The sequence below is a fragment of the Shewanella sp. NKUCC05_KAH genome (assembly GCF_019345585.1).
In the GTDB taxonomy this organism is placed as follows: domain Bacteria; phylum Pseudomonadota; class Gammaproteobacteria; order Enterobacterales; family Shewanellaceae; genus Shewanella; species Shewanella oncorhynchi.
This window is the reverse complement of sequence record NZ_JAHKQZ010000030.1, coordinates 1-52,529: the sequence shown is the minus strand read 5'-3', so window position 1 is coordinate 52,529 and position 52,529 is coordinate 1. Positions and strand designations below refer to the sequence as shown.

The 52,529-nt window shown below is 44.5% G+C and carries 56 protein-coding genes and 1 pseudogene; 20 read left to right on the top strand and 37 right to left on the bottom strand.

Features of this window, described 5'->3' with window-relative positions; translation table 11 throughout:
• Positions 1-107: 107 nt before the first annotated feature.
• From KO533_RS21050 to KO533_RS21010, 9 genes and pseudogenes are all read right to left on the bottom strand, one after another.
• Positions 108-1,007, bottom strand: coding sequence for a hypothetical protein (locus tag KO533_RS21050; RefSeq protein ID WP_219255990.1), 900 nt, complete (start codon positions 1,005-1,007; stop codon positions 108-110).
• Between the two features lie 106 nt (positions 1,008-1,113).
• The gene (locus KO533_RS21045) at positions 1,114-1,905 is read right to left on the bottom strand and encodes a DUF4145 domain-containing protein (RefSeq protein ID WP_219255988.1); all 792 of its coding nucleotides are present in this window, start codon (positions 1,903-1,905) and stop codon (positions 1,114-1,116) included.
• A gap of 392 nt (positions 1,906-2,297) precedes the next feature.
• Positions 2,298-2,828: a GNAT family N-acetyltransferase gene (locus tag KO533_RS21040; protein WP_011847801.1), complete on the bottom strand. Its 531-nt coding sequence runs from the start codon at positions 2,826-2,828 to the stop codon at positions 2,298-2,300.
• Positions 2,825-3,094 carry a DUF1778 domain-containing protein gene (locus KO533_RS21035; protein WP_012586779.1) on the bottom strand — a complete coding sequence of 90 codons (270 nt, stop codon included), beginning with the start codon at positions 3,092-3,094 and terminating at the stop codon, positions 2,825-2,827. Before KO533_RS21035 ends, KO533_RS21040 begins: the two co-directional genes overlap by 4 nt.
• Positions 3,095-3,207: 113 nt before the next feature.
• The gene (locus KO533_RS21030) at positions 3,208-3,618 is read right to left on the bottom strand and encodes a hypothetical protein (RefSeq protein ID WP_219255986.1); all 411 of its coding nucleotides are present in this window, start codon (positions 3,616-3,618) and stop codon (positions 3,208-3,210) included.
• A gap of 36 nt (positions 3,619-3,654) precedes the next feature.
• On the bottom strand, positions 3,655-4,119 hold the full coding sequence (locus tag KO533_RS21025) for a hypothetical protein (RefSeq protein WP_219255984.1): 465 nt from the start codon (positions 4,117-4,119) through the stop codon (positions 3,655-3,657).
• 29 nt (positions 4,120-4,148) lie between these two features.
• A complete protein-coding gene (locus tag KO533_RS21020) occupies positions 4,149-5,210 on the bottom strand; it encodes a hypothetical protein (RefSeq protein WP_219255982.1) in 1,062 nt (353 codons plus the stop codon).
• A 165-nt stretch (positions 5,211-5,375) separates the two neighbouring features.
• A complete protein-coding gene (locus KO533_RS21015; RefSeq protein WP_219255981.1) occupies positions 5,376-6,071 on the bottom strand; it encodes a hypothetical protein in 696 nt (231 codons plus the stop codon).
• Between the two features lie 109 nt (positions 6,072-6,180).
• Positions 6,181-6,666: pseudogene (locus KO533_RS21010) on the bottom strand (hypothetical protein).
• Positions 6,667-7,623: 957 nt separating this feature from the next.
• Here KO533_RS21010 and KO533_RS21005 point away from each other — a divergent pair.
• Positions 7,624-8,088 carry a chemotaxis protein CheX gene (locus KO533_RS21005; RefSeq protein ID WP_105251417.1) on the top strand — a complete coding sequence of 155 codons (465 nt, stop codon included), beginning with the start codon at positions 7,624-7,626 and terminating at the stop codon, positions 8,086-8,088.
• A gap of 424 nt (positions 8,089-8,512) precedes the next feature.
• Here KO533_RS21005 and alr read toward each other — a convergent pair whose 3' ends face one another.
• Complete coding sequence (gene alr, locus KO533_RS21000) at positions 8,513-9,589, bottom strand: alanine racemase (RefSeq protein ID WP_219255979.1); 1,077 nt, start codon at positions 9,587-9,589, stop codon at positions 8,513-8,515.
• Between the two features lie 103 nt (positions 9,590-9,692).
• On the bottom strand, positions 9,693-11,099 hold the full coding sequence (dnaB, locus tag KO533_RS20995; RefSeq protein ID WP_105251415.1) for a replicative DNA helicase: 1,407 nt from the start codon (positions 11,097-11,099) through the stop codon (positions 9,693-9,695).
• Positions 11,100-11,224: 125 nt separating this feature from the next.
• Between dnaB and KO533_RS20990 the strand changes: the two genes are divergently transcribed.
• A complete protein-coding gene (locus KO533_RS20990) occupies positions 11,225-13,423 on the top strand; it encodes a S46 family peptidase (protein ID WP_219255976.1) in 2,199 nt (732 codons plus the stop codon).
• 255 nt (positions 13,424-13,678) lie between these two features.
• Here the strand turns inward: KO533_RS20990 and rplI are convergent, their stop codons facing one another.
• From rplI to rpsF, 4 genes are read right to left on the bottom strand one after another with little or no spacing between them, the layout of a single operon-like run.
• Positions 13,679-14,131, bottom strand: coding sequence for a 50S ribosomal protein L9 (rplI, locus tag KO533_RS20985; RefSeq protein WP_113939970.1), 453 nt, complete (start codon positions 14,129-14,131; stop codon positions 13,679-13,681).
• Between the two features lie 36 nt (positions 14,132-14,167).
• Positions 14,168-14,395, bottom strand: a complete 228-nt coding sequence (rpsR, locus tag KO533_RS20980) for a 30S ribosomal protein S18 (protein WP_006083042.1) — start codon at positions 14,393-14,395, stop codon at positions 14,168-14,170.
• Positions 14,396-14,407: 12 nt separating this feature from the next.
• A complete protein-coding gene (gene priB, locus KO533_RS20975) occupies positions 14,408-14,713 on the bottom strand; it encodes a primosomal replication protein N (RefSeq protein ID WP_105251411.1) in 306 nt (101 codons plus the stop codon).
• 8 nt (positions 14,714-14,721) lie between these two features.
• Entirely contained in the window at positions 14,722-15,117 is a 396-nt protein-coding gene (gene rpsF, locus KO533_RS20970) for a 30S ribosomal protein S6 (protein ID WP_105251410.1), read from the bottom strand.
• A gap of 213 nt (positions 15,118-15,330) precedes the next feature.
• Between rpsF and KO533_RS20965 the strand changes: the two genes are divergently transcribed.
• Positions 15,331-16,074 (top strand): DUF481 domain-containing protein, encoded by a 744-nt coding sequence (locus KO533_RS20965; protein ID WP_219255974.1) that lies wholly within the window; start codon positions 15,331-15,333, stop codon positions 16,072-16,074.
• Between the two features lie 242 nt (positions 16,075-16,316).
• Positions 16,317-17,759, top strand: a complete 1,443-nt coding sequence (locus tag KO533_RS20960) for an MFS transporter (protein ID WP_219255972.1) — start codon at positions 16,317-16,319, stop codon at positions 17,757-17,759.
• Positions 17,760-17,873: 114 nt separating this feature from the next.
• Here KO533_RS20960 and rlmB read toward each other — a convergent pair whose 3' ends face one another.
• The 8 genes from rlmB to zapE form a co-directional block, all read right to left on the bottom strand.
• Positions 17,874-18,614, bottom strand: a complete 741-nt coding sequence (gene rlmB / locus KO533_RS20955; RefSeq protein WP_028759536.1) for a 23S rRNA (guanosine(2251)-2'-O)-methyltransferase RlmB — start codon at positions 18,612-18,614, stop codon at positions 17,874-17,876.
• Complete coding sequence (gene rnr / locus KO533_RS20950; RefSeq protein WP_219255971.1) at positions 18,615-21,038, bottom strand: ribonuclease R; 2,424 nt, start codon at positions 21,036-21,038, stop codon at positions 18,615-18,617.
• Positions 21,039-21,077: 39 nt separating this feature from the next.
• On the bottom strand, positions 21,078-21,734 hold the full coding sequence (gene motX, locus KO533_RS20945; RefSeq protein ID WP_113939975.1) for a flagellar protein MotX: 657 nt from the start codon (positions 21,732-21,734) through the stop codon (positions 21,078-21,080).
• Between the two features lie 112 nt (positions 21,735-21,846).
• Positions 21,847-23,142, bottom strand: coding sequence for an adenylosuccinate synthase (locus KO533_RS20940; RefSeq protein WP_028759421.1), 1,296 nt, complete (start codon positions 23,140-23,142; stop codon positions 21,847-21,849).
• A gap of 72 nt (positions 23,143-23,214) precedes the next feature.
• Entirely contained in the window at positions 23,215-23,403 is a 189-nt protein-coding gene (locus KO533_RS20935) for a DUF2065 domain-containing protein (RefSeq protein ID WP_105251404.1), read from the bottom strand.
• Between the two features lie 138 nt (positions 23,404-23,541).
• Positions 23,542-23,934 carry a 30S ribosomal protein S9 gene (gene rpsI, locus KO533_RS20930; protein ID WP_006083052.1) on the bottom strand — a complete coding sequence of 131 codons (393 nt, stop codon included), beginning with the start codon at positions 23,932-23,934 and terminating at the stop codon, positions 23,542-23,544.
• A gap of 14 nt (positions 23,935-23,948) precedes the next feature.
• Entirely contained in the window at positions 23,949-24,377 is a 429-nt protein-coding gene (gene rplM, locus KO533_RS20925) for a 50S ribosomal protein L13 (protein WP_105251403.1), read from the bottom strand.
• A 290-nt stretch (positions 24,378-24,667) separates the two neighbouring features.
• The gene (gene zapE, locus KO533_RS20920; protein WP_105251402.1) at positions 24,668-25,780 is read right to left on the bottom strand and encodes a cell division protein ZapE; all 1,113 of its coding nucleotides are present in this window, start codon (positions 25,778-25,780) and stop codon (positions 24,668-24,670) included.
• Positions 25,781-26,192: 412 nt separating this feature from the next.
• On the opposite strand from zapE, the gene degQ reads away from it, so the two are divergent.
• A complete protein-coding gene (gene degQ, locus KO533_RS20915; protein ID WP_105251401.1) occupies positions 26,193-27,545 on the top strand; it encodes a Do family serine endopeptidase DegQ in 1,353 nt (450 codons plus the stop codon).
• A gap of 115 nt (positions 27,546-27,660) precedes the next feature.
• Positions 27,661-28,743: an outer membrane-stress sensor serine endopeptidase DegS gene (gene degS / locus KO533_RS20910; protein WP_105251400.1), complete on the top strand. Its 1,083-nt coding sequence runs from the start codon at positions 27,661-27,663 to the stop codon at positions 28,741-28,743.
• A gap of 97 nt (positions 28,744-28,840) precedes the next feature.
• Here degS and murA read toward each other — a convergent pair whose 3' ends face one another.
• From murA to mlaF, 7 genes are read right to left on the bottom strand one after another with little or no spacing between them, the layout of a single operon-like run.
• On the bottom strand, positions 28,841-30,100 hold the full coding sequence (gene murA / locus KO533_RS20905) for a UDP-N-acetylglucosamine 1-carboxyvinyltransferase (protein ID WP_105251399.1): 1,260 nt from the start codon (positions 30,098-30,100) through the stop codon (positions 28,841-28,843).
• Positions 30,101-30,109: 9 nt separating this feature from the next.
• Positions 30,110-30,367, bottom strand: coding sequence for a BolA family protein (locus KO533_RS20900; protein WP_006086065.1), 258 nt, complete (start codon positions 30,365-30,367; stop codon positions 30,110-30,112).
• A 19-nt stretch (positions 30,368-30,386) separates the two neighbouring features.
• Positions 30,387-30,671 (bottom strand): STAS domain-containing protein, encoded by a 285-nt coding sequence (locus KO533_RS20895; protein ID WP_105251398.1) that lies wholly within the window; start codon positions 30,669-30,671, stop codon positions 30,387-30,389.
• The gene (locus tag KO533_RS20890) at positions 30,668-31,330 is read right to left on the bottom strand and encodes an ABC transporter substrate-binding protein (RefSeq protein ID WP_105251397.1); all 663 of its coding nucleotides are present in this window, start codon (positions 31,328-31,330) and stop codon (positions 30,668-30,670) included. Before KO533_RS20890 ends, KO533_RS20895 begins: the two co-directional genes overlap by 4 nt.
• A gap of 11 nt (positions 31,331-31,341) precedes the next feature.
• A complete protein-coding gene (gene mlaD, locus KO533_RS20885; RefSeq protein WP_219255969.1) occupies positions 31,342-31,815 on the bottom strand; it encodes an outer membrane lipid asymmetry maintenance protein MlaD in 474 nt (157 codons plus the stop codon).
• Positions 31,816-31,871: 56 nt separating this feature from the next.
• A complete protein-coding gene (gene mlaE / locus KO533_RS20880) occupies positions 31,872-32,657 on the bottom strand; it encodes a lipid asymmetry maintenance ABC transporter permease subunit MlaE (RefSeq protein WP_105251396.1) in 786 nt (261 codons plus the stop codon).
• A complete protein-coding gene (gene mlaF, locus KO533_RS20875) occupies positions 32,654-33,472 on the bottom strand; it encodes a phospholipid ABC transporter ATP-binding protein MlaF (RefSeq protein ID WP_063882287.1) in 819 nt (272 codons plus the stop codon). The genes mlaE and mlaF overlap by 4 nt, the downstream gene beginning before the upstream one ends.
• A gap of 643 nt (positions 33,473-34,115) precedes the next feature.
• Here mlaF and KO533_RS20870 point away from each other — a divergent pair.
• The 11 genes from KO533_RS20870 to mgtE all read left to right on the top strand — a co-directional run bounded on the left by KO533_RS20870 (position 34,116) and on the right by mgtE (position 42,540).
• Positions 34,116-35,093 (top strand): KpsF/GutQ family sugar-phosphate isomerase, encoded by a 978-nt coding sequence (locus tag KO533_RS20870; protein WP_168825500.1) that lies wholly within the window; start codon positions 34,116-34,118, stop codon positions 35,091-35,093.
• The gene (kdsC, locus tag KO533_RS20865) at positions 35,093-35,644 is read left to right on the top strand and encodes a 3-deoxy-manno-octulosonate-8-phosphatase KdsC (RefSeq protein WP_028759542.1); all 552 of its coding nucleotides are present in this window, start codon (positions 35,093-35,095) and stop codon (positions 35,642-35,644) included. Before KO533_RS20870 ends, kdsC begins: the two co-directional genes overlap by 1 nt.
• Positions 35,641-36,201, top strand: coding sequence for an LPS export ABC transporter periplasmic protein LptC (gene lptC / locus KO533_RS20860; protein WP_105251394.1), 561 nt, complete (start codon positions 35,641-35,643; stop codon positions 36,199-36,201). Before kdsC ends, lptC begins: the two co-directional genes overlap by 4 nt.
• Positions 36,188-36,742: a lipopolysaccharide transport periplasmic protein LptA gene (gene lptA, locus KO533_RS20855; RefSeq protein ID WP_105251393.1), complete on the top strand. Its 555-nt coding sequence runs from the start codon at positions 36,188-36,190 to the stop codon at positions 36,740-36,742. Before lptC ends, lptA begins: the two co-directional genes overlap by 14 nt.
• A complete protein-coding gene (gene lptB, locus KO533_RS20850) occupies positions 36,739-37,470 on the top strand; it encodes an LPS export ABC transporter ATP-binding protein (protein WP_105251392.1) in 732 nt (243 codons plus the stop codon). Before lptA ends, lptB begins: the two co-directional genes overlap by 4 nt.
• Positions 37,471-37,577: 107 nt before the next feature.
• Positions 37,578-39,056 (top strand): RNA polymerase factor sigma-54, encoded by a 1,479-nt coding sequence (locus KO533_RS20845; protein ID WP_105251391.1) that lies wholly within the window; start codon positions 37,578-37,580, stop codon positions 39,054-39,056.
• Positions 39,057-39,084: 28 nt separating this feature from the next.
• On the top strand, positions 39,085-39,372 hold the full coding sequence (gene hpf / locus KO533_RS20840) for a ribosome hibernation promoting factor (protein ID WP_028759468.1): 288 nt from the start codon (positions 39,085-39,087) through the stop codon (positions 39,370-39,372).
• A gap of 2 nt (positions 39,373-39,374) precedes the next feature.
• Complete coding sequence (ptsN, locus tag KO533_RS20835) at positions 39,375-39,818, top strand: PTS IIA-like nitrogen regulatory protein PtsN (protein WP_006083071.1); 444 nt, start codon at positions 39,375-39,377, stop codon at positions 39,816-39,818.
• A complete protein-coding gene (rapZ, locus tag KO533_RS20830; protein WP_105251390.1) occupies positions 39,815-40,669 on the top strand; it encodes an RNase adapter RapZ in 855 nt (284 codons plus the stop codon). Before ptsN ends, rapZ begins: the two co-directional genes overlap by 4 nt.
• On the top strand, positions 40,656-40,931 hold the full coding sequence (locus KO533_RS20825) for an HPr family phosphocarrier protein (RefSeq protein ID WP_006083073.1): 276 nt from the start codon (positions 40,656-40,658) through the stop codon (positions 40,929-40,931). Before rapZ ends, KO533_RS20825 begins: the two co-directional genes overlap by 14 nt.
• 244 nt (positions 40,932-41,175) lie before the next feature.
• A complete protein-coding gene (gene mgtE, locus KO533_RS20820) occupies positions 41,176-42,540 on the top strand; it encodes a magnesium transporter (protein ID WP_219235357.1) in 1,365 nt (454 codons plus the stop codon).
• 79 nt (positions 42,541-42,619) lie between these two features.
• Here mgtE and KO533_RS20815 read toward each other — a convergent pair whose 3' ends face one another.
• Together KO533_RS20815 and KO533_RS20810 are read right to left on the bottom strand one after the other, a co-directional pair.
• Positions 42,620-43,456, bottom strand: coding sequence for a molybdate ABC transporter substrate-binding protein (locus tag KO533_RS20815; protein ID WP_219255967.1), 837 nt, complete (start codon positions 43,454-43,456; stop codon positions 42,620-42,622).
• Positions 43,457-43,721: 265 nt separating this feature from the next.
• Complete coding sequence (locus KO533_RS20810; protein ID WP_168825788.1) at positions 43,722-44,411, bottom strand: OmpA family protein; 690 nt, start codon at positions 44,409-44,411, stop codon at positions 43,722-43,724.
• 672 nt (positions 44,412-45,083) lie between these two features.
• On the opposite strand from KO533_RS20810, the gene KO533_RS20805 reads away from it, so the two are divergent.
• Complete coding sequence (locus tag KO533_RS20805; protein ID WP_219255965.1) at positions 45,084-45,317, top strand: transposase; 234 nt, start codon at positions 45,084-45,086, stop codon at positions 45,315-45,317.
• Positions 45,318-46,033: 716 nt separating this feature from the next.
• Here the strand turns inward: KO533_RS20805 and KO533_RS20800 are convergent.
• Positions 46,034-46,894, bottom strand: a complete 861-nt coding sequence (locus KO533_RS20800; RefSeq protein WP_028759534.1) for a PA4780 family RIO1-like protein kinase — start codon at positions 46,892-46,894, stop codon at positions 46,034-46,036.
• Positions 46,895-47,229: 335 nt separating this feature from the next.
• A complete protein-coding gene (locus tag KO533_RS20795) occupies positions 47,230-47,523 on the bottom strand; it encodes a hypothetical protein (RefSeq protein WP_251073509.1) in 294 nt (97 codons plus the stop codon).
• 200 nt (positions 47,524-47,723) lie between these two features.
• On the opposite strand from KO533_RS20795, the gene KO533_RS20790 reads away from it, so the two are divergent.
• Positions 47,724-48,272: a DUF2799 domain-containing protein gene (locus tag KO533_RS20790; protein WP_113939984.1), complete on the top strand. Its 549-nt coding sequence runs from the start codon at positions 47,724-47,726 to the stop codon at positions 48,270-48,272.
• A 55-nt stretch (positions 48,273-48,327) separates the two neighbouring features.
• Here KO533_RS20790 and KO533_RS20785 read toward each other — a convergent pair whose 3' ends face one another.
• Positions 48,328-49,086: a phosphatase PAP2 family protein gene (locus tag KO533_RS20785; RefSeq protein ID WP_173248693.1), complete on the bottom strand. Its 759-nt coding sequence runs from the start codon at positions 49,084-49,086 to the stop codon at positions 48,328-48,330.
• A gap of 224 nt (positions 49,087-49,310) precedes the next feature.
• Here KO533_RS20785 and KO533_RS20780 point away from each other — a divergent pair, with 224 nt between their 5' ends.
• Positions 49,311-51,251 carry a GGDEF domain-containing protein gene (locus KO533_RS20780; protein ID WP_219255961.1) on the top strand — a complete coding sequence of 647 codons (1,941 nt, stop codon included), beginning with the start codon at positions 49,311-49,313 and terminating at the stop codon, positions 51,249-51,251.
• Between the two features lie 188 nt (positions 51,252-51,439).
• Here KO533_RS20780 and KO533_RS20775 read toward each other — a convergent pair whose 3' ends face one another.
• Both KO533_RS20775 and KO533_RS20770 read right to left on the bottom strand, forming a co-directional pair.
• A complete protein-coding gene (locus tag KO533_RS20775; protein ID WP_168825513.1) occupies positions 51,440-51,835 on the bottom strand; it encodes a hypothetical protein in 396 nt (131 codons plus the stop codon).
• 81 nt (positions 51,836-51,916) lie between these two features.
• A complete protein-coding gene (locus KO533_RS20770) occupies positions 51,917-52,330 on the bottom strand; it encodes a hypothetical protein (protein ID WP_198573772.1) in 414 nt (137 codons plus the stop codon).
• Between the last annotated feature and the right edge of the window lie 199 nt (positions 52,331-52,529).

Below are 52,529 nucleotides of genomic sequence, written 5' to 3'. Positions count from 1 at the left end.
CTTCAAATTCTCAATCCGCTATTTGCATAATAAAGTGTCAACAACCAGCATCGGGCTTGTTCAACACTGAGATAAGGTCGCGGCTACGCGCGGCCTATCCTTATTTGTTAGCAATATGGCTCCACGGGTTCTGCAAAACTAAATGTTCCGTTTAAATGCAACGATTTCGCTAGTTCAATCTTACAATTACTTTCAAAATAGTCCCCTTCTTCATCCCAAACATCTTTCATATCAAAATAGTCTTGGGATTGAAAACCCTCATTAAAACTAAAAAGGATAGTTTGAATATAAATCGCACTTGCTCTGCATGCATGAAAGAGTAAATTTAATAAATTTCTCTTTTTATCTTCTCCACCCTTATATTCCGGATTATCGATTACTGGAAAAACCCCGTGAGCAATGTGATTTCTTAGATTCCTAATAAAATGCAATCCTGCGCTATTATCGGTTTCCTTTATATCATTTATGCCATTAACTTTTAATGAAAAGTGCTTAATGTACTTTCCAAAGGTTATCTCTAAGTTTTTCATTATATGGAAGAAATTCTCAGGCAAAGATTCTTTATGGATAAGATCAATAACGACGATTGCTCTCATGCTTGGCTCTCTAAGCCTTTTATCTTTAGGCATGTTAACTACTGTGTCTAAAGAGTGATATTCCTTATCTATAAATCTATAAGCTTCGTCCATTGCATTTGTAACATACATAAAACGAGTTAAAGCTGTAGAGAATTCTGTAAAATGCTCTTTATCTAAAGCATCATCATCAACATCTGAAGGGCAATACACGTCTGACATTTCATCTCTATATCTCCACCACTCCATATCAACTTTTTTCAAATGGGAAGCAAGCTTTAGCCAGTCGCCAATAACTGATGTTTTAACTATTCGAACTGAGCCATGTTGAGTAAATTCAACCGAGTTTCCTAAATACCTGCAAAGTTCTGAAAGCTCAAAAAGATGTGACTCTAAAGGTTTATTTTTAATGCAAATTGGACACTTCGTCATTCAACACTCCGTATCGATAATATTGCTAACGTCTTGCACAAGAGCAGGCAAAAACGTGAAGTTTTGACTGTCCAAGCTACCAACTGGAGCGAACTGCTGCAACTTGCTAAGTTTTTTTGGGCCATAATTTTTGCTTATCTGGATGATGCCAAAAATTCACATGCTCGATAGAGTAATTAATTTCTTTCTCTATGGGCTGATTACAATATAAATGAGCTAATACACTACCGAAGATCATTACAGCTTTATACACTACACTCTGATGTATTAGGGTTCCCGAGTGACTAGATTCATTGCCCAGCCACTTAATTGATTCCAATGCAGATGCGCTGCTAGCAGATGTCTTTTTGAATATTTCAAGCCTATGATGGAGCATTATTGGTTTGGGCCTGCCTTTTTTACTTAATATAGCGATCCCATTTTTATCTTTTCGTTCTTGCTCTACCCCTTGTTCATTTAGTAGAGCTTCCACCCCAACACGTATTTTGTTCCCACAAGAGGCTGGATCGCTCCAAAACAGAGAAAAAGCTTCTTGAGCAATTTTTCGGATATTGTCAGGGTACTCTGCTTCTAAAGAAAATAATTGTGGAGCAGGATTAATATATATGGGAGTAAATAGCACTTCAACTTCAGGCTGATGCTCATCTGAAGAATATAACTCTCCTTCTAGGATCAATACACCAATTTCCTTGCAATCCCCATTCGTACAGGACAGATCAATTCTGAGCATTTCCTTGTGGAATGACTCCTCCCAGTAGTCGAGCTTCGATAATAAAACTGACTCACCAGTCTGGCGAGAAAGACAGCCCTCTATATCAGGAAGCATTTTACCTTTAACACAAGTAGGACAAAGGTACGCTGGAATAGACTGTTTTGAGTAGAGAAAGCCTGGTTTCAAAATGAATCATCCTTATGCGTAAACTTAACGTCTTAGTATTTATGCACTGCGCGTTTACCTCGTTAGGCCAGTAAAAACGCGTATAGTTAATTACTTGTAATAAAAGGAACTTATCAGTTCTTTAACAAATAAACCATGCGGAAAAACACAGATACGTGAGTTCCAAACCTAATATCTCAAGCAGTGTTTCAATAAGTCATTGATTACAAATGGCATATACTGGCACTAGCCCTGTAAAAGAGAAAAACTATTTTCGTTTTAATCCGTGAAATTTTACCAAATCGAATAATACTGTATACATAACAGCATCTAAGACTGAGTAGTTATGAATACAAAAGACAGTTTCTATGCCCGAATGTGAGGCGTAAGCAGGTAAGGCGGGGAACTTGTAACTAAGTGAATAACTGACCGACTGTTTTCATTGGAATAAACATTCTGACACGACCGTTGATTTCACAAAGAACCTCGAAACCATACTTAGCGTAAAATGATTCAGCTTGGCCAGTTAAGCAATCGACAACAATGGCATAAGCTCTCATGTGAGCGTTAATTTCCCAAAGATATTCTAGTGCTTTGATTAAGCTAGCTTTACCTAACCCACTACCATGAAACTCTTTATGGACAGCAAGTTGAGCAAGCAGAAAGACCGGAATGGGATAGCGTGGTAACTTTTTACCCATGGCTTGCGGCAAAGTATCACGGCAAATTGAACTTGGGGCGATAGTATAAAATGAGCAAATTGGATATTTTTGATTGGGCAATGGCGTAACAGCAGGTAAAACCATTGTACGGCTAATACCTGCTTGCATGTGTTTCGCTGCTTGAGTTTGGATAAAATCGTTTAACTCTGCTTCGCCACAGTCAAATGATGCTCTATCGTGCTGTGATTTATCCAATTCTTTAAAAGTCTTGGAATAACTCACTTAAACTCACCACGTTTAGTAAATGCTGCTGCTTCACGCAATGCCTTGTTCGGAGCCTTAGCCTCATCACAAGCCATTATGAATTGGTCGAATACATCAGCTTTAACAGTAATGCTTTCATGCTCAGCAATCACCTGAGTTGAATCTTCGTCCATTAAGCGAACAACGTATTCAGTTAAGCTTTTTAACCCAAGCAAAGCCGATGCTTTCTCAGCCTTAGCTTTGATCTCTTCATCCAAACGGATATCAAGTCTTGCAGTAGCCATAAAACCTCCTATCGTACGGAGTAAATCCGTAATGGATAGGAGTATAAAGTTTAAACAACCACAGCGCAACTTGTACGGATATAGTACGGATTCGATTGTTAGATTTGTGGGGGCTAACGCTTCGAATATGCAGCGCGGTGTTTACGTTCTAGCCATAATTTGTTTGTTAAAACTACCTTACCCATAAAGGTGTAACACGCTTTGTACCAATGGTCTACTTGCATTAATTCATCTTTATCGTTAAAAAAGAAACTAATGCCCTCGATTATTACAGACGATGCAAATTTTTTATCGTCCCATGATTGGTGATTATATTGTTCTTTTACTTTCTGAATACCTAATTTGGATTTTGCAATCATTAAAATCTCGTCTTTAGAAAGTGAGCTGTTCACAAATTGGGATAAAACAAAATTATTACGCTTTAATATAGGGTGAGCTTCGATGGTGTAACTATTCTTAATGAACCAAAAAATGAGGTAAATATTCAATAGCAAACTGAGAGAGAACAACACTTTTAGTAACATATACACCATCCCTGATTAGTAGTTCTAACGCCGAGTTCAGGCCGTGGGCCGTCGCGCCTGCAGCGAATTGTTAGACGTCACCGCGCCTAGTGTGAACTCTGTGATTGCTGCGTTCATCTGGGCGTAGATACTGCTCTCTACAACCGCAACTCCGTCCTTCTTGAGCCTAGCCACGAATACCTCCATGGCCGAACGAAGTGCAGACCCAAGATACTGCCGGAGATCCTGCTCACTCGCCAGACGCCAAACTGACTCAGGGATTTGAATGTCCGCAGTAATGTAACGACTTTTCTTAGCAAAGCGCACCCGATGAATTCCCTCAGGACCATAGGTGGAAAATTCTCCATCTACTCTCAAGACGGGCGCGTACTCATCTACCGCATCGCAGTGCGTAGAGGTGACGTGCTTTTCTAACGCGTGGAAGAGTTCTACTTTCAGACGGCCTATACCGCCATCTTGTGGGCCACCACACTCACAACCAATTGAGATTGGACTTTGCACATTCTTTCCTTAGACAGCTAACGCTAAGCTCAACTGCCGCCATGCAGCGCAAGCGGTATGGAGGTCAGTTGGAGCGCATTGTTAGCTTCAGACTCCAAATATACCTCAATAGTACCGAAATCAATTTTGCCGACTTCAACCAGCTCAGAGTGTATATTCCTCAGCATCTCAATTTTTTCAAGAATTTCAAAAAGTCTCTGCGAAAACTCAACTCTTTTGTCTGTGGATTTATCAATCGCGCTTAAATTGATTGATATTTCATATTTTTCAGATACTTGATATTGACTATGGTAGTCATAAGAAGAGTCTGTTTTCTTAAAAAAACAACGTTTTATAAAGTCCATAAAATCCATTGCCGTAGAAAATCTAGAGTCATGTTTTACAAGCCTCTCAATTTCTTTCATTCCATTCTTTTCTGATAGCAAATATCTGGCGTACAACGAATTGTGCATTGGAATTATGTTTGTGCCTTCTTTATTCACACTGGAGTCTGCAAGCAGTTGCTCATATATGTGGCGTACCTGATTATCAAGGTCTGCAATTTTTCTACCTGCAATGGTATCTTTAGATACCATTTTGTCATGAATCCAATATGCACTAATTAGATAAACAAAAATTATATTCAAATAAGAATCAAGCATTTCTATACAGCTCTTAACGTCTGTTTTTTCCAGATCGCTTACATCTATAGCGTTAAGAAAGACTCCAACACGTTTTTCAAATACTGAAGATGCATCAAGGGACTTAGAGTTAAGTTCATCTAAACGAGAATTGTGATCTCTATAGTATGTTAGGCTATCAATGACTGCTTGATATTTTTCGGATAAATCTTGAAAAATCTCAACATTTCTAGTTTCAATGAGTGCATTTATTACTGGGCGAATATCAGCCTGATATATATAAGTACTGTTAATTTGTATAATTGACGGCGGGAAAACATCCTCTTGGATGCTCGTCACAGGTAAATGCCTGACAATCCTTCCCTCTTTATCTCTTATAAGTGAAATATCTTCTTTTTGAAAGCGAGCATCCTTTAGACCCGCCTCTATGTCCGAACTTGTTAGTAGCGAGTACTTCTTTTTTTCACTCATACAATCTCTCTATAGTCGAATATAAAGCTAACGCCGAGTTCAGCGGCAGTTTTTAAGTTGTAGTTTTATGGAACACTTTTGCGCAGCAAAACCATAAAACCGCGAGTTTATAACAGTCCAGCGCAGGCACGAAGTGCCAGAGCGATGCTGGAACAGCTTGTTATGTTAACAATTTAGTGGGTCTATTCCTATGCTTCGCACATGTAAAAATCCTATAGGTTCAATAATGTATTTTTTACCATTTATAATAATGGATGGTAACTGGATAGAGTAGTTTTCCAATTTATACTCAATATCTCTTGAAAAAATACTTATTGACGCACCCGAATTAAAATACTTTTTACCGAATAGTGTGTTATAACCAAAAAAGGTATTACCGCTTATCTTTGATGTTGGATTAACACGGAGATATTCATCCTTATTAGCTGATTCACCAGAATTAGCATTTGAAATATTCTCTGGCCGTGTAATTAATTCAGTAATCTTTACATTCCACATTTTGTTTGTTGTATTATCAGTAATGACAATTTCGTCGCTCTCAAATTGAAAATATGTTCCAGATGGTGCAAGAATTGAAGCTGAAAAATAAAAATTCTTAAATCTCTCGTTTTTTGCTGAACTAGAACTAGATACTTCGAGCTCAATTCCCCCACTAAGCTGTATTGATATTTGATCCGCAGGGCCAGAACTTCCGCAGCCACTACTGTGTGTAACTCCTTCGCTATATATTGGCTTGTAGTAATCTCTAACTACAGGCGCACACGAGACAGATATTATTGAAAGAGAAATTATAAATACACATTTTTTGAAAAGCATATATGGCACACAATTTCCTTGGAAAAATAACGTCTTAGTACGCATGCGCGTTAACCTCATTAACAAGTAAAAAACGCGAGACGGCTAATTAACTGTAATAAAAGAAATTTATCAGTACTTTACCAAATACACAATCAGGAAAAACGTGCATGCACTATTTTAACTCTTCTTTTAGCTGCTCTATTTGCCGATCGATAGATGACACCAACGTGTCGGCTTCTTGGGCTGCTGCGACTTGTTCCTGAGCTAAGCTTTGTTGCCAGGTTGCACCGGCTAAGTTGTTATTCGCATACCGCCGACTTTCACGCAGATTACGTAAGCGCTGATCACGCGCAGCAATTACCCGCTTACGATCACCCTCAAGCCGAGTGATCTCTCAGGCAATACGTTGCTTCTCAATATAGGTACTGATTTCTTTTTTCTTATCAGAAGTAGCGTTTGAACCCACGCTTGATTTAGAAATGCTGTCATTGCTTTTGATAAAGCTACCAACTCCACTTAAATCAACTGGCTTGCTTGTTTCATCACAGGGATCAGCTTGATACTTTCCATCAGCACATTTATAGACTTCAGCATTAGCCGAAAAAGTAGGACAGACCGTTAACATCACCGCAAGTATTATTAAAGATTTTCTATCCATAGATCACCTCAATGTTGATAAACAGTAGATTACGCTTTCAGGTATCCAAAACCAATCCAAAAAAACGAGGTATCCAATAGGCATCCACGAAAATATTTTATTAATATTTATCAATCAACTAGATTAAAATCCGTTCTATCCAACATGGGTGCAATGGAAAAGGTTCTATCGATTGGAACAGTTGATATAACAGTGTTTTTACTCATTTTAGATTGAATCATTACTCTCACATTCTATTAAGCGGTTTTCACACATTTGTGCATTTGTCTAATTACTAAGTATCCTGTGAGGTACCCCAAATTATTGGATTGAGCACTCAAGATGGTGTTCCCAGTAATTGACTCGGGAACACGTACTGAACAACACACTACAAATGCGTCGTTAGGGTGAAGCAAAAAGTGAGACAGTTTGCAGCGAACATCGCACTTTTACAAAGTCAGCTAAGACGCTCAAGGCCAAGACGCCTTTTTGATAGCACTCCACAATGCCGAAAATAGCCATATAAAATGGGATTACGTAAGACGCGATGGGATAGAGAGTTGAGTAGCAACGCCTTCTCACAAGTTCAAGTGCAAATAAAAGTCGAGTTACTCCATAAAAAGACTAAAAAACTTTGCAGCATCGGCACTCATGAGCCACTATGAATGGGGCTAATGCAGCCCATTTTTGTATGTATGAGACGTAAAACAACGCTATTTGACGATAAGCGTCTTCCAAGCAAACTTATGAACCATCTACAAAACGGTCTAAACAATAAAGGACACGGTTATATGGAGCTTTAGCGGCCTATAACTCAGATAAATGATAAGAATATCTTTAAATTAGCCTCACATTTATAGCTGTCTCATCTAAGCTGATAGAGTGTGATCAAGATTGCTGTCGATAAGCAACTTTTCTAATAGCCTTAAGCAATGCCATTACTCCATGGTTTAGGCTCAAAAGAGGACAAACTTAGGCATGAACGTTAATTTTATTAATCCTTTCCTCCAATCTTTGCTCAATGTCATATCTACGATGGCGAGCATGGATTTGACGCCGGGCAAACCCCAAATCAAAGTAGATAACTTAGCTAAGGGTGATGTGTCCGGCCTAATAGGTCTTGTTGGACCCCAAACAAAAGGATCACTGTCGATTACCTTCGAACAAAAGCTTGTTTTGCAGATAATGCAGAATATGCTGGGCGAAAACCCAGGTAAAATTAACGAGGAAGTGACTGACTTAGTAGGCGAAATTACGAATATGGTGACTGGTGGCGCAAAAAATCTTTTGGGTCAAAAAGGCTATGAATTTGAAATGGCCACTCCTATGGTCGTATCAGGAAAAGGCCATACTATTTCCCATAAAGCTAATGGCACTAAGATTATCATGCCATTTACAAGCCCGCATGGTACTGCTTATATTGAAATATGTTTTGAAAACTAATAGCTTAAATGCATCAAGCCAGTCAGCTCAAAATACATTAACTATCCTGTCGCTCTGGATCTTATGTTTCATTCGCTTATTTAAAGCCAGATAACAAAGATCAGAACGGCTGGTTTAACGTAGCCTGAATTGAGGTATTTTTATCGTCCATTTTGCCGCCTAACACCAGTTCAGCACAGCTTCATCCTCAGGTCCAAAACATATTGCGTCGCCAACTGTGAACTGCAAACCACTATTTCGCTTATCTCAGCCCTACAGGTTCGACACATCTCCCGCTAACAAATAGCTATAATTCATAGTGTTATTTGCAGTAACCATTCGTGTAGAGGCAATTATTCATCCTGACACTTTACATAAAAGAAAACGGTGTTTAATCACCGTTTTCTTGCTAAAAAGTGTCCCAGAATACTTCCATTTGTCAGGGTTAAGCTAAGCAAACAGCAACCCTTGGCGTAAGCTTAGTAACTAATTCATAAGCGATAGTGCCGATATGTTCAGCGACTTCCTCCACGGGTAATGCCTTACCCCACAGCAATGCACTATCCCCAACTTTATCTTGTGCCCCTTGGCCTAAGTCAACAGTCAACATGTCCATAGAAACACGGCCGACTATGGGTACGCGGCGACCATTGACCCACACGGGTGTGCCTTCCGGTGCATTGCGAGGATAACCATCACCATAACCAATCGCCACGACACCTAAACGGGTATCTTGCTTAGCGGTCCAGAAACAACCATAGCCGACGGGCTGATTGGCTTTATGATCCCGTACCGCAATCAACTGTGATACTAATTCCATCGCAGGAACTAGCCCGTGATTCGCACCGCAATCACCAGTAACAGGAGATACGCCATAGAGTGCAATACCTGGACGGATCCAATCGCCTTGGCTCTGAGGCCAATACAAGGCACCAGCAGAGTTTGCTAAGGTTCTAAATCCGGGCAAGCCTGCCGTTAACGTATTAAAAGCCGCCATCTGTACTGAGGTATAGGTGTTTTCAGGCTCGTCCGCACAGGCAAAATGTGTCATCAAATGGATCGGTTTTGCCACATTGGGACAGGCCATTAACCTTGCGTAAACCGTTGAAAATTGTTCGGGCGTAAAACCTAAACGATGCATGCCTGAATCCACTTTAAGCCAGACAGTGACAGGTTTTGACAACACAGTTTGCTCTAACATTTCAAGCTGAGAACTGTGGTGCACTACAGTGTCAATATCATGCCCGACGAGTATCGAAAGATCGGTGGCACGGAAAAAACCTTCTAGTAATAACAAACGCGCTGTCACGCCGCCCGCTCGTAATTCTAAGGCCTCATCCAATCGTGCTAGGCCAAAGCCATCGGCACTGACTAAACAATTAGCGACATTCAATAATCCATGACCATAACCGTTCGCTTTAACGACGGCCATCACACGACTCGCTGGTGCCTGTTGACGCAACGCAGCGAGATTGGTTTGCAGTGCACTACTGCTAATTTCTGCACGGGGAAAAGGGTTCAAAATTTACCTTGTTTACTCAGGAAATAAAAAGTCACGGATATAAAAAAATACATCAATACAGCTCATCTTCTGCAAGCGCAAACTGACTGTTTTTAAACGTCAATTAATCTTCTTCAAACTGCGGCCCAGCATAATTATCGAAACGCGAAAATTGCCCTTGGAAAGTGAGCCGCACCCGACCAATGGGGCCGTTACGTTGCTTACCAATGATTATTTCTGCCGTGCCTTTATCTTGAGAATCGTTGTTATACACTTCATCGCGATAAATAAACATGATGAGATCCGCATCTTGCTCGATAGCGCCCGATTCACGTAAATCCGAGTTAACAGGACGTTTATCGGCCCTTTGTTCGAGCGAGCGGTTAAGCTGCGACAGGGCAATAATCGGGATTTCCAACTCTTTGGCTAATGCTTTCAGCGAGCGTGAAATTTCAGAAATTTCTAAGGTACGGTTATCTTTTAAGGCGGGCACCTGCATTAACTGCAGGTAATCTATCATGATCATAGATAAACCACCGTACTCACGGGCGATACGACGCGCGCGGCTGCGAACTTCTGTCGGGGTTAATCCCGAACCATCATCAATATACATTTTACCTTGTTCGAGCATGATCCCCATGGTCGATGAAACCCGCGCCCAATCTTCATCATCGAGCTGACCAGTACGGATTTTGGTTTGATCAACACGACCCAAGGAGGCCAGCATACGCATCATAATCTGTTCTGACGGCATCTCGAGACTGAAAATAAGTACGGGTTTATCTTCATTCATTGCGGCCTGTTCGCACAAGTTCATCGCAAAGGTGGTTTTACCCATAGAAGGACGCGCCGCAACGATAATCAAGTCGCCAGACTGGAAACCAGCGGTCATCTTATCCAAATCGTTAAAGCCGCTCGAAACTCCAGTCACACCGTTATGGGGGTTATTGTAAAGCTGCTCAATCTTATCAACGGTTTTTTCCAGAATGGTTTTAATGCCTTCGGGACCTTCATTAGCATTAGTTCGCATCTCGGCGATCTTAAATACTTTACTCTCAGCAAGGTCGAGTAATTCACCCGAGTCACGACCTTCTGGGTTATAGCCCGCATCGGCAATCTCATGCGCGACGCGGATCATGTCACGCACCACGGCCCGTTCACGGACGATTTCAGCGTAAGATAAAATATTACCCGCACTTGGGGTATTTTTCGCAATCTCACCTAAATAGGCAAAACCACCGGCATCTTCTAATTGGTTCTCAACTTCGAGCTGTTCAGAAACCGTGATCAAATCGATCGGTTGCCCTAAATCGACCAATCTGTGCATGGCAGAAAAGATCATCTTATGTGAGCGAGAGTAAAAATCCTCTTTTACTACAGCCTCAGCTACCCTGTCCCACGCTTCGGCATCTAACATCAAGCCGCCTAATACCGATTGTTCAGCCTCAATTGAATGCGGTGGCAGCTTGAGTCCATCAAGCTGCAAATCTCTTGGCTTACTTTTAGGCTTAAAAGCACCTTGTTGTGACATTAACGCTCCCGATTTCCAACAACTTAACAAAATATGATATAAAACCCGCGTCAAGCAAACAGGATGTTTACACTCGCCTGTTATTTCATTCCAACGGACACTCTAACAATCAATAAGGAAAGAACATGCGTATTGCATTGGTTGCGGCCTTAGTACTGACATCCGGCATAGCAACTGCCGACGAAGGACAATGGCAACCTTATCAAATGCCTTCAATTGCAGACAAACTCAGTGAACGCGGAATCGATATTCCGGCAGAAAAACTGGCCGATCTGACAAGTTATCCAATGAACGCTGTGGTTGGGCTGGGCTATTGTACCGCCAGTTTTGTCTCCCCCCAAGGGCTAGTTGTGACAAACCACCATTGTGCCTACAAGGCGATACAATATAACACTAAGCAAGAGCATAACTACCTAGAACAAGGCTTTTTAGCAACATCGATGGACAAGGAACCCTCTGCCGGTCCTAACGAACGCTTATACATCACAGAAGCAGTGACCAATGTCACCGCGCAAATCAATAAAGACCTCAGCCAAGACCCGCTAAGTCGTTACGAAGACATTCAAAATCACAGTAAAGCGCTCATCAAAAGCTGTGAAGCCGATGCTAACTATCGTTGTAATGTGCGCAGTTTCCATAACGGCTTAGAATACTACTTAATCAAGCAATTGATGATCCGCGATGTGCGCTTAGTCTACGCACCACCTGAAAGTGTTGGGGGCTATGGTGGCGATATTGATAACTATGAATATCCACGCCATTCGGGTGATTTTGCCTTCCTACGAGCTTACGTCGGAAAAGATGGCAAACCCGCCGCGTATAGCGACGATAACATTCCTTACCAACCAAAGAGCTACCTTAAGGTCAATGCCGATGGCGTAAAAGCCGGTGATGGCGTGTTTGTGGCGGGTTACCCAGGCACGACTAGCCGTTACAACCTGACCAGTGAACTTAAATTTGCCAGTGATTGGTTGTACCCAACCCAAGCTAAGCGTTATCAATTACAGATTGATACTATCGAGGCTATGGGACAAAAAGATGCCGATATCGCCATTAAGTACGCAGGTAATATGGCCTCAATGGCCAACCGGATGAAGAAACTCAACGGCCTATTAGCGGGTTTTAAAGCAACGGATATCATTGGCATTAAGCAAAGCCGTGAAGATAATTTTTTAGCTTGGCTTAAACAAAACCCTAAGCTAAATCAAAATCTCATTGCTGAGTTAGAAGTGTTACTCGCCGAGCAACAACAAGCATTCCAAAGTAATTACTACTTTACCAATGCCCAATCTAGCACATTGTTAACCGCAGCAAACAGCCTCTACCGTCTTGCTAAAGAAAAACAAAAGCCCGATGCCGAGCGTGAGCAAGGCTACCAAGAACGTGATATTGCTATGTTAAGCTCACGTCTTAAACGTATCGATTCAAGTTTTGATGTCACTGTTGATAAGACTTTGTGGCTACAGGATTTAAATGCTTACCTTAGCCAATCAAATCGCGTAGCAGCACTCGATGAAATGCTAAGTGTGAACTCTAAAGATGCCGATCTCGCAGCTAAACTCGATGGTTTGTACTCACTCACTACGCTCACAGACCAAGCTAAGCGCCTCGCGTGGATGAATGCCGATGCTAGCGCTTTCGAAACCAGTGCAGATCCCTTTATTCGTTTAGCCGTAGCACTTTACGACACGAATATGGCACAGGAAAAGTCAGAAAAAATCTTAGACGGCAAGCTGTCTAGTGCTCGCCCTGATTATATGGCGGCCGTGATCGAATACTACAAAGCAAACAACTGGCCAGTCTACCCTGACGCCAACGGTACGCTACGGATCAGCTATGGCATGGTTGATGGTTATCAATCACGTGATGCGCTCTATAAACAGCCGTTTACTCGTCTTGATGGCATAGTCGCAAAACACACAGGCGTTGAGCCCTATAATGCGCCGAAAAAACTCCTCGATGCGATTAGCGAACAACGTTTTGGCGATCATCTGGTGAAGTCGGTTTATCAAGATCCCCGCGGCTGGATTTGCAGACTCTTCTCTTGTTTAGATAAACCAGAGGAATTTAACTCAGTACCGGTTAACTTCTTATCCAGCGTGGATACCACAGGTGGTAACTCCGGCTCACCAGTCTTCAACGGAAAAGGTGAGTTAGTGGGCCTTAACTTCGACTCAACCTATGAAGCTATCACTAAAGATTGGTTCTTCAACCCAACCATCACCCGTGCAGTGCACGTGGATATTCGCTATATCCTGTGGATGATGGATGAAGTGGATCATGCCGATAACTTAATCCAAGAATTGGATTTAGTGAGAAATTAATACCTTGAGCTAAATCCGTTGCTCTAAACAAAAAGCCGCTCACTGTTATGCAGTAAGCGGCTTTTATTTGGGCTCGTATTTTTAGCAGCGAATACACTTTGGGATGATGAGATTGAATGAGTAGGCGCGTATCACCTATCGCTTAAATCCATCGCAGAGCCGATATCAAAACCTAAATACACTCAAATCCTAAATTTCAGCCATAAAAAAACACCGCCGAAGCGGTGTTTCTCTTAAGATTAAAGCAAGGAGTAATTAAGCTTCTGCAACGATAGAAACTTTAACAACAGCTTTAACTTCAGTGTGTAACTGAACTTCAACTTCGAAGTCGCCAGTAGTACGCAGAGCGCCTAATGGTAAACGAACTTCTGATTTAGCCAGCTCAACACCAGCAGCAGTCACTGCATCAGCGATGTCACGGTTGCCAACTGAACCAAACAGTTTGCCTTCATCACCCGCTTTAGAAGCAATAACAACAGCTTCCAGTGCAGTGATTTTCTCAGCACGTAGGTTAGCAGCAGCTAATTCAGCAGCTAATTTAGCTTCTAATTCAGCGCGACGAGCTTCAAATACTTTAACGTTGCTTTCGTTAGCAACAACAGCTTTACCTTGTGGCAAAAGGTAGTTACGAGCGTAACCAGCTTTAACAGTAACTTGGTCACCCAAGTTGCCTAGGTTAGCGATTTTATCAAGCAGAATAACGTTCATTATCAAATCCTCTATATTCGATTAGGAATACTGCAATTACTGATGTAAATCAGTGTATGGCAGTAGAGAAAGATAACGAGCACGCTTGATAGCGCGAGCTAGTTGGCGCTGATATTTAGCACTAGTACCAGTGATACGGCTAGGAACAATCTTGCCGCTTTCAGTGATGTAGTTCTTTAAAGTAACGATATCTTTGTAATCAATTTCTGCAACACCTTCAGCGGTGAAACGGCAGAACTTGCGACGACGGAAATAACGTGCCATGTTGACAGTCTCCTAAGTTTTCAATTCGACATTTTCGGCATGGATGACTAAGCGGTTCTGACCATTACGCCCCTGTTGAAGCGTCATAAAGCCTTGCACTTGTACTTCCACACCTGCTTTCAGATCTTCTGCGACGCTTTCAAAGCGTGGGCCACTCAATATCACTTGAATTTGTACGTAGACGTTGCGGAGCATTTCGGCTTCATAACGCTGCGATTTGTGTTCCAACATAATTACACTGTGTGCAATACCTGCTGGGCTTTTAAAGCGTCTTGAACGAGTTATCGTTCCTGACAACACCAAGTTATTGGTGGTCACAGATTACCTTACTCAGCGATTTCTTCAGCGTGAGCTTCATCATATGAGCGTTCGCCAGCTGGGCCACGACGTGAATCGCGCTCATCTCTAGCTCTAGCCATTGGAGATGCTTCAGTAACGGCAACTTTAGTACGCATTACCATGTTACGCAGAACTGCGTCGTTGAAACGGAAAGCTGTTTCTAGCTCTTCGATCGTCTCTGCTTTAGCTTCAACGTTCATCAGAACGTAGTGAGCTTTATGCAGGTCAAGGATTGGGTAAGCCAGTTGACGACGGCCCCAATCTTCTAAACGGTGGATTGTGCCGTTAGCTTCGGTGATAACACCTGTGTAACGCTCAATCATACCTGGTACTTGTTCACTTTGATCTGGGTGAACCATAAATACGATTTCGTAATGACGCATTTATTGCTCCTTACGGTTATGTAGCCTCGGTATTGGCTCAGTCAAACCAAATGGAGGCAAGGAACGAAAAATAGTGACTGATTTGAGCGCGAGATAGTACAGAAAGCAAGCCAGAAACTCAAGCAATAACTTTGCCTCGCCAATCAATACAGGTATGATGGCGGTTCGCCTATATTCGGACGTCTGAAATCAGCTAACCAAGAATAAAACATAATGCTAAAAGTTATTGCGCCAATCAGTTTGTTTTTCCTTTCATTTCCTGCGCTTGCGCTTGTTCCACCTGATTATCAGGAACCGCCCAGCGATTTTACCGCGGAAATCGAAGCTGGCTTGCAACTGAACACAGGCAATACCGAATCCAGCAGTTTTAATGGTCGAACCCAACTGATTTACGATACAAAGCAAACCAAGCAAGAAGCCACACTAAAAGCCTATTTTGCCTCAGAAAAAAGTCAAACAACCTCCGAAAAATATGAGCTACAGTTACAATCGAACTATAAACTGACTAAGGGTTATGTCTTCGGACGTGGTGATTTTACTTGGGATCAATTCGGTAGTTACACACAAATATCGACTCTTTCGAGTGGTTACGGTTTCAATGCTATCAGTAGTTATAAAACAAAACTCAGTCTCGAGTTCGGTCCAGGTTATCGATATAACTTACCTGCAGAATCGGTAACCATTCCCAACCCTGATGCCGAAAAAGATGTCATTCTTCGTACCGCTGCCAAATTCTCTCAAAAACTACAGGAATACAGCAGTCTCAATGCCGATCTCACCGCGGAAGTGGGCGAGAACAACAACACCCTCACCTTAGATATGAACTATAAAAATCTGGTGTTCCAAGATTGGGCATTTAAGATCGGTATGAACATCAAATACACTGAAGTGGTACCAGAAGGAAGCCAACCCATGGATACCATCACCACCTTCAACTTGCTTTACACTTTTAGATAACTCCTTTTAAAAAATACGACGAAATACATAGACTAACATGACGCTAATAGCCTACTCGGCTGGCGTCTATGTGAATGCTTTACAAGCATCCCCTTGAGTTGTTCCGACATAATTCAGTGATTTTTTGAGCAGAAATGCGCAATTAATCAAGATTTACCAACAATTTGCAACACAACATAAACACTAACCCCTGATATACTCACTCCTCATTATCAATCTAGTTTGTGTTTTCGGAGTTGTATATGACTAATCCGCTGCGCACTTTCGCCTCTTTATATAGCACCACGTTATTAATGGTATTAGCCGGCGGCTTGCTTACCACCTATCTTGGGCTCAGGCTCTCAGTGATGAATGTGCCACAAATATGGATTGGCGGCATGATGTCGGCCTACTATGTTGGCCTAGTGGCAGGCTCTAAGATTGGTCATCGACTTATCGCTCAAGTGGGCCATATCCGCGCCTTTGTCGCCAGTGCAGGCATAGTCGCTGCATCGGCATTAGGCCATGCACTCGTAGATGAGCTAGCGGTTTGGCTGCTCCTCAGACTCGTGGTCGGCATGGGGATGATGTGCCAATACATGGTGTTAGAAAGTTGGCTTAACGAACAAGCTGAAAGTAATCAAAGGGGCACAGTGTTTGCGAGTTATATGATCGTATCTTACTTCGGCTTAATCTTGGGCCAAGGTGCGATCAGTATTTTCCCCGAATTAGGACTAGAGCCACTACTGCTTATCGCAATTTGTTTTTCACTCTGTATCGTACCGATTTCACTCACGCGTCGTCTTCACCCTGCGCCCTTAGTTCCTGCCCCACTCAAAATTGCCTATTACTGGAAAAAAGCGCCACAAGCACTCACGACAATCGCGATTGGTAGCATGATAGTGGGTTCGTTTTATGGTCTCGCTCCCGCCTACGCCAGTAACTTAGGTTTACCGCCTGAAAAAGTCGCCACGTATATGACGGCAACGATTTTAGCGGGATTACTGGCACAGTGGCCAATGGGAAAATTGTCCGACATTATGTCCCGCAGTCGCCTTATCCGTATCAACTGTATATTGCTCGGTATCTTAGCCTTAGCTATCGCCTTAACCCCCTATCATCCGGTGATTTCACTGGTGATGACTTTCCTATTTGGTATTTTAGGTTTCACTTTCTATCCGCTCGCCACAGCGCTTGCCAACTCTCGAGTAGAGCAAAATGAGCGGGTAGGCTTATCAGCAACAATATTATTAACCTTCGGCTTAGGCGCCAGTATCGGTCCGCTTATCGCATCGACATTAATGCAATGGTTTGGCAATAACATGTTATATGGCTTTATGTCAGCCTGTACCTTAATACTCTTTGTGCGTTTACGTTATGTACATTCACAGCAAAAAGTCGAAACCAATGTCACCCAAGACTACATAATGGCGACGGGCGACTTAGTCTCGTCACCACTGGCGGCAGCGTTGGACCCACGGGTTGATGTTAAATCAATTCAAGAGCATATGACGCCCAGCGCTAACTTAGATGAATCGGAGCATGATTTAGGGGCCGATGGCGTCGATGACGATATTATCGATGATAATGACAGTGATGAGGAACAACTCGCCTTTAGTTTCGATATTGAGCAAGCAGAGCCTGAAGCCGCTCAAATAGATGAAACTGATAGCAATCAGGTTAACCTAGACAAAGCGATGACGTAAAAAAGGCCAATAAAAAACGGATTAACTTTATATCGTTAATCCGCCTTTTTATTACGACCAGTTGTTACTTCAAGCCTGATACTGCATATGTGAGATCAGGCAAACGTGAGCATATTAGCTACGACGCTGACGCACTGCTTCAAATAGGCAAATACCCGTTGCAACCGATACGTTCAAGCTAGACACACTACCGGCCATAGGGATAGAGATCAGCGAATCGCAAGACTCACGGCTTAATCGGCGTAAGCCTTTGTCTTCAGCTCCCATAGCAATCGCCAATGATCCCTTGAGATCCGCTTGATAAAGCTCGCAATCTGCCTCGCCCGCAGTGCCCACAATCCACACACCTTTATCCTGCAGGTGACGCATAGTGCGCGCAAGATTAGTCACTTGGAATAAAGGCACTGTTTCCGCAGCGCCACATGCCACTTTACTCACAGTCGCAGTTAAGCCAACTGAATTGTCTTTAGGCACGATAATACCTTGTACGCCAGCCGCATCGGCATTACGTAGGCAAGCGCCTAAGTTATGGGGATCAGTCACACCATCCAAGATCAACAGGAATGCTTGCTCAGTGTTAGCAAGCAGCACATCTAAATCTTGCTCATTCAATACTTTCGCCGCTTTAACGCGCGCGACTATGCCTTGATGTTGGCTGCTTTCCGCTTTGTCATCTAAGGCTTTACGAGAAGCGACTTGAATCGTCGTTCCAAAGGCTTTTGCCTGATCGGCCAGCACAGTTAAGCGCTCATCGTCACGACCTTGTAACAGCCACAACTCAATAATGCGCTCAGGGCTGTGTTTTAACAGGGCTTCAACTGCGTGGATCCCAAAAATAATATCTTGTTTTTTCATTTATTTCTTTCTCGTGCTCCGCTTAGCGGCTTTTGGCTTTTTAGCCGGATCTTTTACTGCTGCTTTTTTAGCTTTAGTGCCAACTTTGGCCTTAGGTTTGGTTTTGCCTGTTTCAGCCTTGGCGCTAGATGCCGCGGTTTTGCCTGCTTTACCTTGCTTAGCGCCTTCACGATTAACGCGCTCACGGGCTGTCATCGGCTTATCACGGCTGGCAGATGCTTTACGTTTACCACCTTTGCCGTCATCACCCAGCATAACCAAATCAATCTGTCTGTCATCTAAGTTGACTGCAGCGACCTTAACCGTCACAGGATCGCCGACTTGATAAACTTGACCTGTGTGCTCACCGATAAGACGTTGACGCATAGGGTCGAATTGGTAGTAATCGCTACCTAGACTTGAGATATGCACTAAGCCATCGATAAACAGTTCATTTAAGCGCACAAACAAACCAAAACTGGTCACAGAGGCAATCACAGCTTCAAAGGTATCACCGACGTGATCTTGCATAAACTCGCACTTGAGCCAATCGCTAACATCGCGAGTCGCTTCATCGGCACGACGTTCTGTGGTCGAACACTCTTCGCCTAATTTGTCGAGCTCATCGAGCTGATAGTGATAGCCACCATCCTGCGTCCACTTCTCAGTGGCTTCGCCTCTTTCCTTCGCCAGTAAATAACGGATCACACGATGTAACACTAAATCCGGATAGCGGCGAATGGGTGAGGTAAAATGTGCATATTCTTCTAAGGCTAAACCGAAGTGACCTTCGTTATCCGGAGTATAAATTGCCTGACGCATAGAGCGCAGTAACATCACTTGGATAAGTTCAGCATCAGGGCGGTCGGCAATTTGCAACATCACATTCTGGTAATCTGACGGCGTTGGCTCAAGTCCACCGGGCATGCTTAAACCACGCTCAGCAAGGAACTCTTTAAAGTTTGCCAATTTTTGCTCGGATGGTGCTTCATGCACACGATACAAGACTTCGCCTTTGTGTTTCTTCACAAACTTAGCTGCAGAAACGTTGGCTAAAATCATACATTCTTCAATGATTTTATGGGCTTGATTACGGCCACGCGGCACGATTTTATCAATCTTGCGCTGCTCATTGAAAATGAACTGCGTTTCCATGGTTTCAAACGCAATCGCACCACGCTCGGCTCTTTGCTCATCGAGCGCTAAATACAATGACTGTAAACACTGCAAATGCGGGAACAAAGCCTCATGCTCAGGCGCAATGGGGCCGCCTTCTAACATTGCTGCCACTTGGGTATAAGTGAAACGGGCATGGGAATACATCACAGCCGGATAAAACTTATAACCTGATAACTTACCTTTAGCAGATACGGTCATCTCGGCGACCATACATAAACGGTCGACGTGGGGATTAAGCGAACATAGGCCGTTAGAGATTTTCTCCGGCAGCATAGGGATCACTTGCGACGGGAAATACACTGAGTTACCACGGGCACGCGCTTCGGTATCTAAGGCGGAATCGGTGCGCACATAGTAACTAACATCCGCAATCGCAACCCATAAACGCCAGCCGCCACCGGCTTTTTTCTCCGCGTACACAGCATCGTCAAAATCGCGGGCGTCTTCACCGTCGATAGTCACTAATGGCAGATGACGTAAATCCACACGACCGACTTTATCGGCGTCGGTTACTTCATCGGGAATACGGCGCAGTTTCTTCTCGATCACTGGTGACCAAGTATGGGGTAAATCATAATTACGCAGGGCAATTTCGATTTCCATACCCGGCGCCATTTGCTTACCGAGCACTTCAGTCACTTTACCCGCAGCCTTAACAAAACGGCCTGGGCGACGCGTTAATTCAACCACAACCACATCACCTTGACGGGCGCCATTGCGATCTTCATTCGCGACTAAAATTTCTTGGGTAATACGCTTATCATCGGCAATGACAAATGCCATACCGCTATCGACATGATAACGGCCAACAATCGCGGCACTTCGCGGCTGGATCAGACGAACCAAACGCGCTTCGCGACGGCCACGACGATCTGTGCCCGCTTTTTGCGCCAGCACTTTATCACCGTGGAAATACATCAGCATGTCGCGGTTCGAAATAAATAAGTCATCACCGCCTTCATCGGGTTTGAAAAAGCCGAAGCCTTCTCTGTGTCCGAGCACAGTGCCGGGGATCAGATCCATTTTCTCGGGTAAGCCATAGCTCTGCCCACGGGTGAACACCAGTTCGCCATCGCGTTCCATCGCACGTAGGCGACGGCGCAAGGCCTCAAGTTGTTCTTCCTCTTGGATGTTTAACGCCGCGGCAATGCTGTCACGAGTGATAGGTGATTTTTGAGAACGTAAGTAATCGAGAATATACTCACGGCTTGGGATAGGATTTTCGTACTTATCCTGTTCACGCTCAAAATGAGGGTCTTTGATCATTCAATATCCAAATAATGTGTCTCTAGATTAAGAGACCACTTAACGGGTTCGCAACTGTTCTTGCTGGGCCCGCGCCACTGCACTGGGGGGCATTTTAGCTGCTAACACCTGCAGTAAAGACAAGGCTTTATTCTTAGTCGCCTCGTCCGCAAATACATCGTTATATAACCAGTGATAGGCCATCTCGTAATCCCTAGGACTACCATAACCTTCACCGAATAAACGAACTAACATCATACGAGCGGATAAACTGCCACTTGCAGCCGCAGGCAGTAAATAATGCACTGCTCTGTCTTTATTGCGGATGACAAATTTCCCACTCTGATAATACTCGGCAAGCTTTAACATCGCTTCTGAGCTACCTTGTTCGGCCGAGTCACGTAACAAAGCAATACCCTTCACAGGGTTAGCCTTCACACACGTTCCATGATTGAGCATTTCGCCCCAAAGAAATTGATATAAAGGCTGTTTTAAGACTTGGGCTCGCGCCTCAATGTCCTGGACTAACTGGCAATCATCACGTTTCACTTTCGCTAAGTATTGATTGCTACGGATCAAATCAAGCAATTGATCTTGACTATAAATATCCACCGCCTGCGTTTCAGCAAAGCACATTGAAGATACTAAAGGCAGTAGCGCAACGAGTGCTGTACGTAGCATAACGACTCTCAATGACAGTAGGATGAATACTTGCATCGGCAGTATAACCTATTTCTTGAGCTTGAGCTGAATTTCTAACCGCAGAATGAAACAGAGAAAGGCATAAAGAAGCAGAGAAAAAGGCCGTGAAACACGGCCTTAACAGATCTTAATTGAACGGATTAACCAAAATCATGGTTTCGTTACGATCAGGACCCGTAGAGATAATGTCGATTGGTGTTTCTAATAACTCTTCAAGACGCTTGATATAATTGATCGCTGCTTGAGGCAGTTGCTCAATTGATGTCGCGCCAAAAGTCGACTCGCTCCAACCCGGCATAGTTTCATAAACCGGCGTAACCAGTTCATAACCTTCAGCGGCCAGCGGAGTGACTTTAGAGATAGTGCCATCAGGATTCTGATAACCGACACAAATCTTCACTTCTTTCAGACCATCAAGTACATCTAACTTAGTCAAGCAGAAGCCGCTAACACTGTTGATTTGAACTGCGCGGCGCATTGCCACAGCATCCAACCAACCTGGACGACGCTTACGACCCGTTGTTGCACCAAACTCATGACCTTTAGTACCTAAATGATCACCGACTTCACATAATAGTTCAGTTGGGAATGGACCTGCACCTACGCGAGTGGTGTAAGCCTTCATGATACCTAAGACATAGTCTAAGTGACGCGGACCAAAACCTGAACCCGTCGCAACACCACCGGCAGTGGTATTTGAAGAGGTTACAAATGGGTATGTTCCGTGGTCGATATCGAGTAATGTACCTTGAGCGCCTTCGAACAGAATTGGCTCACCGGCTTTACGCGCAGTATCCAATAGTTCAGTCACATCAACACACATGCTCTTCAGATAATCGGCCATAGCCAACGCATCTGCTAGTGTTTGCTCGTAATCAACCGCTTCGACTTGATAGTACTCTGTCAGCATAAAGTTATGATATTTCATAACTTCTTTCAGCTTTTCAGCAAACAGTTCAGCATTGAACAGGTCGCCTACTCGCAGACCGCGACGAGAGATCTTGTCTTCATACGCAGGTCCAATACCACGGCCAGTTGTACCAATAGCTTTATTACCGCGCGCTTTTTCACGGGCAATATCAAGGGCACAATGGAAGGGAAGGATCAGCGGACACGCTTCAGAGATCAACAGACGTTCCTCAACAGGAACTCCACGATCTTTCAGCATGTTGATCTCTTTCATCAGGGCGTCAGGTGCAAGCACCACACCGTTGCCAATAATGCATTTCACATTATCGCGCAGGATACCCGATGGGATCAGATGAAGAACGGTTTTTTCACCGTCGATAACCAAGGTATGACCAGCATTGTGGCCGCCTTGATAGCGCACTACATATTTTGCCTGTTCTGTTAGAAGGTCGACAATCTTACCTTTTCCTTCGTCACCCCATTGGGTGCCGAGAACAACTACGTTTTTGCCCATTATTTGCTGCAAGGTTGCGGTTAAAAAAGAATTTTAACAGATCTTAGTTAATAAGGGCAAGCAGGCTATTTTTTACGCAAAAATAACCCAAATCACGACTCCAGCAGTGACTAATGCCCCACCAAGTCGCTGGATAACTTGCTGATTTTGATGGGAGAGTTCATTTAAATAACGACGCCATTTATTTGGGAATAATAATGGCCCAAGGCCTTCCAAAACCAACACAAGTGCCACTGCTAGCATAAAAATTTGAAAAGTCATGCTTACCTCAAACTCACTCGCTTAATATAAATCTATTGTATATCAGCATACTCCAACCAAAGAGTTTTCTTATACCGTCAATTTTTAGCCAATAAAAAACCCAGCATAGGCTGGGTTTTTTGATATTCCAAAAACGAATTAACGCTTAGAGAATTGTGGCTTACGACGTGCTTTACGTAGACCCACTTTCTTACGCTCAACTTTACGAGCGTCACGGGTAACGAAACCAGCAGAACGAAGTGATGGACGCAGTGCTTCATCTAATTGCATCAGAGCACGGGTAATACCGTGACGGATTGCGCCTGCTTGGCCAGTGATACCACCGCCTTTAACAGTTACATAGATGTCCAGCTTGTCAGTCATTTCAACTAACTCTAAAGGTTGACGAACAACCATACGAGCAGTTTCACGACCAAAATACTGATCCAAAGGACGTTGATTTACAACGATGTTGCCACTACCTGCTTTAGCGAAAACGCGAGCTGTAGAGGTTTTGCGACGGCCAGTGCCGTAGTACTGAGTTGCAGCCATTTGCTTAATCCCGTTTAGATATCAAGAACTTGAGGTTGTTGTGCAGTGTGGTTATGTTCTGCGCCAGCGTAAACTTTCAGTTTACGGAACATGGCACGGCCCAGAGGACCTTTTGGTAACATACCCTTAACTGCTTTCTCGATGATCATTTCTGGCTTTTGCGCTTGCAGCTTTTCAAAGCTGATTTGCTTAATGCCACCAGGGAAGCCTGAATGCGAGTAGTACGTTTTGCCTTTCGCTTTGTTACCAGTAACAGTCACTTTTTCAGCATTAACAACGATGATGTAATCACCGGTATCAACGTGTGGAGTGTATTCTGGCTTATGCTTACCGCGTAAACGGACAGCGATTTCAGTAGCGATACGACCTAAAGTTTTGCCGTCTGCGTCGACGACGAACCAGTCACGAGTTACAGTTTCTGGTGTAGCAGTAAAAGTCTTCATTATTACAAAAACCCAAAGTTAATTTTCTGTCTCACATGTTGTCTGCATTTGCAAACAACACAAAATTGCCTTTTAGTACCCCTTCGAGCACCGACTTCGGCTTACAACTTCCGCCCAATTGGCGGAGTAACGTGGGCAGGTGGCGGAGTATAGACAAAGCTGAGTTAAAAATCACCTGATATTTTGATAAAAATTATAAAATATCGACCAATCTGGCTTGTCATCCTAAGGATTAACAAGCCTCTGGTGATTTAAGGCCGCAGCTAATGCAAAACTCTTACACTACTGGGTTACGGCAGGTGTTCGGTTTTTAAATAATCGTGGGATTGCATCTCAATTAAGCGTGAACGGCAACGCCTAAATTCGAAGTTAAGCAAACCATCGGCATAAATATCTTCGAGTGGCACTTGAGCCGATACAATCAGCTTTACATTGCGCTCGTAAAATTCGTCGACCATAGCTAAAAAACGTCTGGCGATGTCATCGCCAGTCAAAAAGGCGCCCATTTGTTCTATGCCACTCACGAGAACAGTATGATAAATCCGCGCAAGTTCCATGTAGTCACGCTGGCTTCGCGGGCCATCACAGAGCGCTCTAAAATCGGCCAACAATACGCCCTGCGCCTGCTGCCGAATACTAATACTGCGGCCTTCTATTTCGATGTCAGCAGTAAGCACCTCAGACTCAGGCGCTAACTGGCTAAAATAACGTATCAGATTGGCATCAGCTTGTGCATCTAATGGATGATGATAAATCTCTGCTTGCTCAAGGGTACGCAATCGATAATCAATGCCAGAATCCACATTGAGCACTTCACAATGTTGATTAATTAGGGCTATCGCAGGTAAGAAACGTGCGCGCTGTAAGCCATTTTTATATAAGTCGTCGGGGATAATATTCGAAGTTGCAACCAGCACAACGCCTTCTTTAAATAACGCTTGAAACAGCGTACCTAATAGCATGGCATCGGTAATATCAGAGACAAAGAATTCATCGAAACAGATAACGCGATATTTTGCGGCCATCTTTTTCGCAATCACCAACAAAGGATCGCGAACGCCTTTTAACTCGTCCAAATCTAAATGCAATTGATGCATAAAGCGATGGAAGTGAGCCCGCAATTTTTGTTCACCAGGCAAGGCATCAAAAAAAGTATCCATCAGGTAGGTTTTACCGCGCCCAACTCCGCCCCAAAGATACAGGCCTTTAGGTGATGCTGGTGCCGATTTTAAGCCTAATGCGCTAAACAATTTCCCCACAATAGAACTAGGCTCTTCTGCCGTAGTTAAGTCTTCATAGACGCGTTGTAACGCCTTAACGGCAATTTCTTGAGCCGGATCATGGGAAAAACCGTCACGGGTAAGATCTTTTTGATAATGCTGCCAAGGGCTTAACTGAGGCACGTTTAAATTCTCTTATGTCCTTTATTAAAACTGTGACGATATTAGCACGGCCAATATGACGCAGGATATATTAATGCAGAATACGACTTTTACCTTAACGCTAAACTGCATACAAACGTCTAATAACCATCTATGCTGTAGGTCATTTTAATCGGCAAAATCTGCTGATATTAGGGCTTGAAAAATCCTAATATCGCCCACAGATTTCTGTTCGGAAACAAGTATGAAACAGCCGATAAAATAGGCTAAAAAAATTAACATTTATTAATATAATGAACTTTTTCAATAAGGTGCGAGTCAGAGTGATTACCTAGGCAAATAGCCGGTACCGATACAGATTTGATCTGGCACTCGCACGATTGCTGATGCATTACATCCAGATCTTTCAACCCTTATTTGGAGTTATGAATAGATGAAAACAAAATTATCTGTACTTTCAGCCGCAATGTTAGCCGCTACCCTGACTATAATGCCTGTCGTCTCACAGGCCGCCATTCCACAGACGGTTGAGGGACAATCCATTCCAAGTCTTGCGCCTATGCTTGAGCGCACGACGCCCGCAGTCGTATCAGTAGCGGTAACGGGGACTCATGTTTCTAAGCAAAGAGTACCTGATGTTTTCCGTTACTTTTTCGGCCCTAATGCGCCACAAGAGCAAGTGCAAGAACGTCCTTTTAGAGGCTTAGGCTCAGGCGTGATTATTGACGCAGAAAAAGGCTATATCGTCACGAACAACCATGTGATTGACGGTGCTGATGATATTCAAGTTGGTCTTCATGACGGCCGTGAAGTAAAAGCAAAACTGATTGGCACTGACTCAGAGTCAGATATCGCATTATTGCAAATTGAAGCGAAAAACCTCATCGCAATCAAAGCCTCTGATTCCGATGATTTACGCGTAGGTGACTTTGCCGTTGCCATTGGTAACCCCTTCGGTTTAGGTCAAACCGTCACCTCGGGCATTGTTAGTGCTTTAGGCCGTAGCGGCTTAGGCATTGAAATGCTGGAAAACTTTATTCAAACTGATGCCGCGATTAACAGTGGTAACTCGGGTGGCGCACTCGTCAATCTTAACGGCGAGTTAATTGGGATTAACACCGCAATCGTAGCACCGGGCGGCGGTAACGTCGGTATTGGCTTTGCCATCCCTGCTAATATGGTGAAAAACCTCGTGGCACAAATTGCCGAACACGGAGAAGTACGCCGCGGTGTATTAGGTATTTCGGGACGTGATCTCGATAGCCAACTCGCCCAAGGTTTCGGTTTAGACACTCAACACGGCGGCTTCGTGAATGAAGTAGCCAAGGGCAGTGCCGCAGAGAAGGCCGGTATAAAAGCAGGTGATATTATCATCAGCGTTGATGGCCGTGGTATTAAGTCATTCCAAGAACTTCGGGCTAAAGTCGCCACTATGGGTGCAGGTGCTAACGTTGAGTTAGGACTCATCCGTGACGGTGATAAGAAAACAGTTAAAGTGACCTTAGGTGAAGCGAGCCAAACCAGTGAAACAGCGGCTGGTGCCGTGCATCCTATGCTGCAAGGTGCGTCCTTAGAAAACTCATCTAAGGGCATTGAAATTACCGATGTCGCACAAGGCTCACCAGCGGCCATGAGTGGCTTACAAAAAGGAGATGTGATTGTCGGTATTAACCGTACTGCAATTAAAGATCTTAAGACACTTAAAGCACAACTTAAAGATCAAGAAGGTGCCGTTGCACTGAAGATAATGCGTGATAAGAGCATGTTGTATTTAGTCCTACGTTAATCGACAAAATAGGCCATTTTTTCTGCCATAGATAAGCATAGGGAGCTTAGGTTCCCTATGCTTACATCGATTAAACATGTTAATCTAACTCACCTTTTTCTAGATCCATCCTGCCATGACTATAAAAGACACTCTGTTATATCTCGGTAAAGCCACCCTTTTCGGCCTTATCATGGCGGCCATGTTTTTATTGGTGACACGTTATTTCGATAACCAATCCCTCGGTAGTAGTCTGCTACAAACCCGTGCCAACAACACAGTCGAGCTATCCTTTGCCAAGGCGGTACGCCGTGCAGCTCCTGCCGTTGTGAATATTTATAGCCTCAGCATAGATCAGAATCGGCCGCTTAATTCAGGCTCACTTCAAGGTCTAGGTTCTGGGGTGATAATGAGTAAAGAAGGTTATATTCTCACTAATTATCATGTCATTAAGAAAGCCGATGAGATTGTTGTCGCCCTGCAAGATGGACGCAAATTTACCTCTGAAGTGGTTGGCTTCGATCCTGAAACCGATTTATCGGTACTTAAAATTGAAGGCGATAACTTACCGATTGTCCCCGTTAATCTCGACAGTCCGCCTCAAGTCGGTGATGTCGTACTCGCTATTGGTAATCCCTACAATTTAGGCCAGACCATTACCCAAGGCATCATCAGTGCCACGGGGCGTAACGGCTTAAGTTCAGGTTACTTAGACTTCCTACAAACCGATGCAGCGATTAATGCGGGTAACTCAGGTGGCGCACTCATTGACACTAACGGCAGCCTTATAGGTATTAATACCGCAGCATTCCAAGTGGGTGAAGAAGGCGGCGGCCACGGGATTAACTTCGCTATCCCGATTAAATTAGCCCACAGCATTATGGGTAAGTTGATTAAAAATGGTCGAGTGATCCGTGGCGCTTTAGGAATTTCTGGCGAGCCGATTAATCCTGTCGTGGCACAAATCCTTAATCTACCCGATCTCAAAGGTGTGCTCGTTACGGGTGTCGATCCTAATGGCCCTGCGGCCCGTGCCCTGCTAATGCCAAGGGATGTGATTATTAAATACGATGGTGAAGATGTGCCAGGCGTTGAGATGCTAATGGACCGCATCGCTGAAACCACACCGGGTAAGAAAGTGATGATGACTGTGATACGCCAAGGTAAACAACAAGAGTTACCTGTGATTATCGATGAGAAGGTTGTGATCGATAACTAGAGCGTCACTCAGCATTACGCGCTCAAAGGCAGAAAACAAAAAACCAGCATTTAGCTGGTTTTTTAATGATTCAAAATTAGCTTAAATCAGTAACAGATCACTGAATACGCACAACCTGTGCGCCTAAACCTTGAAACTTATTCTCAATATGCTCATAGCCACGATCTAAGTGATAGATACGATCGACAATCGTCTTACCATCGGCCACTAAGCCAGCAATCACTAGACTCGCTGACGCACGTAAATCCGTCGCCATTACCTGAGCACCACTTAAAGATTCAATCCCTTGAATGATGCAGGTGTTGCCTTCAAGCTCCATGGTAGCGCCCATACGGATAAGTTCAGGCACATGCATAAAACGATTTTCGAAGATAGTCTCAGTTATGGTTGCCGTACCTTGTGCTAAGGCATTGAGCACACAAAACTGCGCCTGCATATCGGTTGGGAAACCAGGATAAGGTGCCGTCTTGATATTCACCGCCTTCGGACGTTTACCCTGCATATCGAGCTCAATCCAATCTTCGCCCGTAGTAATCGTCGCGCCTGCATCTTCAAGTTTTGCGATAACCGACTCCAGTGAAGCAGGATCGGCTTTTAAACAACGAATACGACCACGGGTCACCGCGGCAGCAACGAGGAAGGAACCGGTTTCGATACGATCTGGCATAACTCGGTAATTGCAGCCCTGTAAACGCTCAACCCCTTGGATACGCAGTGTCGCACTGCCTACACCAGTGATTTTTGCACCCATGGCAATTAAGCAATTAGCGAGATCGATCACTTCAGGTTCGCGGGCCGCGTTTTCAATCACGGTTTCGCCATCGGCTAATGCTGCGGCCATCAGTAAGTTTTCAGTGGCACCAACACTCACCATGTCCATAAAGATATGTGCGCCCTTAAGACGACCATCAACACGGGCCTTGATATAACCTTCTTTCACTTCAATCTTGGCGCCCATCATTTCGAGGCCATGTAAGTGCAAGTTCACTGGTCTTGCGCCAATGGCACAGCCGCCAGGCAATGACACGTCAGCCGTACCATAACGAGCCAATAACGGCCCTAAGATCAAGATAGAAGCACGCATGGTTTTCACTAGATCATAGGGAGCGCAAAACTCATTCAGATTAGTGGTAGAAATGCGGATCTGTCCGTCCCCGAGTTCAGTCACTTCAGCGCCGAGACAGCGTAATAATTTACAGCTCGTACTCACATCACGCAGATTGGGCACGTTAGAAACCACAAAATCGGTTTCAGCCAATACACCCGCCATCAGAATAGGCAAAGCTGCATTTTTAGCACCCGAAATAATCACATCACCGGCAAGCGGGGGGCTTGCCTGAATTGTTAGTTTATCCACTTTTCCTCACTAGCTAGGCATGTTGAAAACTTTTTCGCGTTTCCATTGAGTCGGCGTGAAAGTTTTGATCGTTAATGCATGTAATTCACCGCTGGCAATGTGTGCCGTCAACGGTGCATAAATGGCTTGTTGCTGTTTGACTCGGCTCATACCATCGAAGCATTCACCTACGGCGATCACTTTATAATGGCTACCATCCGAGCTAGCGTGAACTTCTTCAAGCCCTAACGCATCACGTAAAATCTGTTCGATTAAGCTGCATTCCATGAAATCTATTACCCTATTCTCAATGCGCTTCTTCGGTAAAGAAGGCATCTAAATCATATAAATCAATTAGTTTTTTAAGTTGTGGTGAAGCAGAACTCAATACAAGTTGGCTGCGATGTTCACGCACTAACGCCAGCAAAAATGCCATGCCAGCGCTATCACTGTATTCGAGCCCAGACAGAGACAATATCTGGGTTGACTCATTTAGCAGTTGTTGTCGCTGTGGCCAAAGTGTAATGACATCGGCTTGGGTTATGCGCCCTTTGAGATGACAAACTGTCCCCTGTTGCACAAATTCAATCACGATTGTGACTTCCCAGACTTAGCCTTCATGACCACTTTCTCTTTAGTGCGATCTTCGAGCATCTTAATCACGGGATCGATACCCTGTTGGCGAATTAGATTAGAGATTTCCGACTGCTTAGAAGACAGTAAGCTCACACCTTCGGCAACTAAATCAAATGCTTTCCATGAGTCATCCTTTAAACGGCGCGCCTTAAACAATAGTTTAATCGGTGGGCGACCGGCTTCGATGATCTGCACGTTTACATCGACCATTTTCTCTTTGCTGAAATCAATCCCAGGTGAGAATTCCACTTTTTGATTAGTATATTCAGTAAAGGCTTGAGCATAAGTAGAGATTAAATAACCTTCAAAAGCATTGACGAAACGATTGCGTTGCTCTTCGGTTGAATCCTTAAGATATTGGCCTAATACCTTATAAGAAGCGTATTTATAATCGACATAAGGCATGAGTTCTTCACGAACAATCACCTTTAAATGGTCTGAATTTGCGTCGATTAATGCTTTATCTTTGTGAAAACGATCGAAGGTTTTATTGGCAACGGCTTTCACCATGGCATACGGATCTGTCGTATCGACAACCACATCAGCGGCGACTGCGCTCGTTGCCCCTAAAACCATCACTAACGGCAATAAAAAACGAGATAAGTTTTTAAACATAGCGGTAACCCCTATTTATCCTTCGAACCCATACTATATAAGAACTGACCAATCAGCTCCTCCAACACTAATGCCGAGCGAGTGTCGTCAATCTTATCGCCATCTTCCAGCATACTGACATCATCGTCGACAAAACCCGGTGTTAACCCTAAGAATTGTTCGCCCAACAAACCCGAAGTCAAAATGGCTAAACTACTGGTTTCAGGGAATTTATCGTAACGCTTGTCCATCACTAATGTGACCACAGCCACTAACTTAACTGGGTCTAAATCTATGCTGCTCACTCGGCCAACGACAACACCGCCAACCTTGACTGGCGAACGCACCTTCAAACCACCAATGTTGGTAAAATTGGCTTGTATGGTATAAGTGCTATCGCTGCTTTTCACTTCAATATTGGCGACGTTAAAGACTAAGACCAAAAAAGCGGCCAATCCTGTTAAAAGAAACACACCCACTAATAATTCAATTTTTCGTGTCAACATGTTCAGCTACCACTCTGTTAATCCATCTAACCTGTGTCGAAATCCGCAGTGTTCCGTTAGCGGCCAAACATCAGGGCTGTCAGTAAAAAATCCAATGCCAATACAGCGAGGCTCGACTGAACGACAGTCTGGGTCGTTGCACGGCTGATGCCTTCCGGATTTGGGATCACTTGATAACCGCGATATAACGCAATCCAAGTGACCACTACGGCAAACACACCACTTTTGATCAAGCAGTTAACTATGTCCTGACGCCATTCGACAGACGCCTGCAGAATCGACCAAAACGCACCACTGTCGATCCCTTTCCATTCCACGCCAACAAGGTGCCCGCCATAAATACCTACAGCGGTAAACATCAACGCCAGCAATGGCATACTGATCACTCCAGCCCAAAAGCGCGGTGCAATAATCTGCCTTAATGGGTCAATCGCCATCATTTCTAAACTGGAAAGCTGCTCAGTACTTTTCATTAAACCAATTTCAGCGGTTAATGCTGAACCCGCCCGTCCCGCAAACAATAACGCGGTAACAACTGGCCCTAACTCACGCAGTAAACTGAGCGCCACCATAGGACCTAAGCTTTCTTCGGTGCCAAAACCAACTAAGATGTTGTAGCCTTGCAGTGCGAGCACCATGCCGATAAAGAGTCCTGAGACTAAAATAATCACCATAGATTGCACACCGACCACATAAATCTGGCGCACTAATAATGGAAAACCTTTACGCACGCGTGGCCAGCGAAAAATCGCGCCCCACAGCATAAGGCCTGCACGGCCAAAGCCGAGCACTAACTCAATCGCGCTGCGGCCTAAGTCGGCAATACTGTCGATTAACTTCACTTGCCAACTCCTTTTGCCATTAATTCTTGCTGGTAATCATTTGCCGGATAATGGAACGGCACAGGGCCGTCCGGAGCACCTTGAATAAACTGTTTCAGCTGCGGATTATCAGCGTACTTTAATTCTTCAGGGGTACCGTGGGCGATGACTTTTTTGTCAGCCACCACATATACATAATCGGCAATGCCAAGCACTTCATCCACATCGTGGGACACTACAATTGAAGTCAGATTCAGCGCATCGGATAACTCACGAATAAGCTTTACTAACACACCCATCGATATTGGGTCTTGCCCTGCAAAAGGCTCATCGTACATCACCATTTCAGGTTCAAGCGCTATGGCTCTAGCCAATGCGGCGCGGCGTTGCATACCACCGGACAACTCGCTTGGCATCATCTGAGCGGCACCACGTAAACCTACGGCTTCAAGCTTCATCAGCACGATAGTGCGAATAATGTCTTCAGGCAGTCCAGAATGTTCACGCAGTGCAAACGCCACGTTATCGAACACATTAATGTCGGTAAACAGCGCGCCACTTTGAAACAGCATGCTCATCCGCTTACGCAGACTAAATAATTCATTGCGACTCACGCCATGGATATCGTGACCGTCGAATAACACTTGTCCATGGTCAGGCGTTAATTGGCCGCCAATCAATTTCAACAGGGTCGTTTTGCCTATGCCGCTCGGCCCCATGATCGCCGTCACCTTGCCCCTTGGAATGGACAGGCTAATATCTTCATATATCACACGCTGACCGCGGCTAAACCCCAAATTACGGATCTCAACCAACGGCGTTTGTTCTTGAGTCATGCTTGATTCCGACATTTGCAAATGAGGTGATCCTAGTCTTCCGAGACTGACCAATCGAAGAGCCGCAAATTGTACGTAATTGCGCTTTAACCTACAACCGAATCGACACTATCGCCCTGCGATACTTTCAATTTGCCTCATTTACAGCGAAAATGCGCCCTAAGTTTTCACTCTGCACAGGTAAAATGTTACTTAATGTTTTCAACCTGGTTGCAGAATTGGCAGTATTGGCTAATTCGTTCGCACTTAGCTCACTCTTTGCCCACTTTTATCGGGGAGAGTCGATACGCAATTGCGCAATAGAGGCATCCCATAGGGTAATACCCGCTGCGATATGGAATAAATCCATTGAAATAAACGACAAAGACGATGATATTGCTCAAGACCTTCTGCCGCTAAACACGTTATTGTGCGTGAATAGCTAACGCAGCTGAACTTGACGAGTCGGATCAATCGCTCTAGCCTGCCGCAATTGTTTTGCTGTTTTCGGTAATTAACCACAGCAAGACATAAGCTAAATTGTCTGAAAACAAACTAATACTTGGCAGAAAGCCTATTACATATCATCTTTATCGCGTACCAAATTGTGCTATTCCAATCCCATCAATGGGGCGACAAAGACAATGCAAAAAGAGAGATAGACATGGTAGACAAATCACAACTGCGCCAATGGGGTTGTAAAGTTATCGACATTGAAAAGTCAGCCCTAGACAATCTTTATCAATATGTTGATTCGGCTGAATTTGCAGAAGCTTGCGAGTTGATCCTCAACTGCACAGGCAAAGTGATTGTCATGGGAATGGGCAAATCGGGCCATATCGGCAATAAGATTTCTGCCACCCTCGCCAGCACAGGAACGCCCGCATTTTTTGTGCATCCGGGTGAAGCCAGCCACGGCGATCTGGGTGTATTAGCCGATAACGATGTGATTTTAGCGATTTCAAATTCCGGTGAGTCGAGCGAAATCCTCACCTTAATGCCGGTCATCCAACGTATGGGCGTGCCTGTTATTGCGGTAACGGGTAAACCCGAATCGAATATGGCGCGATTATCTAAAGTGCATTTATGTATTGAAGTCCCAGAAGAGGCTTGCCCACTTGGACTTGCCCCAACCTCAAGTACCACAGCAACCTTAGTGATGGGCGATGCCATCGCCATTGCGCTGCTGCAAGCTAAAGGCTTTACCCGTGATGATTTTGCTATGTCCCATCCTGGCGGTGCATTAGGACGTAAGTTGCTGTTAAAAGTCTGCGATGTCATGCATAGCGGTGATGACTTACCGCTCGTCAATCACGATATTTGCATCACAGAGGCTCTGTACGAAATCTCCAAGAAAGGCTTAGGCATGACGGCGATTATCGATGATCAGCGCAAGCTTGTTGGTATCTTCACCGATGGTGATTTACGCCGCGTTATTGATGCAGAAGTGAATTTACGCACGACGCCCATTGCCGATGTGATGACCCGTAACTGCGTCACGATCACGGATAATGTATTGGCCGCCCAAGCGCTGCAAGTGATGGACTCAAAAAACATCAACGGATTAATTGTTATTGATAAAGACCGCCATCCTATCGGCGCTCTTAACATGCTAGACATGGTTAAAGCAGGAGTCATTTAATGCCACAGCAAGGATTTTACGGCCCAATCAGTGATGATGTGTGGCAACGCGCGCAAAAGATTAAACTGTTAATCTGTGACGTCGATGGGGTGTTTTCCGACGGCCGTATTTACTTGAGCAATAGCGGCGAAGAGCTCAAAGCCTTCCATACCCGTGACGGTTATGGCGTGCGCTCACTCCTCACCAGCGGTTTCAACCTCGCCGTGATCACAGGACGTCAATCCAAAATCGTTGAAAACCGTATGACAGCCCTTGGTGTTACCCATATTTACCAAGGCGTAGACAATAAGTTCGAGCCCTATGAAGCATTGCTCGCACTTTATGGTGTCACCCCAGAAGAAGTGGCTTATATCGGTGATGATATTGTCGATCTCCCCGTGATGAATGTCGTCGGTTTAGCGGTCAGTGTTGCTGACGGCCACCCCTATGTACGCCAACACGCCCATTTTGTGACTACGCTCAATGGTGGCCACGGTGCACTGCGTGAACTCACAGATCTGTTACTCCTAAGTCAAAATAAATTCACTTCGGCCCATGGAATGAGTATATGAGTCGTGTGACACTCGCGATTATCGCTTTTTTTGGAACCGCACTAGCGCTTTACTGGCAGGTCCAGAACAAACACAGCGGTGATTCCGATAACAGAGTAAAAGATCAAAATACCCCAGATTTCATCGTTGAAGATCTGCGCAGTGTTGAGTTCAATGAGCAAGGACTAGTGAATAGCCGTGTGACGGCGAAACACATGGAACATTATGATTCAACGAATCAAACTTTCTTTACTCAACCTGTTTATCTTGTTTATCCAGACCAAGGTAAAGCACAATGGCAACTCAGGGCAGATCAGGGCAAGCTAAACAAGGAAACTGGCAAGGTTGTATTAGAAAATAATGTTATTATCGATGCCATTAGCCCAGAAGAACCGATTCAGACCTTGTCCACCAGTTATCTGGAACTCGATCTCAACACTATGATAATGACCTCTGACCGTACCATTTACGTCACAGGGAAAGATTTTAATATTCAAGGCCAAGGCCTTTATGCCGACCTCAACGCGCAAGAAGTGCAATTGACCAGTCAGGTAGTAGGAACATATGAAGCAAAATAACGTATTACTTGCCAGCCTAATGCTAATTATGAGCATGAGTGCTTTCGCGAAAGTGGGCGACTTAAAGCAAGAAGTCAAAATTAAAGCTGTGAGCCAAACTGCGGATATCAAAAACAACCAGATCATCTTCTTTGGTCCAGTTGAAGTTACCCAAGGCTCAATAAAAATCCAAGCAAATGAACTGCGTGCATTTTCCGCTGAAGGTGAAAATAGCAAAACTTTGGTCGCCACAGGCAACCCTGCTACGTATAGCCAGATATTAGACGATGGCCGTCCTGCATCGGCTAGCGCGAAAGAAATTCGTTACGATATGGCAAGCCGCACCTTAACTCTGAAAGGTATGGCGTCATTAGATCAAGCGGGTAGCCAAGTTACAGGCAATTTAATCCGCTATAACATGATTCAACAGAAATTGATGGCCGAGAGTACTGGCAGTGGTGACGATCGCGTGATCACTATTATTCAGCCAGAAAACTATCAAGATGATGCCAAATCAGATGCTCCAGCGGATAAACCTGTAAAAAAGCAGGACTCTAAATGACCCAAATCACCTTAAGAGCACAAAATCTGGCGAAAAGTTACAAGAGTCGCCAAGTGGTTAAAGACGTCAGTCTGACGGTAAAAACCGGTCAAGTCGTTGGCCTACTCGGTCCAAACGGTGCAGGTAAAACCACGACCTTTTACATGGTTGTCGGGCTAGTGAAGAGCGATAAGGGACATATCTTTATCGACGATGATGATTTAACCGCAGATCCTATGCATCTGCGTGCCCGCAAAGGCATAGGTTACTTACCGCAGGAAGCCAGTATCTTTCGTAAGCTAACTGTTCATGACAACATCATGGCCGTACTGCAAACTCGTAAAGAACTTAAAAACGAAGAACGAGAAGAAGAACTAGAACATCTGCTCGAAGAGTTTCATATCACCCACATCCGTGACAGCCAAGGCATGTCATTGTCGGGTGGCGAACGTCGTCGCGTCGAAATTGCGCGAGCTTTAGCCGCTAATCCTAAGTTCATTTTGCTCGATGAACCGTTTGCAGGCGTCGATCCTATTTCGGTTATCGACATCAAGAAGATTATCGAACAACTCAAAAGTCGCGGCCTTGGCGTACTGATCACAGACCATAATGTCCGCGAGACATTAGATGTATGTGAACATGCTTATATTGTGAGTCACGGAAACCTGATTGCCGAAGGAACTCCAGCAGAGATCTTAGACAATCAGCAAGTTAGGGCTGTGTACTTAGGTGAACAATTCAGGCTATAGTTAATCGAGCGAAGCCAATGGAGGCAATTTATACCGCCATTGGGCTTCACTCAAGATAATAATAAGCGACCTCATCCAACAATAATAACGTAGGGATCAGCGGTAACATGAAAGCGTCACTCCAGCTCAAACTGGGTCAACAGTTAACCATGACGCCACAACTACAACAGGCTATACGTCTGTTGCAACTGTCGTCATTAGAACTGCAGCAAGAGATCCAGCAAGCATTAGATTCTAATCCCCTTCTCGAGCTGGAAGAGGATCAATTCGACGCCACTAAAACCCCTGTAAACCAAACGCTATCCGATACGGATTTCAGTGAATCTAGCACTCTGCCACCAGAAAAAGACAGCTCCACCATAGACACGGCAGAGTCGCTAACCAAAGAATCCATGCCCGATGAGCTCCCCATGGACACCACATGGGATGAAGTGTTTACCGCCTCCCCAAACTCAGGCCCCGGCGGCAGTCGTGAAGACGATATGCCCTTCCAAGGCGAGACCAGTGAAGGTTTGTACGAACACTTAGAATGGCAAAAAAACCTCACGCCGTTTTCTGAAACCGATTTAGCCATTGCCACCGCCATTATTGATGCAATCGACGATCAGGGCTATCTCACCCAAAGCACTGAAGAAATTCTCGAAGCCATGGGCAATCCTGAAGTTGAGCTTGACGAAGTCGAAGCCGTACTCAAGCGCATTCAGCATTTTGATCCCATAGGCGTTGCCGCCCGCGATTTAAGTGAATGCCTGCTGATCCAACTGTCGCATTTCGCCGCTGATACTCCCAACCTAGAAAACGCCCGTATGCTGATCAAAGATCATTTAGATCTGATCGCCGCCCGTGATTTTAGGTTGTTGATGCGTAAGACTAAATTAAAAGAAGATGAATTAAGGGATGGTATAGCACTCATCCAAACCCTCAATCCTCGCCCAGGTTTGTTGATCACGCCCAATAATGACGAATACGTTATCCCAGATGTGTCTGTGTCGAAGAAAAATGGCCGCTGGGTCGTTGAGCTTAATCCTGACTGCATGCCCAAAATCAATGTAAATCAACATTATGCTTCTATGGCACGCAGCACAAAAAACCAAGCCGATAGCCAATTTATTCGCGGCCATCTGCAAGAGGCTAAATGGTTTATTAAGAGTCTAGAAAGCCGTAACGACACTTTGCTTAAAGTTGCTAATTGCATAGTGCAATATCAGCAAGGTTTCTTTGAGTATGGTGAAGAAGCCATGAAGCCTATGGTGCTTAACGATATTGCTGAAGCGGTAGAAATGCATGAGTCCACCATCTCACGGGTCACAACTCAAAAATACATGCATACCCCTAAGGGACTTTTTGAACTAAAATACTTCTTCTCTAGCCACGTCGGGACTGACGATGGTGGTGAGTGCTCATCCACAGCAATCAGAGCCTTTATAAAGAAACTGGTGGCAGCGGAAAACCAGAAAAAACCATTAAGCGATAGTAAGATGGCTCAACTTCTGGCAGAACAAGGGATCAACGTAGCCCGCAGAACCATTGCGAAGTACCGAGAGGCTATGCTTATTCCACCTTCTAATCAGCGTAAAAGTTTATAACCTACAGTGGATATCGGAGGACGTTTCTATGCAAATAAACCTAAGTGGGCACCATATCGAAATTACCGAATCGTTACGTGCATATGTAGAAGAAAAGTTTTCAAAACTTGAACGCCATTTCGAACAGATCAATAATGTGCACGTTGTGCTCAATGTTGAGAAAATGCAACAGATTGCCGAAGCGAGAATAAACCTCATAGGTGGTGAAGTTTTTGCTACTTCAGAGCATGCTGACATGTATGCCGCTATAGACGCCCTGATTGACAAGCTTGACCGTCAGGTTATTAAACACAAAGAGAAGTTAACAAAACACTAATAATGGAACTTTGTACCATACTGCGGCCGGAGTGCACTACCTGCGCCACTCCGGGCAGCAAGAAAAAGGTACTGGAACTCATCAGCGACTTAGTCGCTGCCCAGTACCCGACCCTCTCATCTCAAGAGATATTCGAAAGCCTAGTGGCGCGCGAAAAGATGGGGAGCACAGGTATAGGTAACGGCATCGCCATTCCACATGGTCGACTAGCCGATATAGATCAGCCCATTGCCATACTCATTAAGTGTGAAGAGCCGATAGCATTTGATGCTATCGATAAGCAACCTGTTGATATTTTATTTGCACTACTGGTGCCTGCAGACCAATGTCAGCAGCACTTAAGTACCTTGTCTTGCATGGCCGAAAAGCTGAGCGACAAGCAAATATTAAAGCAATTACGCAAGACGCATGATGAAACGGAACTCTATCAGGTAATCACTGGATGAAACTGGTCATAGTGTCGGGCCGCTCAGGCTCAGGCAAATCTGTCGCCCTTAGGGTACTCGAAGATCTCGGCTATTATTGTGTCGATAACCTTCCCTTGCCATTGATTGGCAGTTTGCTTGAGCAACTCAAAGGCAGTAACGATCTCGTCGCCATCAGTGTCGACGTGCGTAACATGCCTGAGCAGGATAAGGTCTTAGTAAAACAACTCGCTAGCCTACCTCCAGATACTGAGTTAACGAGCTTCTTCCTTAACTCCAGCGATAAAATTCTGCTCAAGCGTTACAGCGAAACCCGCCGTTTGCATCCTTTGTCGAAGAGCCGAGTCTCTTTGCAAGAAGCGATAAAGCTGGAGGGGAAACTGCTCGAGCCTATGTCAAAACTGGTCGATCACTACATAGATACGTCGAATTTGAATATCTATGATTTAAGCGACCAAGTCCGACAAATTCTCCTTGGTAGTGTCGATAAAGAACTCGTGATCAACTTCGAGTCCTTTGGCTTTAAGCACGGAATGCCCACCGAAGCCGACTTTATGTTCGATGTACGCTTTCTACCTAATCCCCACTGGGAGCTGGCGCTGCGGCCATTGACTGGTTTAGATGAACCCGTAGCTGAGTTCTTAAATCGCCAACCACTGGTCAATAAGTTCATCTGGCAAATCGAAAATTTACTGGAGACTTGGCTGCCGCACCTTGAGCGTAACAATCGCAGTTATTTAACTGTGGCCATTGGCTGCACAGGTGGACAGCACAGATCGGTTTACGTCGCAGAGCAATTGGCCAAACGCTTTAGTAACGGTAAACATAAAGTGTATGCCCGTCATCGAGAGCTCAACAATGCCAAAGCTTGAACGTCAGATAACTATCTGTAATAAGCTCGGTTTACATGCCCGTGCCGCCACTAAGTTGGTGGTACTGGCTTCCGAGTTTGATGCGACCATCACCTTAATCCAAGGCGATAAACAAGCATCGGCCGCCAGTGTGCTTGGCTTGCTGATGCTTGAAACTGGTATGGGTAAAACCATTAAGCTGATCGCCGAAGGCCCAGATGCAGAGCCGGCTCTCGATGCCATTTGTGCCTTAATCGACGCTAAGTTTGACGAAGCCTGTTAGTTTCACTTCACACTAAGCACTTCATCGTTAGTTTCACTTCATGTCTAGTTTAAAAAACTTGTCATTCAGACATGGCAAAACATTTGTCGCTCGACGATACAAGCTACTGGCGATTACACTAGCGGTCATTGCGCTGGCCTTACCTTAGCCGCCTTAATCTGTGTCATCGACTGACGCTTAGTCACCGCTAAATCCTAGCCTAACACCAAGATCTCAAACCAATTTGCCGCACAATGGAGGACAAATGCCCGTAGATAATGCAGAAAACGATCACACCGGACATAGTCTTGACCAGTTAAACCAAGCGCTTAGCAGCGGCATGTTTGTACACGTGCGTAATATGCTGCAAAAAATGGCCGCCTCAGATATCGCGCTGATCTTAGAATCATCACCGCCAAATGCCAGACAAGTACTGTGGCAGCTCATCGATCAGGAACAAATAGGCGACATACTCGATGAGTTGAGTGAAGAACTCAAAGACCCACTGATCCGCAGCATGAGCCCTGAGCGAGTCGCGAAAGCGACAGCAAGCATGGACACCGACGATCTCGCCTATATTCTGCGAAGTCTTCCCGACGCCGTTTACAAACAAGTGTTGCAGTCGATGACGGAGCAAAATCGCCTGAGGGTAGAACAAGCCCTATCTTATCCAGATGAGACCGCCGGCAGCTTGATGAATACAGATACAGTCACCTTAAGACCCGATGTGAATATCGATGTGGTGCTGCGCTATCTTCGGCAAAGGGGCAACCTACCCGACACCACAGATACCTTATATGTGGTCGACAAACAGGACAAAGTCCTTGGCGGGGTTAGGCTGGCAGATCTGCTGACTTGCGCGCCAAGCACCACAATTCGCAATATCATGGATCCCAATATTCAAAGTATTCCGGTGAGCATGTCCGACAGCGAAGTCGCGCAGAAATTCGAACGCAATGACTGGGTATCGGCACCTGTCGTCGACTGTGATGGTAAGCTGCTCGGACGTATCACAATCGATGACGTAGTCGATGTTATCCGCGAAGATGCTGAACATTCCATGATGGGTATGGCGGGGATGGACGGAGATGAAGATACTTTTGGTCCTGTGCTAAAAAGTACCCTACGTCGCTCGCTCTGGCTCACTATAAACTTATTCGCCGCCCTGCTTGCCTCGTCGGTCAGCAATATGTTTGAAGGCACTATTGAGCAATTTGCCACTATCGCCATCCTAATGACGATTGTCCCTAGCATGGGCGGTGTTGCCGGTAATCAGACCTTAGCGCTCGTGATCCGCGGTATTGCTTTAGGCCATATCGGCCAAAGCAACGCTCGCTGGCTTATCGGTAAAGAGCTATCGATTGGTTTTCTCAATGGTTTGATGTGGTCGATTTTAGTCTTTGTCGCCGTGTGGCTATGGAAGGATGATATGGCACTGGCGGGCTTAATTGGTAGCGCTATGCTGATCAATATGACAGTAGCTGGGCTTGCAGGTGCGAGTATTCCATTGATTTTAAAACGACTTAAAATCGATCCTGCTCTCGCTGGCGGTATGGTGCTCACCACAGTCACTGACGTGGTTGGCCTGTTCGCCTTCCTCGGGTTAGCGACGCTCTACCTGATGAACTAACGCTTTAACAGTTTGAGCTAATAACAAAAACGGCACCTCAAAGGTGCCGTTTTTTATCCCGCTGGAAAACTAAAGAAGGCTATTTTGCCGGAGGTTGAAAACCATAACTGCTCAGAATCGCTTGGCCTTTTGTCGATAGAATAAACTCAGCTAACGGCGTAGCGGCAGTATTAGCGCCTTGTAAAACCAGTAAACCATAGTCGGCACCCACGGCGAGCTCCTGCGGTAAGTAGATGATTTGTAAACTCGGCACCTCTTTTTTAGCCAGCACAGCATTAGTGCAATAGGTTAAAAAGATATCCGCTTGCTTGTTTTCCATCACCCAGCCATAGGGGTTGCGATCTTTAGGCGGTTTAACGCTCTCAGGGCCGCCCGTCAGTTGTAATGCCTTGGTCTCTAACGCGGCTTTCGCATTGGGTTTTACCGCTTCGGCCTTAGCAAAAACGGCCCAGGCATAATCACCCGCTGGGTCGGCTTTCGGGGTTGAGGTACCGACTTTAACCTTAGGATCTAACAAGGTATCGAGTAACGTCGCACTCATCACCTGAACTGTGTCTTGAGCAATGGCGCAGAGTTGATTACGGGCAAACATTTGCACCGCTTCGCCCTGACCCGAATCCACTAATGCCTGTGGATGTTTCATATTCGCCGAGGCAAAGATATCGACTTTCTCGCCCTCTTGAATGCGTTTTAACAATAAACCTGAGGGTGCATATTGCGCTACAACACTCATTTGCGACTGTGCTTGATAAGCAGCAATAATATCACTCATCGCAGCCTTTAAACTGCCTGCGGCGCGCAGTTCTATCGGCGCGACTCCTGTGGTCAGTTCGGCTTTCATCGGCACTCCTTGTACAGCGGTCACCATGATGACAGGACTTAAACTCAAGGCTACTAACACATTTTTGCTTATCATAGTCATATTCTCCTTTAGGCACTAAAAGTCATTCTTGTGACTTATTCCCATACAGAACGTGAAATCGATAAAGGGATCAAGCTGAAGTCATCCCAAGGTAATTAGCAGTGATATGTTTGTGGTGCAGGTCACTCAAGGTGCGCTTCATAAAGGACAAATTGTCTAATTGAAGCACGGCAAGCTAATCACTCAATTAGCCCACCACTGAAAACAAAAAAGTCGCCCCTGGCGACTTTTTCAGCGAGAACTTTGTGCTTAGACCAGACTATTTACCCGTTGGTATTAGTACGATCTCAACGCGGCGGTTTTGTGCTCGGCCATTTGCATTGGCATTTGATGCAATAGGACTCGCTTCACCCATACCTTTTGATTTTACACGGGCAGAGGCAACGCCTTTACTCATCAAGTAATTACCCACTTCGCTAGCACGGACCTGTGACAGACGTAAATTGTAAGAGTCTGAACCACTGCTGTCGGTATAACCTAATACGTTAAGCTGCGTTTTGCTGTATTCCTTGGCCACAACCGCCACTGAGTTCAGCACACGTTTAGCACCGTCGCTTAACTCGGTTTGATCTACGCCAAAGGTCACTTCATTAGGCATATTCAAAATGATGTTATCGCCGTTACGGGTCACACTCACGCCCGTTGAGGCTAATTGTTGGCGTAATTTGGTCTCTTGCACATCCATGTAATAACCAATACCACCACCGACTGCAGCGCCCGATGCGGCACCAATTAAAGCACCTTTACCGCGGTCGCTCTTGCTCGAAGATACCACTCCAATTGCGGCACCCGCGACGGCACCAATCAATGCGCCACTAGTCGCTTTAGCGGTTTGTTCTTCGTTTGAATAGGGATTGATTGTTGTACAACCCGATGCAACTAGCGCGGTCGTCAATACCACTATGGCTAACAGGGATGGTTTAGATTGCACTGCCTGAAAACACTTCATCATTTATAACCTCTTTATATGATTGATGACTGTGAATACCGCTCAAAAGGGCAAGAAATATCACGTCCATTAGGTAATACGAATGACCTAGGGATTGCCACAAAGCAGGCAGTATATAAGCAATTGCGCTGGAGACAATCCTTTATCCATCTTCAATTATGCTAATCCAGATTTTAGTCAGCAAAGATACAGATTTCGGGTTTAAATCATGGCTTGTACCAGCCAATTTAATATCAAGTCTATGGCACCGAAATAGTGCACCTTGCACCTTTATTGGCAGCACTAAAAAATAACGCCGCTTTAATCGAAGGCGCAATCCAATGATTTAAAAGGTTAAAATAAAAATTAGAATATTGGCACGAATTTTACATACTACTAAGTGAGTAGACAGTCAGACGCGGTAAACATCGCCGAAAACTAGAGTCGACTTCAACAGGATTAATCCAAATTAAATGGACCTATCGAGACAGAAAATGGGCTCGAGTATTTAGGGTCATGAAGGAGGAAGTATGAAAAAGATCATGAACTTTATCGCACTATGTCGCCACGAATGGATTTGTCTGCGCCATCTAGGTCTGAGCCAGTGGGATTTAGAACAGCGTCACTATCATCAATAAAAGGCAACGCAAACGGTCATATTTTGGTTCGAAGGCAGTAAAAGAGGGAACGCTCATGGGAATCGCAGAAAATAGTCTCAAGCTACATGTTATCACCGAGGTTAAAGTACAAGGTCGCTTACTGTCGGATGTTGCACGTCAATACGGTTTATCTGCCAAGGCAGTCTACCAATGGGTGCGAGAAAGCGATCTGCAACCCCAGCAAAGAGAATGCGCATTAATGAGTGAGATTGCCCAGCTACAGAAAAAAATTAAACAGCTCAATCATGAACTACGCACGATAGGTTAGCCTGTACAACAAGCTAAACGTGCCCGAATAGACAAGGCCGGACGAGATTGCATATCGCCCTGCTGATAACGCTAACGATGTAAAAGATGTGCTAACAACAATAATAACAGCGCCCTTTTTAGTCCGGCCTTGTCGTCCAAATTGATGAACCCAGCGAAGATTGGGAAATAGTATTAACAGCAATAAACGGATAGGGACAATGCAAAAGTTTCGGCAAGACTAGGGAGGGAGTTATCTCCCCCAAGATCAAATATGTGAATTGTGCTCCCCCAAGTCATGAACATATTTCTCTCTCTGGCCTTGTCATTTTATTCACAGGATCAATGATGATCCAGCACTGCAATGAGTGTAGTGCGCCAAGGAAGGCCGTGATTGGTATTACATAGATTGACTGAAGAGTGACCAAGGTTTCGGCAAGGATTGAGGGAGTTGTCTTCCCCAAAGATTAAATATGTGAATTGTGCTCCCCCAAGTCATGAACATATTTCTCTCTCAACTCTTGTCCTTTTATCACACTGTTCGATGATTGCTAGCTTGTTTGTAGCAACAAGGATGGCCCCAGCTTCCATCGGGGATTAAGCCAAGGATTGGCTAACGCCAAAAATTAAATAACAATAATAAAATCAATAACAAAAATAATAATTCACTTAATTTTTAGCATAAAAAAGACGCTACTTTGAGCGTCTTTTTTATGGGTGAAAAACAACGACAGACGATTAATAGTCTTCTTCGTTTGCCTCTTGGATCCGCTGCTTACGCTCTTGTGCCTCTTCAAAGGCTGCTTGGATTTCTTCCAAGACCGCACTAACATCGGCTTCGACCAGCACTTCGGTAAACTCACCCGTTAATGGTGTTTCAGGCTTCAATTCACCGGCTTCAAAAAGGGCCCAAATTTCTTTGGCGTATTGTGTTTTTAACAGCTCAGGAGCATACAAACCATAGTATTGAGTCATGTTATTCACATCACGCGCTAACATCCATTTAGCATGGTTATTTGCAGCGGCATCGACGGCCTGAGGCAAATCGATAATCACTGGCCCTTCACTGTCAACTAACACGTTAAACTCAGACAAGTCACCGTGCACTAACCCAGCACAGAGCATACGTTTGACATAGGTCATCACCAACGCATGATCCTTCAAGGCTTTTTCTGCCGACATACTAACATCGTTTAATCTCGGCGCGACATTGCCCTCGGCATCCGTCACTAACTCCATCAGCAACACGCCATCGAAACAACCGTAAGGCGTTGGCACACGTACACCCGCATTCGCTAAACGGTAAAGTGCTTCAACTTCAGCATTTTGCCAAGCTTCTTCCTGCTGATCGCGGCCAAATTTAGACCCTTTTTCCATCGCGCGCGCGCGACGACTGTTACGGACTTTTCGGCCTTCTTGATATAACACAGCTTGCTTAAAACTGCGCTTGTCCGCTTCTTTATAGACTTTGGCACAGCGGATATCATCACCACTGCGTACAACGTACACAGTCGCTTCTTTACCGCTCATTAACTGGCTAATGACCTCATCGACCAGTCCTTCATCAACCAGGGGTTGGATTCGTTTCGGAGTTTTCATAGCGCCCTTATACCTTACTTAGGCATGATATGGAATACTGCGGGCAAATCTTCATACAAAAGCGGTCTCCAGCGGAAGTTTGATGAATATAGTTTAGGATTGTTAAACGAATTTTAAGTAAAAACTAATGCACTTGCGTGTTAAACACAATACCAGATTTACTCAGCACTTTGGCAAAGAAAGAGACTGAAAATACCGCTTTAACTAAAAGAATATTCTTTTATGCTCACCCCAATAAAACCAGACTCAAAACGACAAGCCATATTCCACGGCGAATATGCCAATCCAAGCCAGTTGAAATAATACCCATAGCTAAATTGTTGTAGGAACTTAACTCAAACAAACAAGGCAATCACACTGCCCACGGTCGCCGCCGCTTTCAATATTTGGCCTGCACTGTAATAAGTGTCGTTTGAACTCTTAACGTCATCTACATCATCCGCACTAGGCTCAGATATTTTACTCCTTGCAGTGCCATCAAAACTGACCTCAGCTTTAGGAGCCGCCAGTCCTAATACACCATAGCTAAAGGATTTAAGTCCGCTTGGCTCGGCGGTATCAAGGGATTGATGAGACGACTTAACTGCCGGTAATGAAGCTGAATACGCAGATGAAATAAGTGAAATCATAGCGAGCACCAAAGCAGACATTAAAGTGTTAACCACAAACTAACACAATATCAGCTGCTTATCATGCATTCATCCGCTAAACTGTGATGGATTCTGCCCAACAAAACGCATCTATGACCGTATAAATGGCGGTATATATAGCTAGATCTCCCCCATAAGAGCCTTTATCCTAAACGCCACAACATATAGAGAACTTATCCATGCACTATCCCAGCATTTTCCTCGCACTTTCAGTCCTATCCCTGACTCAATGCAGCAGCTTATCGATTGAAGAATGCGCCAATAGTGATTGGTTTGCCCTTGGGCTTGCCGATGGCAACCGTGGGACAAGTTCTGGGCAATTAAATCAATATCAAAAAGATTGTCGTGAATTTAATCTCAGTGTCGATACAGCGCAATGGAAACAAGGATACCAGCAAGGGTTAGCAAGTTACTGCGTGCCAGAAAATGGCTACCGCGTAGGCTTAGCGGGAGAAAGTTATTATGGGGTTTGCAGTAATAACCAGTTTGTTGAGCGCTATAACCAAGGCCATCAACAATACCTGACCAACAAACGTTTAACTGAGATTGCCGATCGCTTAAATACCATAGAGAGAGAAATAAGCAGTCTTGATGGCAAGATCAATAATCTCACCGACAAGGCTGACTTATTGAAACAGAAAAACAGCCTACTCAACGAAAAAAACCAACTGTTAGATGAAAGATCTCGCCTACGCAGACCTGATATGCGCTTCGAATTTAGATTTTAAGCCATAAAAAAATACTGAACCCAATAAGGACTCAGGGCGTTAGCTTCGCAGCTCGTTATTTTTGCGGTATTCCACTACTTGTAACCTTGAACATTTGACCCAAAGCGACCAATTTAGACTTTCTAAACGCAGGCGAGCGCAGAAAAAACACATAGTAAAGTAGGCTAGCGGACGTCCATGCTATGGCTAAACTCCATAAATCATGACTCAAGAAGTGGGCGCCGCGTAACTCTTGGCCAATGCCAAATACTAGGCCTAAACTCAAACCAAAGATTAATCCAAACTTAGCTAAATGCGGGCGATACTCATGCAGCACGTAATACAAGGCAACCCAAGCAAACCCGCCGCTGGCATGGCCACCCGGGAAACATTGACCAAACTCAGCACTTTTAGGTAAACGAGAAAACAAGGATGAATGTATCATCTGGCCGCCAAACTCAATCACATCCCACGGGCAGGTCATGTGAGTAACGCTCTTGCCTATTCGGACCAGCAACACACTCGCCAATACGCTACTAAATAGGTAAATCAGGCCCTTACGGTACGGTTTTACCCTGTCACTTCGAAAACTAAAGGCAATGCCGACTACGACACTCACCGCCAGCAAGATGACAAAGTTACGCCCAGTGACATGCAGTAAATCTTCGGTCAACCAATATCCTCTCAATGGCCAAGAGTCGATACCCCCTTGCCAATGAAATAACAAAGTCGCGACTTTCATATCAGCGTGAGTCCATTCAAGCCCCACTATGATCACTGCAAACACTAAAAGCGGCGTAATTAAATGCCCCTTAGCAAAATCCATAAATGTCATCATAACTTTATCTTTCAGATAGTTATTCACTAATAAATCCAAAAATCAGAACATTTAGTGTTAGAGTACCGTTGAATTCTTACCTAACACTTAAGAGATCTAACAGCGCAGCATTTAAGATAGAACCGAGATTTTGCAGTAACTAAATTTACCGAAAAGACTCACATCATGAGTAAAAAGACTATAGTTTATGAATAGTATCGCGCCTCTAGGACTGAGCATTCATGCCATACAACCTCGCCATTAACCAGTCTCAAAAAGATCGTTTATTTGCCGACATTGCGATCGACACAGACAAAATCGTTGTTCCCCAAGAAATGGTTGATAACTGGCAACAAACCTTAGATTTGCTCTCTGAATTAGTCGACACCCCCGCCGCTTTGATCATGCGTGTCCATCAAACCGATATTGAGGTCTTTACCTCGAGCCGCACCCAAGGTAATCCCTATAAAAAACATGATAAAGACAGTTTAGGCCACGGGCTTTACTGCGAAACAGTGATCAAAGAAGGTAAGGAACTCCACATTCCTAACGCCCTAAAGGATAAAAACTGGGACAAAAATCCTGACATTAAACTCGGCATGATCGCATACTGTGGTTTACCTTTACGTTGGCCAGATAGCAGTGCCTTTGGCACTATCTGCATGCTCGATAGCCAAGAGCATAATTACCCCCAATCTTTTCGCAGCTTACTCGCTCGGTTTCAAAATGGTATCGAAGCTAACCTAGTCACCCTTTATCAACAGGCTAAGCTACAACTGCACAATCAGCAGCTAGAGCAAAAAGTACAACAGCGCACCCATGAACTCGCCGAACTTAGCGGCAAGCTCATCAAAGAAATCGAAAACCGCACCTCCACCGAAACCTCACTGGAATACCATAAAAGCTACGATCCGCTCACGGGATTACCCAACCGCATCAATTTGATTAATAGTCTGTCGATCATGCTCGAAGAAGTTAATCGCAAAGAAAAGATTTCAGTACTCTATCTTGGGCTCCGCAATTTCAAATCCATCAACGACAGTTATGGTTACCTGATTGGCGATAAAATTCTCACTATTCTCAGCCAACGTTTACAGCACTATACCGATGAAAACACCTTTATCGCCCGCATCGCCGGCGCCGAATTTGTGATTATTCAAGCCCACAAACCTTCGAATAACGAAACCAATAAACTCATCAATAAAGTGCTTAACTGCTGTAACACGCCCTTTGGTGTGGCTGATTTTGTAATCACGATTCCCTCGAGCATGGGCATAGCACAAGCGCCTATGGATGGTATCGATGCCGCCATCCTGCTGCAAAAAGCCGGAGCGGCCATGACGATCAGCAAGGCTGATGGCTCAACTCACAGCTTCTTTAATCAAGATACGCAAGCCGCTTTAAACCTACGCTATCAACTGGAATCCCACTTGGTCGATGCGCTGAACAAGAACGAATTAAGTCTGCATTACCAACCCTTTATTAACTTAAAGACGCAGCAAGTGATTGGTGCCGAAGCCCTGCTGCGCTGGCATAATCCCATCCTTGGCAATGTCGCCCCAGACAGATTCATCGCCTTAGCTGAACGTAATGGCCAGATTATCGATATTGGCAATTTTGTATTGCATACCGCGCTGTCTCAGGCGGCAAAATGGTGTCGCGAGGTAGGCCAAGAGTTTAAAATCGCCATCAATATTTCCCCTTTGCAAATGCGCAATCCCCGCTTTAGCGAACACATAGCCGACTTACTCACCCTCTATCAATTGCCCCCCACCGCCCTAGAACTTGAAATTACCGAAGGCATGCTGATGCAGGATGAACACATTGCCCACAATGCCATCCAAAAACTACAAGAACTCGGTATCCGCATCTCCCTAGATGATTTTGGCACAGGCTACTCATCCTTAAGTTATCTACAAAAATACTCTTTCGACACCTTAAAAATCGATCGCTGCTTTATTAGTAAACTCGAAGAAAACGAACAAAATAGAGAGTTAACAAAGGCAATTATTGCCATTGGTAAGAAACTGGACTTGGAAGTGATCGCCGAAGGCGTAGAAACCCTAGAACAAGATGCCTTTATTCGTCATGAGGAATGCGACTTAGGCCAAGGCTATCTCTACGGTAAACCCATTACCGCAATACAGTTTGAGCAGGCATTTATCCATAAAAAAGAGCATTAAGTTCATCCTTAATGCTCTTTTTTATTTCGCGAATTAAAACCGACTGAATAATGCTACGTGAATAGTCATTTCCACAGAATGTTATAACTCACATTTGTACAAAAGTGAGCTAGTTTTTTTACTCTAATTCGTGGAGTTCGGATTAAAATTTCTATGGGTTATCACCTTACAAACGCAAGCCAACTGTTTTACGTCCGTTTAAGCAACTTATTATGTTCTCTTGCTAACCACCACAAAAATAAGATTGCTTGTAATCCCGAAATACCTGCATAAAACAAAAACAATTCAATTTTCATAGAAGGTAGTGAAATCAGAATACCGAAAGCTAGAATCCCTAAAAAATAACACCATTTATTCTGATTAAAGAACTTTACTGCCACCCAATGCACAGGAAAGCCAATTAACATCCATCCAATAATTGAGAATATAAAATAGAACACTAAAACAAAACGTATTGATCCATAGAAGTATTTAAAATCCATTGTTATTAAGTCAGATTCATTACTCCAGTAAAACAGCATAATTGGAACAAAACATATTGCTATAGCAATAAACACGGCTCGTAAAAAGTGCTCCAAATTCACAACCTCTCCCTGAGAACATAACGCCGCAAGCGGCGAGCGTTAGCGAGTCCAGCACCGAAGGTGCGATGCTGACTTGCCTTGTTAACTTTTTGCATACTCTACAACTAAAGACAGCGGGAACAAAAAAATAGCTGCCAACAAGAAATAACAACAAAGATAAAACACTCCGTAATAAACTGAATTTGTTATCTTACAAGCTAACTCCAATCTACGGGTGCCTAGCAGAGACGGAAAATAACTAGAGAACAGATTAATCGCATCAGCATTCTCTTCAAATAGTTTCACTAAGAAAAGCCTTAGCGTTGTGATAGTCATTACCATCCCTGCAAGGACAAAGGTAAAAAATAATAACCACTCAGCCATTTCAAAAGCTGTAACACCAACGAATGCAGCAAGAACAAGTAACATAGTGCCGATAACCCACCAGCGATAATAGCTTGCCGCCTTTTTTGTAAGGGCCTGATAGCAAAATTTAAGCGGTGCTTGAGGGTGCATAGTTCTTCCATAAAGTTAACGCCCACAGCACGCGCGGCTTTGTAGTGAAGGCGGATCTGCAACGAAAAGGCCGTCGCTGTGCCTGCGATTGTTGAACGAAGCCGCTTTGCGGCAGGAACAAGATAAAGCCATCCTTTTGCCCCTCATCCTAAATACTTGCTAGACGCGACCTGCTTCGGTCGCAAACCTAGGAGTATCA

Bases quoted from the DNA above. Each gene is read 5' to 3' on its own strand.
- KO533_RS20990 (WP_219255976.1), top strand. From the start codon at position 11,225: ATGCGTATTGCATTGGTTGCGGCCTTAGTACTGACATCCGGCATAGCA.
- KO533_RS21050 (WP_219255990.1), bottom strand. From the start codon at position 1,007: ATGACGAAGTGTCCAATTTGCATTAAAAATAAACCTTTAGAGTCACAT.
- rpsR (WP_006083042.1), bottom strand. From the start codon at position 14,395: ATGGCACGTTATTTCCGTCGTCGCAAGTTCTGCCGTTTCACCGCTGAA.
- KO533_RS20890 (WP_105251397.1), bottom strand. From the start codon at position 31,330: ATGTTTAAAAACTTATCTCGTTTTTTATTGCCGTTAGTGATGGTTTTA.
- KO533_RS20795 (WP_251073509.1), bottom strand. From the start codon at position 47,523: ATGATTTCACTTATTTCATCTGCGTATTCAGCTTCATTACCGGCAGTT.
- KO533_RS20825 (WP_006083073.1), top strand. From the start codon at position 40,656: ATGCCAAAGCTTGAACGTCAGATAACTATCTGTAATAAGCTCGGTTTA.
- KO533_RS21020 (WP_219255982.1), bottom strand. From the start codon at position 5,210: ATGAGTGAAAAAAAGAAGTACTCGCTACTAACAAGTTCGGACATAGAG.
- KO533_RS20845 (WP_105251391.1), top strand. From the start codon at position 37,578: ATGAAAGCGTCACTCCAGCTCAAACTGGGTCAACAGTTAACCATGACG.
- lptA (WP_105251393.1), top strand. From the start codon at position 36,188: ATGAAGCAAAATAACGTATTACTTGCCAGCCTAATGCTAATTATGAGC.
- KO533_RS21015 (WP_219255981.1), bottom strand. From the start codon at position 6,071: ATGCGTACTAAGACGTTATTTTTCCAAGGAAATTGTGTGCCATATATG.
- degQ (WP_105251401.1), top strand. From the start codon at position 26,193: ATGAAAACAAAATTATCTGTACTTTCAGCCGCAATGTTAGCCGCTACC.
- KO533_RS20785 (WP_173248693.1), bottom strand. From the start codon at position 49,086: ATGACATTTATGGATTTTGCTAAGGGGCATTTAATTACGCCGCTTTTA.
- KO533_RS21030 (WP_219255986.1), bottom strand. From the start codon at position 3,618: ATGTTACTAAAAGTGTTGTTCTCTCTCAGTTTGCTATTGAATATTTAC.
- KO533_RS20815 (WP_219255967.1), bottom strand. From the start codon at position 43,456: ATGATAAGCAAAAATGTGTTAGTAGCCTTGAGTTTAAGTCCTGTCATC.
- rplI (WP_113939970.1), bottom strand. From the start codon at position 14,131: ATGAACGTTATTCTGCTTGATAAAATCGCTAACCTAGGCAACTTGGGT.
- KO533_RS21005 (WP_105251417.1), top strand. From the start codon at position 7,624: ATGAACGTTAATTTTATTAATCCTTTCCTCCAATCTTTGCTCAATGTC.
- kdsC (WP_028759542.1), top strand. From the start codon at position 35,093: ATGCCACAGCAAGGATTTTACGGCCCAATCAGTGATGATGTGTGGCAA.
- mlaD (WP_219255969.1), bottom strand. From the start codon at position 31,815: ATGTTGACACGAAAAATTGAATTATTAGTGGGTGTGTTTCTTTTAACA.
- rpsF (WP_105251410.1), bottom strand. From the start codon at position 15,117: ATGCGTCATTACGAAATCGTATTTATGGTTCACCCAGATCAAAGTGAA.
- mgtE (WP_219235357.1), top strand. From the start codon at position 41,176: ATGCCCGTAGATAATGCAGAAAACGATCACACCGGACATAGTCTTGAC.
- hpf (WP_028759468.1), top strand. From the start codon at position 39,085: ATGCAAATAAACCTAAGTGGGCACCATATCGAAATTACCGAATCGTTA.
- degS (WP_105251400.1), top strand. From the start codon at position 27,661: ATGACTATAAAAGACACTCTGTTATATCTCGGTAAAGCCACCCTTTTC.
- KO533_RS20770 (WP_198573772.1), bottom strand. From the start codon at position 52,330: ATGCACCCTCAAGCACCGCTTAAATTTTGCTATCAGGCCCTTACAAAA.
- KO533_RS20780 (WP_219255961.1), top strand. From the start codon at position 49,311: ATGCCATACAACCTCGCCATTAACCAGTCTCAAAAAGATCGTTTATTT.
- lptC (WP_105251394.1), top strand. From the start codon at position 35,641: ATGAGTCGTGTGACACTCGCGATTATCGCTTTTTTTGGAACCGCACTA.
- motX (WP_113939975.1), bottom strand. From the start codon at position 21,734: ATGCAAGTATTCATCCTACTGTCATTGAGAGTCGTTATGCTACGTACA.
- rplM (WP_105251403.1), bottom strand. From the start codon at position 24,377: ATGAAGACTTTTACTGCTACACCAGAAACTGTAACTCGTGACTGGTTC.
- rapZ (WP_105251390.1), top strand. From the start codon at position 39,815: ATGAAACTGGTCATAGTGTCGGGCCGCTCAGGCTCAGGCAAATCTGTC.
- KO533_RS20960 (WP_219255972.1), top strand. From the start codon at position 16,317: ATGACTAATCCGCTGCGCACTTTCGCCTCTTTATATAGCACCACGTTA.
- lptB (WP_105251392.1), top strand. From the start codon at position 36,739: ATGACCCAAATCACCTTAAGAGCACAAAATCTGGCGAAAAGTTACAAG.
- KO533_RS21035 (WP_012586779.1), bottom strand. From the start codon at position 3,094: ATGGCTACTGCAAGACTTGATATCCGTTTGGATGAAGAGATCAAAGCT.
- rpsI (WP_006083052.1), bottom strand. From the start codon at position 23,934: ATGGCTGCAACTCAGTACTACGGCACTGGCCGTCGCAAAACCTCTACA.
- KO533_RS20935 (WP_105251404.1), bottom strand. From the start codon at position 23,403: ATGACTTTTCAAATTTTTATGCTAGCAGTGGCACTTGTGTTGGTTTTG.
- KO533_RS20790 (WP_113939984.1), top strand. From the start codon at position 47,724: ATGCACTATCCCAGCATTTTCCTCGCACTTTCAGTCCTATCCCTGACT.
- KO533_RS20900 (WP_006086065.1), bottom strand. From the start codon at position 30,367: ATGGAATGCAGCTTAATCGAACAGATTTTACGTGATGCGTTAGGGCTT.
- KO533_RS20940 (WP_028759421.1), bottom strand. From the start codon at position 23,142: ATGGGCAAAAACGTAGTTGTTCTCGGCACCCAATGGGGTGACGAAGGA.
- rnr (WP_219255971.1), bottom strand. From the start codon at position 21,038: ATGATCAAAGACCCTCATTTTGAGCGTGAACAGGATAAGTACGAAAAT.
- mlaF (WP_063882287.1), bottom strand. From the start codon at position 33,472: ATGACTCAAGAACAAACGCCGTTGGTTGAGATCCGTAATTTGGGGTTT.
- KO533_RS20810 (WP_168825788.1), bottom strand. From the start codon at position 44,411: ATGAAGTGTTTTCAGGCAGTGCAATCTAAACCATCCCTGTTAGCCATA.
- KO533_RS20870 (WP_168825500.1), top strand. From the start codon at position 34,116: ATGGTAGACAAATCACAACTGCGCCAATGGGGTTGTAAAGTTATCGAC.
- KO533_RS20800 (WP_028759534.1), bottom strand. From the start codon at position 46,894: ATGAAAACTCCGAAACGAATCCAACCCCTGGTTGATGAAGGACTGGTC.
- KO533_RS20805 (WP_219255965.1), top strand. From the start codon at position 45,084: ATGGGAATCGCAGAAAATAGTCTCAAGCTACATGTTATCACCGAGGTT.
- KO533_RS20965 (WP_219255974.1), top strand. From the start codon at position 15,331: ATGCTAAAAGTTATTGCGCCAATCAGTTTGTTTTTCCTTTCATTTCCT.
- ptsN (WP_006083071.1), top strand. From the start codon at position 39,375: ATGGAACTTTGTACCATACTGCGGCCGGAGTGCACTACCTGCGCCACT.
- rlmB (WP_028759536.1), bottom strand. From the start codon at position 18,614: ATGAAAAAACAAGATATTATTTTTGGGATCCACGCAGTTGAAGCCCTG.
- dnaB (WP_105251415.1), bottom strand. From the start codon at position 11,099: ATGTCACAACAAGGTGCTTTTAAGCCTAAAAGTAAGCCAAGAGATTTG.